The sequence below is a fragment of the Ruminococcus flavefaciens MA2007 genome (assembly GCF_000621845.1).
Classification (GTDB): Bacteria; Bacillota; Clostridia; order Oscillospirales; family Ruminococcaceae; genus Ruminococcus; species Ruminococcus flavefaciens_E.
In genome coordinates this window covers 173,014-230,684 of sequence record NZ_JHXF01000007.1, presented here as the reverse complement: position 1 = coordinate 230,684, position 57,671 = coordinate 173,014, and the positions used below count along the sequence as shown (strand labels likewise).

Here is a 57,671-nt window from a genome sequence, read left to right as displayed (position 1 = left end):
CCCATGAACGGCATGAACAGGAAGTACTCTCGGAGTCCTGTTTCTGCTATGCTTTTCAGCATTGAGCTGCCGCTGCTGTTGAATACTCCCACTATATACGATGTGCCAAAGAATACGGCAGTATATGCAAAAACAGAGAATATCACCGCTGTTCTCAGTGCAAGCCGCAGTACATATCTTATAGCGGAGGTGTCGCTGCGCCCGTGATAGCGGCACATCAGCGGCTGTATACCGCTGGCGATACCTGCGTATATAGCCGTGAAAATTATGGCGATATTAGCGATTACACCATAGGCGGCTATGCCTGTATTGCCCGATATGCGGTAGATAACGAAGTTGAATATCATTATCACGATACCGCCTGAGACCTCGGAGAAGAAGGAGTGAAGTCCCAGCGAGACTATCTCCTTTATGGTGCTCAGCGACGGGACCATGAGCCGCAGACTAAATGCGTTCCAGCCCGTAATGAAGTGTATGCTCATTACTCCCATGCTGATGAATGGCGAAATACAGGTAGCAAGAGCAGCTCCCCTCATTCCCATATCGAATCTGAAAATAAAAACGTAGTCAAGTATGACATTGACGAGACTGCCGCTCAGCATACCAAGCATGGCGAGCCGCGGAGCGCTGTCGTTGCGCATGAAGCAAGCCATGAGGTTATTCATAAGGAAAGCAGGTGAGAACAGCAGTATAGTTTTTATGTAGCTTTGCGACATATGGAAGATACTTGCGTCCGCACCGAGGAGGTGCGTCACCTGTTTTGAGAAGAAGATACCCAGTATCTCAAACAGCAGCCCGATTGCCAGTATAGCGGCAAATGCGCTGGTGTAGATAGCGTCTGTCTCTTTTCTCTCCGTTCGGCAGTAAAGCATTGAGAACTTGCTGCCGCCGCCGATTCCAAGCATAAGGCCGAAGCCGTTGATGAAATTAAAGACGGGCAGAGACAGATTAAGAGCGGTAAGTCCTTCGGAACCCATTCCCCTTGAAATAAAAAAAGTATCGATAAGAATATATACCGATACACCTAAAGAGCTGATGACATTCGCCAATATGTACCTGAAAAAATCATGTCGTATTGGTTTTCTGTCCATTAAATTATGTTTGCCCCCCAATATATCGATACACAGCTCGGACTGTGCGTCGATAATGCATATCCAAACTACATTATAACACACAAATGACAAAAAAGCAATAGTTTTTGCACAAAAGTTTCAGGATTTAGATTGTAGGGGCTGATGCCCACATCAGCCCGTGTAATTTTTGAGAATTCATAGGGGGCGATGTGGGCGTCGCCCCCTACAATACATTACGTATTCCGAATTAAAAAGGGCGGATATGAATCCGCCCTTACTGATTACTTTGTAATTTTACGTGCCTCGATGTAGAATCTCTTGTCCTCGGCGTGTCCCATGGAGAATGTCTTTCTGGGGAGAGCGCCGTCCTTGATAACGGTGGGGAAGAGCTGTGACTTGTCCATATCGGGGAGAATGAATGCGATACCGTTGTGCTTTTCAGCCAGTGACTTTACTGTGTCAGCGCCGTGGATATAGTCTATCTTGCCGCCGTTTGCCTTGATATAGCTGTCAAGGAAGTTCTGGAGCGAACCAACGGACAGATTTGAGGACTTCTTGTTTATGTAGAGTTTCTTCTCAGTGCCCTTGCATGAGCAGATAACGTACTGGTCGGATACCTTAGTCTCGGAGAGCTCCAGTGCGGCTGTGAGCTCGTTTATGAGCTTGTCGCAGTCCACGTCGTATACAAGGCGGTGGATAGCCTCGAATTTGAGAGCTTCGCTGTGGAGGTTAACTATCTCAGCCAGTGCATAACGTGCAGGGTGATTTGAGAAGTCCTTATCGGGGGCAGCCTTTTTCAGCTGCTCGTAGAACTCCTTAGCTGTAGCAAGGGAGTGATTTCCGTCGCCCATAGCATAGAGGAGAACTGGAGTATTGCTGAGGCCGTATTTCTTGCAGAATGTATCGGGATCGGCAAGTGCGCAGAGAGCCTTGTCGATAGCCTCCTGAGCGGACTTGTCAACCAGCCAGCCCTTTATGCTGCCGCCGTTCTGCATGAGCTCGAAATCATAGAGCTTGCTGTCGTCGGAAACAGTCTTTGCAAGTGGCTCGATAACTGTATTGTCGGGATCGTCGATAAGTATCATAATGTGGGGAAGCTCCAGCGGTGCGCCCTGTCTTACCTTGATACGGGGAGGGATACGCTCGATAACGGTAGCCTCGGTAGCTCTTACCTCTGATGTGCTGCCCTTTGAGAAATCGTACTTTTCAAGGTCAATAGCGCCCACGATACCCTGACGGAGAATGCCGTTGCTCTGAGTGCGCTCAACGTATACCATAGCGTCCTTGTACTCGGTGAAGATACCGTCAGCAAGGTACTTGTCCATAGCAGTGTGGATATTGTCAATGCGCTGTGCAACGCCGTCCTGCTCGAGGTAGAGCTCGGGGAGGATAAGGTTCAGCGTTGAGGGAGCGCTGCCGACTGTAGTGCTTACCTCGTCCCAGTACTCGGGCTCGCTGGTGTACTGGTCGCAGGCGATAACGGACCACTTGTGCATATCGCAGCCCTTGGGGATAAGAATGTCAGCAGAATGAAATGCGGTTGAGTTCATGGTAAATACTCCTTTATTATTATTTAGAACTTAGAGCTAAGAACTAAGAGCTAAGATTGTAGGGGACGCCGTCCTCGGCGTCCAGAAAGTTAAGAGTTTAGAGTTGAGAGTTAAGGTGTTCGCTTCGCTCATATTATTTTAATAAGTCAGCCTAAGGCGGCATTATAACTCTCAACTCTCAACTTCTTTAATTTTATTAAAGAGCCGTCCCACGGGCAGTCCCACCACGTTGAAGAAGTCTCCGTCGATGTGGGAGATAAGGGCGGAGCCCAGTCCCTGTATGCCGTAGCCCCCTGCCTTGTCGTAGGGCTCGTCGGTGTCGGCATAAGCCTCTATTTCGGTATCTGTCAGCTTTCTGAACGTAACGTCTGTCACCTCGGAAAAGGAGCTGACCTTGCCTGCTTTTATAATGCAGCAGCCTGTCACTACCTGATGTGTGCGTCCCGAGAGCTTTGATATATCCGCGATACACTGGGCTCTGTCACGGGGCTTGCCAAGAATTTCGCTGCCGCAGATGACCGTGGTGTCGCAGCCGATAACAATGCAGTCTGGGTATTTCTCCGAAGCCGCCTTTGCCTTCAGCACCGCAAGGTACTCCGAAGCCGCTGTGGGCTCTATCTTCTCGGGGAGAGTCTCGTCGCAGTCCGTAGAGACCGCCTCGAAATCCTCGGTTATGTATCTCATCAGCTCGCGCCGTCTCGGCGAAGCAGATGCAAGTATTATTTTCATTAAAACAACTCCTCTTGAGCCGTGAAAAAGGCTCACATAGTTAATTTTACCACATACTGGCAATAGTGTCAAGGAGAAATCGTTATCCAATATGTTTAAATTACATCATCTTTAACATAAAGTAATGATTTGGATTTGGCTTTTCTGTTCAGTCTTTCTATTGATTTTTTGCCTGAAAATGTTGTATAATTAATAGGTATTTGATGTTTTAGAGAAAAGAAGGTTGTTATATGAATGAGAGAATTTATGGGGGAATGGCTTCAAAAGCAGGAGGACCGCCGCAAGGCATAGGAGGTCCTCCTCCGGGTGTCGGAGGACCTCCCCGCGGAGCAGGAGCACCGTCCGAGGGAGTCGGAGGTCCGCCGCAGGGTGCAGGAGGTTCGCCAGAGGGTATGGGCAATCCTCTCGGATTCCTTCCTGTAGGCTCCCTTATGATGAAGTTCGCTATACCAAGTATTATAGGTATGCTGGTAAGCGCACTTTACAACATCGTCGACCAGTTGTTTATAGGCAATGCAATCGGTCCTCTGGGAAATGCGGCAACAGGTATCGCGTTCCCGTTTTCAACTGCCTGCATGGCAGTCGCACTGCTGTTCGGTATCGGCGGAGCTTCGTGCTTCAATCTTACCCTCGGTATGGGCGATAAGAAGAAAGCTCCGTATTTTGCGGGAAATGCGCTTTCCATGCTGGTCATTCTCGGAGTTATAATCTCGGCTGTTACGCTGATATTCCTGACGCCGCTCCTGAAATGCTTCGGAGCTTCGCCTGCGATACTGCCTTATGCAAAGGAATACGTAAGGTATACCGCATTGGGATTCCCGTTCCTGATACTCGGTACGGGCGGCGGACATATCGTCCGTGCGGACGGAAGTCCAAAGGTGACTATGATATGCAATATTTCGGGAGCTGTAGTAAATACTATCCTTGACGCCATATTCGTTCTCGGTCTCGGCTGGGGAATGAAGGGCGCGGCTATTGCAACAGTCATCGCACAGGTGGTATCTGCTCTTATCGTAGTTATCTACTGCTTCAACTTCAAGACGGTATTCCTTTTCGGTTCACACCTTATACCGTCATTCAAGGTGGTAAGCCGTATCTGCTCTATCGGTATGGCTTCCTGCTTCAATCAGCTTGCTATCACCGTAGTTCAGATAGTTCTCAACAACTCGCTGAAATACTACGGAGGAATGTCAAAGTACGGATCTGAAGATCCTATAGCGGTTGCAAGTATCGTCATGAAGGTCAATATGATAGTGTTCTCCATTGTCATAGGACTTGCGCAGGGTACTCAGCCTATAGAGAGCTTCAATTACGGTGCCCAGAAGTATGACCGCGTTAAAAGTGCGTTCTGGATGGCTGTCAAGACAGGCGCGGCCATTTCGCTGGCAGCCTTTGTATGCTTCCAGCTGTTCCCGAGACAGATACTGGGATTCTTCGCAAATAATAATGCCAGCGAGGGCTATTACGAGTTCGGTTCAAAGTTCCTGAGAATATGCCTGTTCTTTACATGGCTGAACTGCTTACAGCCTATAGTATCCACGTTCTTCACGTCCATAGGAAAGCCTGTAAAGGGCGTATTCCTGTCGCTGACAAGACAGATACTTTTCTTCATTCCGCTGTTAGTCGTTCTGCCGATGTTCTTCCAGATAGACGGAGTTACCTTTGCAGGTCCTATCGCCGATCTTCTTTCGGCAGCAGTTGCAATTCTCATGGCAAGGGCTGAGTTCAAGGACATTCACGAGCGCGAGTGGATGTGAATTGAGTTTTTAGTGAATAGTGATTAGTAATTAGCAGGGCTGCCTTTGGCAGCCCGTTTTGCTTGTAGGGGCGAGTTTTGCTCGCCCGTTATAATTACAATGTGCAGGGGGCGATGCCTACATCGCCCCGTTGGTTTTACAAAAATTTGTCGGGCTGATGTGGGCATCAGCCCCTACAGATCAGATTTCTGATTGCAGCGAAAAAGCCCCGAAGCTTAGCTTCGGGGCTTGAATCATATTCAGTCTATTTTAGTGAATCTTCTTTCTTCTCCTGCTTTCCCGATGAACATTGACTTGGGTCTGGCCCACACCTCGCCGTCCTTGAGGGACTTGTATATCACAAGCTCCTCCATGGTCTCGGTATGACGTGCAACTGCAAGAAGCTCATACTCGTTGCCCTTGAAGTGGCGGTATTTAGCGCCTACAACTATCTCGGTGTCCTTGTCCTCAACAATGACTGCTTCCTCGGGTTCGTTGTTCACGATATCGTCCGCAACGATTATCATTGCAGAATACGGAGCCATGCGCACAAATGCATTGCCGTTCTCAACCTGTATAGGAGTTGCCGTAAATACGTCCACAAGACCGTTCATGTGAGTCTGGAAATTGAGGTCGAACTCGTAATCGCCGAGGTTGAGCGCTACGTATACAGTCTGCTCGCCCTGTATCTTCTTGAAGAGGAGCTGCTGATTGGTTATCATAATGCGCTCATAGCTGCCTGTTCTGAGGGCAGGGTATGCGCGGTATATCCGACCGAGCTTTACGATGTGGTGATAGAGGGAAACATTTTCGCGTTCCATATCCTGTAAATGGAGACACGGGCGGAGAGCGTCGTCGGAGTTGTTCTCCTTGCGTCCCTCGATGCCGTACTCACTGCCGTAGTAGATAGACGGTATACCGGGCATGGTGTACATGAGAGTGTATACCAGCGGCAGGTGAGCGTTGTTGTGGAGAGTGCTTGCCAGACGATTTACGTCATGGTTGTCCACGAAGTTGTAAAGGTCAAGGTTGCGGTAGATACCGCCGTTAGCGCCTGACTGTCTGTTGATTGAGTAATCTATCTCGAAGTAGTTTTTATCATTGTGTGATGACCACAGTCCCTTGTAGCATTCGTAGTTGGTAACGCTGTCCAGCATCTCGGGGTTAGCCCAGCGGTTGTAGTCGCCGTGGATTATCTCGCCCATGAGCCAGAAATCAGGCTTCTTGCCCTTGCAGAAGCTTCTTATCCTCTTGAAGAAGTCGAAGTCTATGCAGTCTGCGGCGTCAAAGCGTATGCCGTCGATGTTGAAGGACTCTATCCAGTAGTTTATGGCGTCGATGATATGGTCGCAGACGCCTACATTGCGTAAATTGAGCTTAACGAGGTTGTAGTGACCGTTCCAGCCCTCATACCAGAACGGATCTCCGTAGGGGCTTGGTCCGCCGAAGTTGAGATTCTGGAACCAGCCGCAGTACTCAGAGCCCTGTCCCTTTTCCTGAACGTCCATGAACTGCGGGAATCTTCTGCCTACGTGGTTGAACACGCCGTCAAGAATGACGCGGATACCGTTTTCGTGGAGCCTGTCGCAGATAAAGCGGAAAGAGTTGTTATCACCAAGACGTCGGTCTATTTTCTTATAGTCTATGGTATCATAGCCGTGCTCAACGGACTCGAAAACAGGTCCGAAGTAAACAGCGTCCACATTCATTTCCTTCAGGTGAGGTATCCAGTCCAGCACCTTATCAAGTCTGTAGGTCACATCCTCGCTCCCGTCGTTGAACTTCGGCGCACCGCAGAAGCCAAGAGGGTAGATGTGATAGATAATGGCGTTATCGTACCAGTTCATAATAAAAAACTCCTTACATTTATTTATTTTTCTGAGCCTTCCATATAGTAGGACGCCTCCATATCGGCCACGTTCAGTGCCAGAGCGAGTGGGTACATTTCAAGTGCCCTGCCGATGGAGTTTCTTTCTTCCGTTCCACCATATGAAAAACCCATATGATACCTTATTGCAAAGGCTTCTTCACGGGTGAGCCTGTTCTCGCCGTAGAAGTAGCCCGAGAGTATGTATACGGACTTTTCGCCGTGTCCGTAGGGGAGAGTGTCGTTTATAGCATAGTACGGGACCTTCTCCCATTGTCCCGTTGCGTCGTTTTTCTTGTTGCGCATTTCCACAGTGTAGAAGTTCACCTTGCATACATCATGGAGCAGAGCAACGATAGCGATCGTCTCCTCGGAGTAGTCCATGCCGTATAGCTCTTTAGTGCGGGGACGTGAGAGGTAGTCCTTGAGGCAGTGATAGACGTTGAGGCTGTGCTGAACGAGACCGCCCTCATATGAGCCGTGGAAACGGGTACTGCTTGGAGCTGTGAAGAAGTCGCTCTTTTCGAGGAACTCTAAAAGCTTGTCGGCGCCCTCGCGCTTGATGTTTTGCTTATATATGGTGATAAATTCTTCTTTTGCGGACATATTGAAACTCCTTCTGAAACTATATAAATATATTATACCACAAAGTGTAAGTAAATTCAATAGGCAGATATTATTTTTTTATTGAATTTTACTATAATTGGAAGTACAGCTTTTTTTGCGGCAAAAAAGCGTCCTTGGGACTTGAAATTTTCTTTGAAATGTGTCATAATTAATAAGTAGAAAATGTAGGGAACGCCGCCCTCGTCGTTCCGAAAATGTTTTGTGTAGGGGCGGATGCCTACATCCGCCCGTTTTGATTTATATTATACTTGAACGGGGCTATGTGGGCATCGCCCCCTACATAAACAAAATACGGCGTCCGCTGCCGTAAAGCGGAAGTTAAGGAGGGACTTATGTCTAACCAGCTTTGTATCGTTCTCGATTTCGGCGGTCAGTACAACCAGCTCATTGCACGAAGAGTCCGTGAGTGCGGCGTTTACTGCGAGATCAAGAGATTTGACACTCCTATCAGTGAGCTTAAAGCGCTGAATCCTACCGCTATCATCTTCACAGGCGGTCCTAACAGCGTATACGATCCGAGCTCGCCCCATATCTCCAAGGAGATATTTGAGATAGGCGTGCCTATCCTCGGTATATGCTACGGCTGCCAGCTCATGGCTTATACTCTCGGCGGCAAGGTGGAGAGCTGCGAAAAGAGCGAGTACGGCAAGATCGAGATATCACAGAACAGCGACAGCCTTATCTTCCGCGATGTTCCCGAAAAGAGCGTCGTATGGATGAGCCATACAGACTTTGTAAGCCAGCTTCCCGAGGGCTTCAGCGTTACTGCCAAGTCTGCGGACTGTCCATGTGCTGCTTTTGAGGCTCCCGATAAGAAGCTCTATGCTGTACAGTTCCACCCCGAGGTAACTCACAGCGAATACGGCAAGCAGATACTCCATAACTTCCTTTACAATGTATGCGGCTGCACAGGCGACTGGGTAATGGACGACTTTATCGAGAATACAGTCAAGAAGCTCCGCGAGCAGATAGGCGACAAGAAGGTTATCCTCGGTCTGTCGGGCGGCGTTGACTCATCAGTAGCAGCAGGACTTCTCAGCCGCGCAGTAGGCAAGCAGCTCACCTGCGTTTTCGTAGATCAGGGACTCATGCGCAAGGACGAGGGCGACTTCGTCGAGGAGACCTTCACTAAGCTCTTTGATATGAACTTTGTCCGCGTAAACTGCAAGGACAAGTTCCTTGCTGCTCTCAAGGGCGTTACAGATCCCGAGCAGAAGCGTAAGATAATCGGTACCGAGTTCTACAACGTTTTCTGGGATAAGATAAGAGAGCAGGGCACAGACGGCTTCTTCGCACAGGGAACTATCTACCCTGACCGTATCGAGTCGGGCAGAGGCAATCAGGCAGGTCACGGCAGCACTGCTGTTATCAAGACTCACCACAATATGGTAAAAATGCCCGATGATATCAAGTTCGCAGGCACTATCGAGCCTCTCGGCGACCTCTTCAAGGACGAGGTAAGAGCAGTCGGCGAAAAGCTTGGCATACCTCATGACCTTGTATGGCGTCAGCCGTTCCCCGGTCCGGGTCTTGGAGTTCGTATAATCGGCGAGATAACCGAGGAAAAGATAAAGATCTTACAGGAAGCAGACGCGGTCTTCCGTGACGAGATACGCAAGAGCGGTATCGAAAGCGAACTCAAGCAGTTCTTTGCGGTTCTTCCCGATGTCCGCACAGTTGGCGTTATGGGCGACCACCGTACATACGACCACCTTATCGCTATCCGCGCTGTAACTACCGACGATTTCATGACAGCCGACTGGGCAAGGATACCTTACGATGTGCTGGCTAAGGTCTCAAACCGCCTCTGCAACGAGGTCGAGCACATCAACAGAGTAGTGTATGATATCACTTCAAAGCCCCCTGGAACTGTGGAGTGGGAATAATTTCCGAAGCGGCTGGGAGCCCCCTGCTGGCGTTAAGAGCGGCAGATACAGCGAGGAAATTATTGCGCAACGGTCGAAATGTCCTAGCGTAAGCGAAGGAGATTTCGGGAACCGTAAGTGGATTTCGCTGAATAAAAAATCAAGAGCTGACCTTTAACGGCTGCGCTGATATAGAAGTTTTATGCCATAGTATTTCTGATATTCAGTCAGAAGTACTATGGCGTTTTAATTGACAGTGCAGAGATGTTATGCTATAATTGTTACTAACATAGATCGGAATTTAGAGGAGTTACTATTATGCTTAAAGATAGAATACTGACTTTTGAAGAGCTGATAAAAGAATTACTTAGTGTCTATAACGATGATGGAGAAATAGTTGATGACGGATGGACAGTGTATTATAAAGACGTCAAGAAAATAAAGAAAACAACTGAATGCTGTATATCTGACAGTATTATAGTTACAGATGACGACGAAGAAGTTTATCCTTCTTTTGCAGTTCAAAATGATATGGATTCCTATGTCACAGATGAAATAATTGTTGATGTAATCACAGAATACCTTATGGAAAAAAGCAAGCCGACTGTTAATCAACTGATCGATGCAATCAATTATTATTTGGAAAATGATTGCTTTATTTATGTTGAGGCTGATGACAACGCCTATAAGAAACCACAGATTGTCATTGAAAAAGAAATAACTGACAAACGTGTACTGATGAAAATCAGAAAAGCATTCTCTTTGGAAATTCCTTTAGGTGAATTTGTTGAGCAAACCAGGAATATACCATACATCATTGATGTGAAATTGACTCTTCCAGAAGCGAAAAGGATAGTCAAGAACAACGAATTAAAGGATTATGTGACAGTTAAATTCTGATTTATCTTAGGAAACGTATAAAATACAATGCCCCGAAGCCTTTTGAAATGCTTCGGGGCAAAACTTCTATATCAGTACCGACCTTATGGTCAGCTCTTTTTTTATATAGTGATTACATTATAACATATTAATTGTGAATAAATCTATCAAAGTATTGCCCCAAAAAACTGTGAAATAAACAAACACCCCAGAAAAACTGAGGTGGATTCTGCGAGTGGACTCGAAGGGGATCGAACCCTCGGCCTCTGCGTTGCGAACGCAGCGCTCTCCCAACTGAGCTACGAGCCCGTAAAACAAATATTATAACCATTTACATTATAGCACGCCGCGTTGTTCAAGTCCATGAAAGGCTATGAAAGTTTACAGTTTGTTCATAATCATGCAGCGTCAAAAAGCACAGAATATCAATAATTTGAAAGAATAAAGAAAAAAAGAATAAATAAGAAATAATAATACAACAGCGCCGGAAACGCTTTATTCATTCTTATTTATTCTCTGTTATTTATTATTTTAGCCCCACAATGCAATTGTGGGGCGCTGTTAGTGCCGATGGCGGGGGTCGAACCCGCACGGTGTTGCCACCAACGGATTTTGAGAATTGTAGGCAACTTTGCAAATCGTTGCAGAGCTTTGCAGTTTACAGCAGATTGTTCCCTATTTTCGGGGCTTTACAAGCTCTCAAAATACAAACATACGAAAACACGGGAAATGCAAAAAATGAAAAAGAGGTTGATTTGGTAGAAGTGTGGTAGAAGGTAACGAGAACAAGGCTGGTAGAAAGAAAAGGTTGGTAGAAACGTGGTAGAAATCAAGCAAGGTTCACCACGGTAGAAAAATGGAAATCAACACATCGGCGTATATCGCTCTATGATGAATGTCAGGAGCGCTATACGCTATTTTTATGCCCAAAACTGAATACTGTGTTAAGCGTTCCTCAGAAATGAGGGACGCTATTTTTTTACCTGTAAATCCGAAACACCACTATATGCAACGTGAATGATCACCGCTTGGCATAATATATTCGCCACTAAACACATATTTCGTCTCATTATTTGAGTTCAAATTACAGTATTTGAACTTTCTACCATTATATCACGGTGAAATAGAGCTGTCAAGGAAATTATTGTATTTATGTACATTTAAGGAGGACTTCCCTATGCCTGTAACTGAATCTATCTGTATTCCGGTCAGCAATGACCTGTCTTTTGCTGAAACTGCTATCATCACCAAGATGGCAAGCTATCCCGAAGCTGATAACTGCACAGCTGAAAAGATGCACTCCATGTTTCTCGGCAGTTCATACGATGAGATCAAGGCTACCCTTGAAGGTCTGAAAAAGAATGGTTATCTCATAAAGAACGCTGATGTTTATTCACTGAACAGAAGCAAGCTCCCTGAAATGGTGAGGCGTACAATCAGTTTCTGACACAAAGGGGTATCATAATGGCTGCTAAGGAAATGGGAAAGAAAAGAGGCTCATCAGTCTGCCGTGTGTTCAAGAACACCGCATACGCAGTAATGAGCAACTATTGAAGCTCTTACGCTCTCTGTAGCTGAAAAAGCAAGAGTGGACTTTGAGTACATGAGCCGTCTGACAGGTCTTTCTGAGGACGAGCTGAAGCACGACCTTACGGGTGAGATATTCAAAGTTCCCCATACTGAAAATGGCTATCAGACTGCTTCGGAGTACCTTTCGGGCGATATTCGCAAGAAACTCCGTGAAGCTGAGGAAGTCGCTGAGTATGATGCTGATTTCAATATCAATGTATCTGCTCTTAAAAAAGCGATGCCAGAACCGCTGAAAGCCGGAGATATTGATATAAAGATCGGTGCCGCTTGGCTCGATCCTAAGTATTACGAACAGTTCATGTATGAGCTGTTGCAGACACCAGCATATCAGCGAAGTGACAGTCCGTCAGCACGTTGGAACAAGTCTGCACTTATAACCGTGGAATACTCGGCACTTGCAAACTCTTTTCATATCAGCAACAAGAGTTCCGACAGGTCGGTACTCGCAACTCAGAAATACGGTTCTCACAAGATGAACGCTTATGACATCTTAGAGCATATCATGAACCTGCAAGAACCGAAGATCTATAAGACTATCGAAGTACCTGACGGCTTAGGTGATACTAAGGAAAAACGTGTGGTGGATATTGATGCTACCCGTGTAGTACAGCGTAAGGCTGAAGATATTCGCAAGGCTTTCAAGGCTTGGATCTTCAAAGATTCCGTTCGACGTGAAGCTATTGTGGAGCGTTACAATGAGCTGTTCAACAGTATCCGTCCCCGTGAGTATGACGGTTCTGCACTCGCTTTCCCTATGATGACTACGGATATTAAACTCCATGACCATCAGAAAAACGCTATTGCACACGCTATGTTCGGCGGTAATACGCTGTTTGCTCACTGCGTTGGTGCCGGCAAGAGCTATGAGATGATAGCGGCAGCGATGGAGAGCAAAAGGCTTGGTCTTTGCACAAAATCGCTGTTTGCCGTTCCGAATCATCTTACTGAACAGATCGGTGACGATTTTCAGAAACTCTATCCGGGTGCGAATATCCTTGTCGCTACCAAAAAGGACTTTCAGAAAGCGAACCGACAGCAGCTATTCGCTAAGATCGCTACGGGCAACTATGATGCGGTTATTATCGGTCACTCTCAGCTCGGTATGATACCTGTTTCAAAGGAACGTCAGGTTATGACTATTCAGGCTCAGATCGATGATATTCTGCGTGGTATTGAAGAACTTAAAAAGAGCGAAGGCTCAAAGTTTCAGATCAAGGCTATGGAACGCAGCCGTAAGAGCTTGCAGAAACAGCTTGATAAACTGCAAAAGGTCAATCAGGATAATACCCTGACCTTTGAACAGCTCGGTGTGGACAGGCTTTTCATTGACGAGGCTCATGAGTTCAAGAATTTGTTCGTAAGCACAAAATTGCAGAATGTAGCCGGAATTTCAAATTCCGCATCACAAAAGGCTCTTGACCTTTTCCTCAAATGCCGTTATCTCGATGAAAAGACTGACGGTAAGGGCGTAATTTTCGCAACAGGCACACCTCTGAGCAATTCCATTACAGAGCTGCACACTATGATGCGATACCTCGAATACGACTTTTTGAGCGATCACGGCTTACAGCACTTCGACAACTGGGTTGCGGTGTTCGGTGAACAAAAGACCGACTGGGAGTTAAAACCTGCAGGCAATGGTTTCAAGGAGCGTACCCGTATTGCAAACTACACAGGTCTGCCGGAACTTATGAGTATGTTTAAGCAGGTCGCTGACATTCGTACAGCAGATACGCTGAAACTTGATGTGCCTGACTGCGATTATCAGGTAGTCAATGTTGATGCTACTCCTTTTCAGCAGGAGCTTGTTCAGGAGCTTTCCGACAGAGCTGATGCTATAAACAGCGGTAACGTAGATCCTACGATAGACAATATGCTCAAGATAACCTCGGACGGACGTAAACTCGGACTTGATCCTCGTCTTATTGATCCGTTATTTGAGGATAATCCAGAAACAAAGCTGAATAAATGCGTTGAGAACGTAGCCCGTATCCACGCTGAAACGGCTGAGGACAAGCTCACTCAGATCATTTTCTGTGATTTAGGTGTACCACACAAATCCTCGGCGGAAACAACCGTTGACGGTGAAGATGCCGACGATGCTAAGGATAAGAAGTCTATCGCTGAGGTCGAATCCCTTGAAGAAGAATGCGACTTCTGCGTTTATGACGATATTCGGGATAAACTTATCGCTAAAGGTATTCCTGCGGAAGAAATCGCATATATCCACGATGCTAAAACCGAAAAGCAGAAAGCTGACCTCTTTGATAAAGTCCGCAGCGGAGAAATCCGTGTACTGCTCGGTTCAACAGCGAAAATGGGTACTGGTACTAACGTCCAGAAGAAGCTGATTGCTGTCCATGACCTCGATATTCCTTGGCGACCGGCTGATCTGGAACAACGCGCTGGAAGAATTATCCGCCAGGGCAACGAGAACAAAAAAGTGCAGATATTCCGCTATGTCACCAAAGGTACGTTTGATGCTTATTCGTATCAGACTTTGGAGAACAAGCAGAGGTTTATCTCTCAGATCATGACGAGCAAAACTCCTGCCCGAAAGTGTGAGGACGTTGACCAGCAGGCACTCACTTACTCGGAAATCAAGGCTCTATGTACGGGCGATGAGAGAGTAAAGGAAAAGCTGATGCTTGAAAATGACGTTAAGGAACTGAGGGTACTCGCAGCAGAGCATAAGAACACGGTTTATGAAATGGAGGATAAGATCAAGGACTTTCCCGAAAAGGAAAAAAGGCTTATGGCTATCCTTGATGACCTTCACACTGACCGTGAAGCTCTCCGCAAACTCCCTATTGATTCCGAAACAAAACGTCCTGTATTCAGTATCACTATCGGAGAAACGGTATATACTGATAAGACAGAAGCAGGCAAAGCGTTAAATGAGGCTCTCGGCAATATAAAATATGCTGATACTCCTACAAAAATCGGTAGTTTTCAGGGATTTGAGCTTTCCGCAACTCTAAACAGCAGTATGAACGGCGGTGGACTGACAGCCTGCCTGAAAGGTGCCGCTTCACATACAGCAAAGCTCAATGTTCAAAACATTCCCCGTATTGAGTCTGCACTCTATAACATAGACGGCAGAATTGAGAACGTAAGAGAGAGCCTTGCAAAGCTCAGGCTCGACTTTGCCGAAGCTCAGAAGATCGTAGCAGAGCCTTTTCCTCAGCAGGCAGAGCTTGAAAGCAAAGAAGAACGGCTTGCTACTCTTACCGAGGAGCTTAATCAGGCTGCTATCGAAGCAAAGAAGAATGCTCCGAAGCGTGAGCAGACCTGTTACTTTGAGAGAGCGAAGATGCGTAAAGAAGCGAAGCGTGTAGCTATGCAGAAGCCTAAAGCGCCAAAGGATAAGGCAAAAAACAAGCACCAGGGGCTTGAATAAGCAACTTTGACGCCAGTGGAGTCAAAGTTGCCAAATCATTAAATAGCACTCTCCCGAGTCAAATAAAATAAACTTAGAGAGAGTGCTATTTTTCTTTATAGTCTTTTACAATATGTGATTAATCACTAAAATCCTCTGCCTCGTCATCAGAATCACTTTGTGCTTGTTTATATGATTCTGCTTCAGCCCATGCTTCAGCTGCATCCTGTGCATTTCTCTGACTTTTATATTTATTTCGATGATTTTTTGCCATATCAACTGCAATAGTCCATCCAATAGCTTCAGTCACACCAGCAGCAACACCTGCAGATACAATCCATCCTGCAATTGGGATTAGTTTAATAAGATTTCTTCCGACAAAAGTTGAAGCAGCTGCTGCAATAGCACCTTTTGCAGCTGAATCTGAAATTTCCTGTTCAAAAATCTTACCAAGTGCAAAAACCATAGTAACTTGTGCAGCACTGATAGGAATTGCATCAGCAATGGGAATCGGAATCGCACCACTTGCACCGGCTGCGACCGAAGCAGTATGTATCGCAGCATTACATTGGGTAATTTGCTTTTCAGTCATAAGTTTACCGGCTTCTAATCTCTTGTCTTTAATAGCTTTTTTGTAATTATTAGACATCGCTATACCTCCAATCTGATTGCTTCACTTTTGGCTTTATTTAATGCTGACTTTACTTCATCAGAGTTGGAAACCACTTCCTCAATCTCGCCATCACTTTTGAGTTTTGTGACCTTGTACAATGGTGTATTGTTTAAATAGTGCAGTATCTGAACAATCAAGACAGTGTTCTCTACTAACATCTTTTCATCATCGGAAAAAGTGTTCCAATCACATTTTGAATCAACGAGCGCCTTCATTCTGAGAACAAGAGGTTTATATATCTTATTACACAGTTCAACAGATGCGCGTTTCATATCTGTCGCTGATTTGCTGATTTGGAGCTGCATAGATATCGCATCATTAATAATCAGTTCATTCTTCTGCATTTCATCTTTTGCTTTGTCAGCGTGCTTTTGGGCTACCGAACCAGCATATGCCATTGCTATGCCTTCTACGAGTGCACCTACACCAAGAGAGGCGACATTAAGCACAAGCGTTCCAAGTGCTATTCCTCCTCCGCCAGCGGCAATTGATCCTCCACCGAGTGCAGCTAAAGCTGCTTTGGTAGCTGCGGCACCAGAAAGCTCCGCAATTTTAGTGCCTGTCGATGCCGTTCCTAAAGCCATTACCGCCGCAGTAGTACCGCTAGTAGCGGCTGCTGCCAATGCCGATCCACCTATAGCTCCAACAGTTGCACCGAGAAAATCCGCAGCGACAATAGAGACATTTTTAATTTCATTGAAATCAAACTCAGGAAAATCAACGCTTTCCTCTCGTGTAAATTCAGGTTTATTATGAATACGCTCAAAGGCTTTAATAAATACTGAGAAATTCTTTGTGATGACCATGCGCTGTTTTCCCAGTTCTTCTAATGTAGAATTGAGCTTGTCAGAAACAGCCTGAAATCTAAGAACATTTCTCTCATTCTGCTCCTGAGTAAACCTATTTGTTGCAGCGGCGTTCATTGAATCAACTAAGCTTTTAGCTGAGAGAGCAATACCGCCCGCGCCACTAATACTACTCAGTGCAATAATAATTGTTGGCAAAACTAACATGGCATCATCTCCTTATTAAAACTTTAATACCCACGAACGATCTTTCATTTTCTCATTTAATGAGCCAGTACCCCACGGTAAATCTAACTCAAGATCAGCTTGAGCTTTCTTCAGAAGGCGATTGACCTCAGCATCGCTACCTACACTCTGTAATTGTATAGAAAGCGAATATGCGTAATCAGTTGCTTTTAGGAACTCGTGCAAATCCATTTGCTGCAATTTAGCACAGTACTCCTTAAACAAAGCTCCTTGTCGACGTAACTCATCGGTTGTTGCACCGTATATGCAATCAAGAAACTTCCTATATGGATCATTGTCAATATAAAACAAGAACGACACTGTTAGAAGTCCCGTTGCCAGCGTGCCACAGAAAGTTGATGCAATTGACTTGATATCAGAAGGGAGTGCAATTTCGGCGAGCTTCAATTCTACATTTTCCTGTACACTCGTTCCGATAATAGCACTCGCACCAGATGCAAGAACTTTTGCTGCCGCCGTCATTCGATCACACAAATAATTCTCCTTGCTATTAAACAGCAAAACATTGATAGACTCAACTATTGATGCCCATGCTTGACGAATGATTTTTACAGTATTTTGCGATGTAGTTAGGAATGTATTTACAAGTGTGGTGGTCAGAGAAGAGATAAAGCCACTAATTACTCCTTCTCCGAATTTAGTGAAGATTTCCCTGTAATTACGCCGAGAATTCTCAAACCAATTAGAAACACCGGTTTTTATGGCGGATAAAACACCAGTGAATGTTCCATCACTAATTTCAACTTGCGCTTTAACCGAGAACCACAATTCGGTCAATAAGAATCCTAATGCTTGTCTAAGCCCCATTTGAATGCCGCGTTTTCCTGCAGCAGTGAAAGCTTCTTTATAAAACTGTCGGCACTTTGGATTACTAAAATCAAAATAATATGCTCTATTAATTTTATCTTCATAGGATGCTTTGGCACGATTATAAGCATCCATCATTCTCTTTTTAACGTCTTCGGGAAGTTCGGGGTGTGCTGCAATATAATCAGGGATTTCATCTGCACCCATCGATTTATTCAAATGCTCATTTGTCCATTGAAGGTTATCTTCCACATCTGCGAGTTCAGCAGTTGATAATCCTGACAGTACTCTACCTCTATCGTCATGGATGCTTTTCGCTGAAATTACATGGTCTAACTCAGCACTTCTGTCAGTTGGATGACCTTTACTTTTTCCAAGAAAACCGAGAGGCTTATCCTCGTATGCATCTTGAACAGTATTGTTATTGTCCTCACCATATAGTTTTCGGGCATCATGCTTTATTCTCTGAAAATTAGTACCAGTTCCCTCTACGTCTTTATGATTATATTCTCCACGATTTTTATATGCAGTATCATTTTTTCTATTTTTATAGGTCATGGGACTTCCATCACCAATTTGTCTCACATTATGAATGGTATCAACATCACCACCATACTGATCTTTTATAAATAAATCTAATCCAAAAGATGATATAAGGCTTCTAAAAATAACACGTTCGTATTCCTTAAATAAGGAGCCAAATATTGATTCTGATCGAGAACAATAGAAATCAGGCTTGATTTCACACGCAAAGTTGTTATTCATAATATCCCCCTATCACTTAGAATTATTATCATATCGAAAAAAACACTTTTCTTTCGCTCATTATACCATATATCAGCTATTCACGTCAAGTATTCTGCTGAATTTATTCGAGTATCTTTGATGATTTTGGTGAAATGTGCACAAGTTATAATGTTGGAATTATTTAATCAACTTTGACCCCAGTGGATTCAAAGTTAAACAGTTATTATAAATTGTTACTGTAAGCTCTATTCTGATTTGTAGGATAATGCTTTCTATTTTTTTACAATCAGTATATACAAAGCATAATATTCCTCGGTGAAAAGAGCGAGAAAAATAGTTGTTTTGCTTGATTTTTTGGTGAAATTGTGGTACAATAATTTATATATATGTTACTCGGACAACGATTTTACCGAAAGGTTTGATAACATGAATAATATTATGGAAATACAAAGAGAAGCAATTATAGAGATAGTCGGTACACAGTATGAAGGTCGAGCAGTAAACCATAATCCTCTGTTTCTTCAGCAAGGTTTTATACTAAGACATCAGAGTGACAATCCACATGACCATAACGCTGTTCTTTTACTTACAGAGGACGGAAAAGAACTTGGTTATCTGCCTAAAGGATATGCATCATTATATGCTCCTGCAATAGATAGCGGTAGATACAGTTTTTCTATTGAAATTGTAAAATCAGAGCCTGATCCAGAAAGACCTATACTCATTGTTAAAATTACTTCTGAACTTAAAAATCATAGTGAGGAAGACATTGAAGCCGATATTCTGAGTTTTGTTCAAAACATTGTTAACGGCTATGCCCAAAGAACAACTGAATATCTTGCATTCATTTATTCTGAAAAAGTTAATGTCGATGAATTATTATTGTCTTTGAATAGCGCTCGTTTAATACAGAAACTTCATTCTTGTTCAAGTGATCTTATTGAAAGCTATGATATAAAGCAGAATTCTGAAAAATACACTCCTATAACCAAGGAGAACTTAACTCCCTTCCTCAGTGATCTGAAAGCTGATGTGAGTGATATTTTGAAGAAAATCCAAAAGGCGTATAACGAGTCACTTGATATTGATGACGAGGACGAATACCATCGGGTTCAGAGTGAAATTCGTGAAAGAAGAAAGAAATTTCGATCGTATGATGAACTCCTAACCTCGTTGCTTGATGCTGCTACAGCTTATGTTAATATCAGCATAAATCCTACTTCTATTCCGGAAAATCATGATCCTGAGCAAACAATAACTGTTATGAAGGAAAATGATACACCAACTTCAAATAATCTTACGATTTCTGAACCACTTCAATCAGCACCGCAAACAGTTGAACATGAACCTGAAACAAATCTTTCCGATAGTCCACAGCTTACAGAACAAGCGTTCTTTGATTGGCTTATATCAGACGGCTGTGTATCCGAATCGTCAGCGAAGCAGTATATATCCAATATACACAGCATAGAAAAACTGTATCAAACTATCTATGGTGTAAAAAGAAGCATTATTGGAGCGAACTCCAGCGATACAGTAGGTTCAATGATAGAGTCACTTATTCAAAGAAATGAGTATATAGATGCAAACGAACGCAGACATAATAGTTTCAGTAACTCTTTAATCAAGTTTATTCAATTTGCCGATATATCAGTTGATGGACTCAAAAGTGCATTGGAAAAGAAGAATTATCAGCCTCCAAGCAGCACGCAGCCATATGTTATCAAAACAGTAGATTTTGATAATCCACAAAACTGCACATATTACAAACCTTGTTCTTTTATATTGAACGAGTTACAGCATTCGGTAGAAAGCTGGCGTGAACTATATACTAAGTTCCTTATTCAGTTATATACTGACAATGCTTATTCTGATTCTTTGAAGACTTTATCCGGCAAATCTTTATATGGACACAGGATTGATTTTGCAGATAAAACCCTTTCACACTATCTACGCCGACCTATAAGAATATCTGCAAATTTCTTTGCTGAAGGAAATTTATCCGCTATTGATATTATAAAGCACATAAAATATTTGATGGACATTTGCTCTATTGATGATGAGCATATGATCATCGAATACACTACACAGGAAAAGATTATCGAGACTATTTTACCTGATGATAGTGATAATGACAATGCAAAGGAATTCCAGCAGCTTACCATAGATTCTATGCCTGAACTGCAAAGTTCACACGATGAATCTAAAGACACAGTTGTTACCGATCATCCTGAAATCAAACCTTCCATTGCCGATAAAGATAGAATATCCAAGGAAAGCTTTATTGAATGGCTTACAAATGTGACGGGCTTAGCTGATGCAACAGCCCAAAGCTATTATTCGTCTGTAACTACATCTGAGCGAATAGCACGGGAACAGAATCTAAAATCACAAAGATTATTATCAGCACAAAGCTATGAGGAAGCAAGAAAAACTTTTGATGAACTTCTTAACTGCGATGCTTTCGTAAAAATGAACATTACTGCTCATAACAGCTTAACAGCAGGAGTTAAGAAGCTTTTAAGCTATATTGGCGCCAAGGAAAACGCTTCAAATCAGGAAAATACCACACCTGAATCAACAAGCATCACTACGGATAATACTGCAGCAACTACACCTTTACATTTTACGCCTGATGCTTCTAAACCTTTCGTTTTACAGGATGTAATTATAGAGATTATGTCAAGTGATGCTCCTGAGATAACTAAATATCACGAACACAAGGGCGGCTTCTCATCGAAAAGTCTCTGTAGCCTGATTAAAGAATATTACAGAAAAAGTTTCAGTCTTTTTGAAATATCAAAGATTTTAATGCTTGACCGATCCTTCCAATCCGTTGGTAAAGGCTGCTATACTCTGAATAAAACAATGCTTTCACATGAAGAAGCTGAACCAGACAATTCAGAACATAATATACCTGAAAAAACAGTACCTGTTGAGACTGAGACTATTCCTAATCAGGATGATTACCCTCCTGTCACACCAGAAGTACAGTGGACAGATACAGAAGCCATCCAAGCAGATGGAAACACAGCAGAAAAATTGACTGCAGCGCCTATTGAGATTGGAACTGCTCCTGATCAGAGTGATTACCCTCCTGTTACACCAGAAGTACAGCGGACAGATGCAGAAGTCATCCAAGTAAATGAGAACGAAACAGAAGATTTGACAATCGAATCAATCATAGAAGTTATTAAGGAAAACAGCGACAATCTGCAATATGAATATGGTTTTGGAGCATATGAAATTAAAACTCTACTGTCTCATAAAGGCATTACTACTGCATCTGAGGATCAGATAGAAGCATTAATGTCCGAATGCTCAGAGCTTCAAGAAATAGAGGACGGATACTATGCACTATCTGAAAATGATAACGAGGACAATACTCATGTAGAGCTTGTTTCACTTATTGAAGATAAGCCTGAAACAATGACCTCAGAAGCGACAATACCTGATACAGTTCCAGTGGAGCCGCAGGAAATCAGTGCAGATTCAATGCACATTGTTCTCAGGCTTAATGGCAACATAATCAGAGCTTACGATTACTCTGATGCATTAAACAAAGTATGTGAGTTTTCAATCAACTGTAAGCCGTTCAGAATGGCTCGTATAGCAGGACAGGCTATACGATTAAATGGAAACAGCGTTTTTTATAGAAAGGCAGTTCCTGTTGACGGCTACAATAAGCTGTCTAACGGCTTACAGATAATAACAATCAACAACCTTCCCGATTTACAAACCATAACAACAGCAGTTCAAAAGTATTGTCATATAGATGATGATATGATTACCATTATAAGCAAGTGAGGAGAATATCAATGGATATAAATGATATCAAAGCTGAACTCGACAAGATGTATAAACAATATAAGAAACAAAAGTCCACTCTAAATGTTACTCAAACTAATGAAGTAGTAATGCTATTAAAGCAATTGTCACAGAACGGCGATGCTAAAGACGTTGCAGAACGGCTTGTTGTTTTTTCAGCAGATGTGTGCGGTCAGTATTTTGATGAGTTGACCAAAGGTTCTATTATTCCACTTAACATAGTTGAGTCGATTATTAATAGTTATATCGGTGCTAATACAGACACAAGTAACGAACGCTTTTATGTTAAAAAGTATGCTACAATGGCTATCAAGGTAATAAACAACTACACCGATTCTTCCTATAATTCTAAGACTATTGCCAAATTAATCACTCTTGTTGCTAATATCGGCTTAAAATCTGATAAAAATATGTCACAGTTTGAAAGAGTTGTCGTTGAAACTAAAGGCAAAATTTATTTTGTAGACTTTAGCTCCATAAACGAAAAAGGTTTAGCAAATGTCAACAAAATTACTGCTGATCTAATTACAAAAGGTAAACTCAAAACTTATTCCGATTTAATTGAAAAATGGTCTATTAAGCACGGACTTTCTTCAGCTCCAGCAAACAATAGTACAGAACCAAACGAAAAAGCAGTGAAAATAGAGGAAGAAATCGTTTCAAATGAAGTTACAGAAGAAGCAAAGCCTGCGAAAGTTCAGGTCACAAACGGCGAAAACGCTGTTTCTCCTATAGTAAACGAAGATACAAATACGACTTCTTCTGTTATAGCCGATAAAACCGGGAATAAAACTTCAAATGTATCAAATGAAGATTCCAAAACAACAAGCGAAAAGCCGATTGCTGAAACAAGTGACAAAGCTAATCCTACTTCAGCTGTTGCGCCTGAAAAACCTCGTCCTGCTAAAAGTTCAGTTCAAATCCTTTATGAGAGACTGAAAAAGGATATGGATAAAGAGCAGGAAGCAATTATTACTGCTTTCACAGATATGATTACTCCTGTTGGAAAAGCATTTGAATCAATTCAGGGCGAAATCAATAAGAGTCGTGAATTAGGGACTGAGAACATCGCATTAAAGAGCCAAATAACAGATTTAGAAGCTCAGTTATCAGAGTATAGATCAAGACTTCAAACTGCTAATCAGTCTTTAATGGCCGCTAAAGCCGAAAATGATGAGTTGAAAAACCAGCTTTCTTCTCTCGAAAGCCAGAACACTGAACTTGACAGCAAGCTTAATGATGCTTATGCCATTAATAGTCGTGAATCCTCTCTTGAAGCAGAAAAGGTACGCTCGGAACTGAAAAAGGCATTTTCATTCTTGTATGAGGACTGGCTTGAATACGAGTTTTCAGATGTCAGTGAGGAAAATTATGAGTCCTTACAAGCAATCATAAAGAAGATTTTCCGTTCTCTTGAGAGAAACGGTATTGATTTTAAGGGGAATAATTAATGAAAAACGGGTCATATTATGGAATTGACTTTGGTACAACAAATACATCTGTCTTCCTATATAACTATGAGCAAGGCAAGGGTTCTATGGGAACGGGATACGGTACTGACGGCAAGGATCTTACTCCATTCAGTTCCTGTATTGCTATATCAAAGACAATAAAGAATGATTTTAAATTTGGTCGTGAAGTCAAGGAAAGAATTAATGAATATGCAGATGATTATCAGATTATCACTTCATTTAAATCACTTCTCGGAACAGACCGTGAGATCGTAGTAAATAACGTAAGATACAATGGAAAAGCTTTAGCATTTCTGTTTTTAAGATATGTTAAAGCGACCGTTGATGCAGTAAGACCTGATTTTAATGAAGCTGTATTCTCTATTCCGGTCGATTTTTCAGCCAAAGCAAGAACAGAACTGTTAGAAGCTGCAGAGGCGGTAGGTATTAAGGTAAAAGGCTTCGTTAGTGAATCCTCCTCTGCATATATTTCTAAAGTCACAGATATAAAGGCTTTTTCAAAGGTCATGGTTATTGACTTCGGTGGAGGTACACTCGATCTGAGTATTCTTAACCTGAAACATAACCAGGTATATGAAGATGCCGTTTATGGTATCAAATTCGGCGGCGATGATATTGATAAGGAGCTTGCTTTACGACTAATGCCTAAGGTATATCCTGATGTTTCCTTTGAAGAGCTTGAATCCCGAAGAAAAGACAAGCTTATGAATGAAGTTGAACGTATGAAGATTGAATTCTCTGAATACGACGATTATACTATGACTTTGGGCGAAGGTTCAAGACCAGTAGACATTGACTACGACACATTTTCTGACATTATCACTCCACTAATAACAGAAAACGTACTTAATTCTATACTGAAAATAATGGAGAAAGCCAATGTCAGCCCCGAAAACATTGATGCTGTTATTCTCGCTGGCGGTTCAAGCAGTTTAAGACCGTTTGCAGATATTATTCTTTCTTTATTTGGTGAAGAAAAAATCATATTTGACGATGAGAACAACAGGTATCAGTGGATGGTTGCTAAGGGAGCTGCTATCACTTCTGCGATAGACTGCGATTTCAGGCTTGGCGATGATATTTGTATTCTGCTAAGTGATGATGAAACATACCCTATCCTGAAGAAAGATATTAATAAGGTTGGTGACAGGAGTAAACCTATTTCTTTCTCTTTGACAACCGATTCCAGCGATGCTCACTTCATCTTTACTGATTCTACTGGTAAAAACCGATATGCAACAATTTCGGTTAATGCCAAGGGCTATGTTGACGAAAAATTTGATTTGTTGGTTGAAATCGGAAAAGATCAGATAGCAAGAGTAATTATAAAGAACGACTATATTGGAAACGGTTATCACGTGAAACACGAAATAAATAAGCTGAGGTTTTATTATGATCTAAAAGATGTTGAGGAATAATTATTATGATTAAATCAAATATAAGTATTGCTTCAAACATATATATCAGAAGCGATCCTGACATCAGAAGGGACAGAAAGTATACTGAGAAAATAACAGGAGCTAAACTGCTTAATGATATACGCAGGCGATATGTTGGATTTGAAGCAATTCCGTTAACACAGGTACAAAATCAAATATTATCGGGAAATCAAACCTGTGCATACGCTAAAGACGGTCAGATGTCTTTTGGTCCGGTAATGATAGATGGTGTTCTTCGTTGGCAAAGCAGATGCGAATACACTGCTTGTCCAGGTTTCAATGGATGCTTTCCGCAAGTAATAACCCGTGAACCAGTAACAGAAGATGATGCTGAAGAAAAGAAGAGCTTACAAGAATTCTTTGAGGCGCTTGGTATCATCATACAGGACGATGTTGTTGTTTTTGAAAGAGACAGAAACACAGCGAAGATAGAAGAAACCCCTAAAGAATACGTCGCTCCTACAGAACAAGCTGTCGAAGAAATAAAGGAAATAAGCAAGCAATACGCAGAAATAACTTCGCCTGATTGCATTGTTTCAGCTCCATTAGACTCACACATCATAATGAATTCAGGTCCAGGTACAGGAAAAACCTATACTATCATTCAGCGTTTGATTTATATTCTTGCAAACAACCTGTGTTCTGCTGATGAAATATATATCCTATGTTATACACGTTCAGCAAAGAAAGTTGTTGAAAGTAAGATAGACGAGGCTGTCATTAACGGTATACTACAGCCTTCTGCTAAAAACATCTGCGTATTGACATTTGACTCCTATGCTACATATTTTTTAATGGCTATGCGCGAGCAAGGTGTTATTACAGAAAACTTTGACAACTATGATTATAACGAAAGAATAATACTTTTTAATAAGCATATAACGCCAGAGGACTTTGAAGGTATAAGTTACTTTATTGTCGATGAGATACAGGATCTTGTAAATGAACGTGCTGAAATGGTACTCAAAATATTAAAGCACTTAAACTGTGGTTATCTGCTTGCCGGAGACCGCTGTCAGTCAATATATGATTACGAAGCAGATAATGATGCAACTCTTGACTCAGTAAAGTTCTATGAACTTGCTGAAAAGCAGTTCCCTGATGATATGCTCAGATATGAAATAACTGTCAATAGAAGACAAGCTCCAGATTTAGCCGAAGAAGCAACAAAGATGCGTAAAGTATTGCTGAGCGAGAGCTTTTTGGAACAGAACAAATACGCAAACAGCATAATATCGCAGTATTCAGGCAAAACAAAGGTTGAACAGTACATAAAAACACTTACTCAGCCTCCAACAGTATCAACAGCCATTCTGTGCAGAAACAATGGTGAAGCAGAATACATAAGCGGATTGTTATGCGAAAAAGGCATAGTTCATACATTGAACAGAGGTGTAAACAATGTTGTTCCTCTTCCACGGTGGATTGCTGACGTTTTCTGGGATTACTGCCGTGATACGATAAGCAAAAGCACCTTTATTGAGAGAATCTCCTTCAGGGCGAATGTGAAATCAGATCCCGAAACGCTTTGGGAACTTTTATGTAAACTTTCAGACTCACAGGATAAAGCTGTAATAAATGTTCCTGCATTGACTACCGCACTTACGATAACTAATAACATCCCAGGTGAGTTTTATGATAATGCTCCTATGCTTACAGTTTCAACTATCCACAAAGCAAAAGGCAGCGAATATGACAGGGTTATCCTCATCGAGTCGGATATAAAGCCTTCTTCTGACAGTGCAGAAGAAGCAAGAGTTCGGTATGTAGCACTTACTCGCCCTAAGTCGCAGTTCATTACTATGAAAAAGAATTCAAAGTATTTTAAGCGAACGATGTCAGGACGAGTTATCGAAACAGGACTTCATAATATGTATAAGACAAACAATCGGTACTGCAAGTGTATAACAGTAGGACTGACTGGAGATATTGATAATAATTCGTTTGTATCCGGCGATTTCGACTCTATACTTGATTTACAGGAATACATCATTCATAATATCAAACTATATGATAAACTTTCTGCAAAGCGTTCATCTGCTACCAGATTGTATGAGATATTTCATAATGGACGCTGCATTGGTTCACTATCTAAGCAGATGATAAGTGAGCTTGATATGGGTGTAAGTTCGACGGATTATAAATTCAATCTGCCTGACAGATTAGAAAACCTTTATGTCAGTGGTATAACCACTGAGGTGCTGAAACAGTTCAGTGCAAATATTCCGATTGAATATCAAAAATCAAGGATATGTTTTGGTATTCAGATAACAGGACTTGCCAAACTTGTATTTGAAAAGAAGTGATTAAATGTCGCATTATTCAGAGTTTTATAATGCAATAGATGATATTGCTGATCATCTCAGGACTGATTTTGTCGGTCCGGTTGAAGATGATGAAGTATTAGAAATGGAAGAACCATTAAGTCGTTATTCGCTCGGAATTCTTTGGGCACAGCCGAAAAGCAAAGACTCTGAACCAGTCGATATAGATCGCTCAATGGAAGAAATGTTTGATGACGAATCAGAAGATAGCGAAGAACCGAAGAACATCAGTGTTTTCAAACCATCTACAATGGGTGTCTCCTTTGCATCGTTTCCGAACAATAGACTGAATATCATATTTAACTATGCTGTTTATCATCATTCTGAAAAGATAATAAACGAAAATGAAAAAGAAATCAGAAAACATTATTACACAAGAGAAGCACGAAAATTTCAGACTGAGATCGTTGTTCCGGATAAAGTATGCAATTCAGTTATTTCCGATAAAGGTAATAGCGATGTTATAGTATATCTTCATGTCAGAAAAATAAACGATGACGGCAGCGAACTTGTAACTGTATCTGTTCTTAATAAGAAGAAAGCAGGAAATGAATTCTTAGAAAGCAATGGAGGTGCATTGTTTCAATGTATTCTCTCTATTAAGAACGATAAGGGCTTCATGCCTGTTTACAGAAGAAATATCCATAAGTCTTTTGAAGAAGAAAAGAATGATATGCTATATGATTCTATAAACAATTATTCTTATGGTCATGGATGCTCATCTGTTCATGTTGAAAAACATGGCATCGTAACCGAAGTAAAGAGTGAATTCATACCGCAATTCAGAATGTTGCAGATGATGCCGAGGTTATTTGACAACTCTGAATACCTTTATATGAATTATTGGAGCAAAGCGGATAGGAACATGGCTTGTCATCAGCTTGATTCCTTTATCATGCAGTATCAAAAATGGTATGACGAATTAAAAAATAGCACAGAACTAATCAAGAAATATCCAGATACAGCTTCCGATTCATTCAAAAAGATCGAACGCTGTATCTCCCGATTGCGTAAAGGCGTTGAAACGCTAAAAACGAATGATAAAGCTTGGGAATCCTTTCTTTATATGAACGAAGCTATGCTCCTGCAGCGTGTTAAAACAAAGCATTGCTCACCTGATATTGTAAGCTGGTATCCTTTCCAGATGGCTTATATCCTGCAAATCATTCCTGATATCGTAGATAATGATTCTGAATTTCATAAAGATGTTGACCTTCTGTGGTTTCCTACCGGCGGTGGTAAGACAGAAGCTTATCTCGGTCTTTCCGCTTTCTCTATCTTCTTTAGAAGGCTTAGTAGCAATAAGGACGATATAAACGGCGTAACCATTATCATGAGGTATACGCTAAGACTTCTTACGCTACAGCAGTTTGAAAGAGCTACAGCTCTTGTATGTGCTTGTGAGCATATGCGAAAGAAGTACGGTATACCAGGCAACGAGATCTCTATCGGATTATGGATAGGTTCGGGTATGACACCAAATCATATTGAAGATGCCACTGAAACCTTAAAGAAAATCCGTGAAGATTCGACAGCAACTATTTACGAAGCAAATCCTATGCAGATCACCAGATGCCCCTGGTGCGGAGCAGAGATCGGTGTAGGTGGTTATAAAGTCAGCAACGGCAGTATGAATATTTCCTGCTGTAATAACCATGAATGCGAATTTCATACCCATTTACCGATTTATGTAGTAGATGATGATATCTATCGTATTGCCCCGACATTCGTTCTTAGCACAGTTGATAAATTTGCAAGAATAACATGGGAAGAACAAGCAGGCAATCTACTCGGTGCAAACGGCTGTAGACCACCTGAGCTTATCATCCAAGATGAACTTCACCTTATTTCCGGGCCGCTTGGCTCAATCACCGGAATATATGAAATGGCAATCGAAAATATTTGCAAGCATTACGGTAAAGTTCCAAAAATTATAGCCTCTACAGCAACTGTAAAGAATGCGGATAATCAGATCAAGATCCTTTATAACAGGAAGATGATACAATTTCCTCCGAACGGTTTGTTACATACCGATTCATTCTTTGCCATAGAAGCCGATTTGTCAAAGCGTCCTGCAAGAACATATCTTGGTATATGTTCTATTGGCTCAGGAACGTCGGAAATGCTTATAAAAACATTTGCTTTGCTAACCTTTATGAAGCATTTGTACAGGTTACAGGGAAAACCAACCGATGTTGTCGATCAGTTCTACACATATGTAGGCTATTTCAACACGCTTAAAGAGCTTGGCTCAAATTCAATTATCATATCAGACCGTATATCAGCAGAAATCAAGTATCTTGCGACTTACAAATTCAAAAAAGAAGCTGAAAGTGTCAATATGAAAATTGACTGTGCAAATGCCGATATACCTTCATATTTCCGAAACAACGAGCTTACAAGCCGTAATTCAGCAAAGGAAATCAAAGCTGTCCTCGAAAGGCTTGCCAATAAATACACCAGCGAGGATTGTTTCGACTACATCATGGCTTCCAATATGCTGTCTGTCGGTATAGATATTGACAGACTCGGAGTTATGTGCGTTTACGGTCAGCCAAAATCCAATTCAGAGTACATTCAGGCTACCAGCCGTGTAGGAAGAACTAATCCCGGTCTTGTTATATCCATTTACAACAGTATGAGGTCAAGAGATAAGTCTTACTATGAGCAGTTTTGTTACTATCACAGTACATTTTATAAATATGTTGAAGCTACAAGTGTTACCTCATATTCTCCCCGTGCTATTGAAAAAGCTCTGCATTGCGCTATGATGGCTATCATCAGGCATACTATACCTCGATACAATCCCAATGAGAATGCCTGTAAATTCCTTAGAAATGATAGAGATGTCGAACTTGTAAAACAAAGTATATTGAAAAGAGTCAATGACATTGAGCCTCGCATTAAGGAATATGCAGAAGAATGGCTGAATTATTACTTGGATTGCTGGAAGGAGCTTGCAGACAGTCTCCCTGATAAGTTAGTGTTTTCAGATTATCATAACGAAGATAGAGCTCTATTTCGTAGTGCAGACAATCAAAACGGTTCAGATATTCCGACTATACTCAATTCTGTAAGAAATGTTGAACCTGCTGCCAATATTTATTTTATAAAGAGATAGGAGGTTTTGCAATGCCAAAACCGACATTCAGAAAGAAATCAGTAGATAACGACAACAGTATTTCCAAGTTCTCTGATGAAAAAATTTCAGTTGGTGATATACGAAAGACTCAGGTTATAACCACTTTCGGCGTTGGTTCTATTGTAGATTTCAAGGATGATACCGTAATAATTGCATCTACTGATGATTGGGATTATCCGCCTGAATCTGAAGAAGTGGAAAAAAGAAAAATATTCAACGAAAACCTTTCTGTTATTACAGAAGCTGAATACTTTTTAATGCCAAAGACTACGCAAAACACAAACCACTTTTCCAAAGGAAAGAATATCACTTCATATGTATTTCCTGAGAAACTTCATTGTTCCAGATGCGGTAACCTTTACGATTTCAGAGAGTTAAATATTAAAGACCGTCATAGATGCCCTCAATGTAAAAATATTCTGAATGCTTCTCGTTTTATCGTAGTTTGTACAAGAGGTCATATGGACGATTTTCCTTATGATTGGTGGGTGCATTATGGAAAGCCTTGTCCGTCAGGTGTAAAGTCGCCAAGAATAAAAATGGTCAATATTTACAACAGAACGGATATTGACAGCTTACGACTTGAATGTACTGAATGTAAGAGCACAAGAAGTATGGTTCAGGTTTTTTCTGAAAATGCTCTTTCGGAGTTCCGTTGTACCTGTAAGCACCCTCATTTTAAAAATCCGTATGCAAGAGTTCAGTATGGTTGTAATGATAAAATGAGAGCAAGATTACGTTCGGCATCCGGCGTGTATTTTCCTATAACCAAAGCTGCTTTACTGATTCCGCCTTGGAGCAGAAAGGACGTAAGCTGTATTCAAAAGAATTATGAGATAATAAAAGCTGTTGAAGAAGTCGATGAAAATAAGGTTATATTCGCAATAAGAAAGCTTATTCATAATGAAACTGTTTCCGATGAAGAAATCATGAGATCATGGAAGGATGTAAAATTCTCTAAAGAACATAATCAGAGACGATCGGAGTTATCAGTTTATGAAGATGAATATGCCATTCTTTCAAAAGAATCTAATTCAAATGAAGACAAGTTCTCCTCATATACATCAGTTATTCCTGAAAGATACCATCAGTTTTTTGAACAGCTTGTTGTAGTTGACAGGCTAACTGTTACGCAGGCTTTTACTGGATTTACAAGAATAACTCGTAACGAGTCTAATAGTGTAGCTATCTCTCAGTATCCTAAGCCTTGGCTGCCTGCTGTAGAATTGACTGGCGAAGGTATCTTTATAAGATTTAACAATGAAAAGATTTCACAATGGAGAAAAGAAAACTCTTCACGGTACAGAAGAATGAAGAAAGCAATGGAGGATAGCAAATTTACATTAGATGCATTTTCTGAAACCTATGTTATGCTTCATACCTTTGCTCACTTATTCATTCGTGAGATTTCTAACATTTGCGGATATAGTGCAGCATCTATAAGAGAAAAGATATACAGTGAGATCAATGACAAAGATGAAGTGAAGATGTGCGGTGTTCTTATATTTGTATCTTCTTCTGACAGCGATAGTAGTCTTGGCGGACTTATAAGTATAGCTGATAATAAAGATATATTTGAAAAAATAATGGATAGTATGCTTGATCGAGCAAGTTGGTGCAGCGGAGATCCGTTATGTATATCTTCAATGAAGCAAGGCTATAAAAATCTAAATTACGCTGCCTGCCATGACTGTACACTCCTTCCTGAAACATCTTGTGAACGGTTCAATTGCTTTCTTGACCGAGCTTCAATTGTCGGATTGCCTGACAATCCCGCACTTGGATTTTTTAATACTTGAATTACAACAAGAGGACTTGAATGATAATTCATAGTCCTCTTTATTATTGGAATAGTAAACAATTGAAGCACAACCGCTTTAATCTTGTATGATTTAACAGATTTCACAAAAATGCTGTTCGTTTTTCTTGCTTTTTCTCTGAAAATGTGGTATAATAGACAATGTATAATATCCATTTGTATTGCTATTTAAACCAGTTCCATTTCATCTTACACTGAGCAATACTCTATGCCCTATTATGGCACTTAATTAATTCATAAATCAAAAATGAGGGAGAACTATGTCAGCATCATCTGTACAGCACAGATATAATTTTATAGATTTATTTGCGGGTGCCGGAGGTTTATCAGAAGGATTTGTTCAGGCTGGATTTAAACCGATAGCTCACGTTGAAATGAATGAATTTGCTGCCAAAACCTTGGAAACGAGGAGCGCATATTATTACTTAAAAGAAACTAATAATCTCAGTATCTACACAAAGTACTTATCAGGTAAAATAACTCGTGATCAATTTATGGAGCACATACCAGCTTCAATTACCAAAACTATTATTCATGAAACAATGTCAGATAAGACCCTACCTGGTATTTTTAAAACTATTGACGGAATTATGAAGATAAAAGGCATTAATTCTGTAGATGTAGTTATCGGAGGGCCGCCTTGTCAGGCTTATTCTCTTGTTGGAAGAGCACAAAGCAGTCATATGGACACTCCTATGTCAAAGGATCCTCGTAATTTCTTATATAAGCTCTACGGACGTTTCTTAAAGAAATACCAGCCTAAAATGTTTGTTTTTGAGAATGTAATGGGAATCATATCTGCAAACGGTGGTTCTACATGGAAAAACATTCAAAAGTATCTTAAACGTATAGGTTATGAGATCGAGTGCAGAGAACAACACGCAAGTTATTTTGGAGTTCTACAGAATAGACGCAGAATGATAATTGTTGGCTGGCTGAAAAATAGTGGATTAAAGTATCCTGATTTTATTGAAATCAAAACAAATTCAGTAGTAAACGACTTGTTCAAAGATTTACCGAAATTGTTGCCTGGTGAAAGCTCAGATAAGTATTCAAAAACCAAGGCAAGCAACTACGTGACCGAATCTGGCATCAGGACTTCAAGCGACGTTCTGACCTTGCATTCAAGCCGAAATAATAATGATCGTGATATAAGTATATATCGCAGAGCGATTGAATTATGGAACGACGGACATAAAAGGCTAAACTATAATGATTTGCCTGAAGAACTGAAAACACACAAAAACAGGCATTCATTCACCGATAGATTTAAAGTTGTTGAAGGCGATGAAGCCTATTGCCACACCATTTTAGCACACTTGTCGAAAGACGGACATTATTTTATTCATCCGGATATAAATCAGCACCGTTCTATAACCGTCAGAGAAGCTGCAAGAATACAGTCCTTCCCTGATAGTTATTTCTTTGAAGGGCCGCGCACTGCACAATATATTCAAATCGGTAACGCAGTTCCGCCTATCATGGCAAAAGGGATAGCCATGGGGATTTTCAAAGAGCTATATGAGGGTGATAACAGTGAAACACAATCTACTGCTTGAACAGTATAGTAAATACAAGAAAATAGAGTTGGAAGAATCGCCATTTCATTTTCTTTTAAACGCAAATATTGAGCTTAACCCACATCAGATCAATGCATTCTGTGCAGCTATACAAGCTTTAAAAACAGGCGGAATCGTATTGGCTGATGAAGTAGGCTTAGGAAAAACAATAGAGGCAGGTCTTGTCCTGAAATACGTAATAGACTCAGGCAAAAATCATATTCTTATCTCACTGCCTGCGTCGTTACGAAAACAATGGGAAATCGAACTCTTAGAAAAATTCGGCTTAACCTCCTATATTCTTGATAAGCAAACAGTTGAGAAGGATTTTAAATATTGGGCTTCAAGGTTAACCGATAGCTCAAAACAGAGCATAATAATCACATCATATGCTTATTCATCAAAGCTTATGAAAGCCTTTCCAAAAGCAAAATGGGATTTTATTATTATAGATGAAGCACATAATCTTAGAAATGTTTTTCACGGAACTAAGAGAGCAAAGAACCTTTTTGAGTTGTCGAAAGGAATTCCGAAAATTTTGCTTACAGCTACGCCTCTTCAAAACTCGTTGACTGATCTTCATGGATTAATATCGTTTATAGATCCACGAATATTTGGCAGCGAAAAAGTATTTGTAAAGCGATATGTAAATGATCAGGACTATGCAGATTTAAAACATGAATTACTCCCTGTCTTGTATCGTACACTCAGAAAAGACGTTGCTAAGTACATGAACTTCAAGAAAAGGATATGCAAAACAGTAGATTTTTCTCTTTCAGTTGATGAAATTGAATTATATCAAAGAGTAAACGACTTTCTGAAAAGAGACATCCTATATTCTATTCCGACTTCAAACAGAGGGCTTATTATCCTTGTTATACGTAAATTGCTTGCATCTTCAAGCTTTGCTTTAATAGAAACCTTTGAAGTCCTAAAACAAAGGCTTGAAAAGCTATATGAAGGCACAAGATCAGCTAACGCCCAGGAAGGCTTCGATTTATTCTGGAGCTATGTTGAGGATGAAATTGACGAATCCGGCTTTGAAGAACCTGACGATGAAGATACTGTGATTCAAAAGCAGTATATAAAGTCTGAAATAGATGAAATCGATGAAATAATTACTGTAGCTAATAGAATTTCCACAAACGCTAAGCTCCAGGCGCTGAAATCAGCTATTAAAATTGCTTTTGATTATCAGCAAGAGCACGAAATATCGCAGAAGGTTGTAGTTTTTACAGAATCAAAACGTACTCAAAAATATATAGCAAATGAGCTTAGAAAAGAAGGATATCAAGATGATGATATTGTTCTTTTCAACGGTGATTTTGATGATGCTATGTCAAAAGAGTTATACCGTGCTTGGCAGGTCAAGAACTTCGGCAAGGTCAATTACGGCAGAAGTGTGGAATACAAGCACGCTATCGTTGATTATTTCAAAAACAACGCAAAGATACTCATATGTACAGATGCAGGTTCAGAAGGTCTTAACCTTCAGTTCTGCAACGCAGTAATCAACTATGATTTGCCATGGAATCCTATGAAAATAGAACAACGTATCGGTAGATGTCATCGTTATGGGCAGCAGAATGATGTTGTCGCTATCAACCTTTTAAACACACAGAACGCAGCAGATCAGAGAGTATACGAGATCCTTTCAAAGAAATTTGAGCTGTTTGAAGGTGTATTCGGTGCATCAGATATCGCTCTCGGAGTGCTGGAATCAGGCGTAAGCTTTGAAAAAATGATACTTGAGATCTATCAGTCATGTAATACAACGGCTGAGTTTAAGAAAGCTTTTGATAAACTCGACCGAAAGCTTAACGCCAAGCGTGACAAGAAAGCAAAACAACTTCGTTCTTTGTTGCTGACGGAGAGCAGTAATGCCAAAGAGGCTTCATTGGATAAAACAAAGGAAGAAATCGCTGAATACCTTCGTGAGGTTGAATACTGGAGCGATTGTACTGAAGCGAGAGTAGAAGGCGGATTGAGATACCTTGAAGTTGATAATGAGTGTATGAATATGTTCTGTGAACATGGTACTCTCTTTATCGGTTCATTCTGCAATTCTACATCGCTATTATTCCCCGTACTTCTTCTTTGTAACTCAGAAGGAACATATATAAACGTTAGCGAGCCTGAGCTTGTAGAAGTCATAGAGAAGATCAACGATTCTGATGTCCATACTTTCTCTCCAAGTAAAGATGAGTCAGAAGCATATAAACGTGTATATGATAAACTTTGCTCGGAGATGCTATTGAAATATCAACAGCAAACCGCTTCGATTATCGAATACAACAAACGAAAAATCGAAAACTGGGAACGTATACAGATGGATCAGCTTGTTGCTGATTATCAGGATATGCAAGCTGAAATCGAAGCTATACAGGAGCAAGAGAAGGCATCTACTAATTTCTATGAGAAAATTGACATAAGAAAGAAAATCGCCGAAAAGAAAAAAGCACTTGAAAACTATCAAGCTGCTTTTCATAAAAAAGGCACAGAATTCAAAACAGAGGGCGATAAAGAGATTGCTGAGTTTAACAAGCAGTTCGATATCAATCCTGTTTTAGTCATCAATATCGTATTAAAGTTTTAGGAGAATTATTATGCAGAAAACAGGAAGACTGGAACTTACATGGGTTGGTAAGTACGATGAAACCAAAGTTGAACCACGTATTCTTATAGAAGATAAAAGTAAATCTTTTGGAGATCCTGCAAGCGAAAATATGCTAATTCACGGAGATAATTTAATAGCTCTTCAGGCGTTGTTACAAGACTATTCAGGGAGAATTAAGTGCATTTATATTGATCCCCCTTACAATACGGGAAATGCTTTTGACTTGTATGATGATGGTATAGAACATTCAATTTGGCTTAGTTTAATGCGGAAAAGACTGATTCTACTTCGAGAATTACTCGCAGAAGAAGGCTCTATTTGGATTCAAATAGATGATGAAGAGCAAGCATATCTAAAAATACTATGTGATGAAATATTTGGACGCAGTAATTTTGTAAATATGATATCTGTAAACATGAAGAATATTGCAGGAGCATCAGGCGGGGGCGAAGATAAAAGACTAAAGAAAAACTGTGAATACCTTCTTGTATATGCTAAGGACTATTATCAATTAGAAATGTTTAAGGGTGCGTATGATTATGAAGAAATAGGCGCTTTAGTAGAAAGATATAGACAAGAAGGCATCAGTTGGAAGTATTCAAGTGCATTGATTGATCCTGGCGAGAAAATATATGTTGGATCTACAGTTGATGGTTCAGGTGAAGAAATAAAAATCTTCAAAAGAGTTGGATTTAAAATCAAGTCAGTTAATCAAATTATGAAGGATGAAGGTCTCTCTGAATCTGATGCATATAATAAATACGCTAAGTTTTTCTTTGTCTCCCAAATGCCACAGAGTTCAATTCGTCCGAGAGTCATGGAAAAAGTTAAGGAATTAGGAAGGGATAGTGAACTGTATTCGATAGAATATATTCCTAAGACTGGAAGAAACAAAGGTAAAGTGTACGAACAGTTTTATAAAGGAGAGAATTTTAGGTTATTTGCGTGGTTAAGTGATGTATCTGAGGAAATCGACGGTGTTTTGTATAAAAAGACATTACAGGGCACTTACTGGAATTTCGTTGGAGGAACAAAGAACCTTACTAAAGAAGGTGGAGTTGAGTTTCCAAATGGAAAAAAGCCAGAATCATTAATATCAAGAATATTTAATATGGCTTCTGACGTTGACGATTTTGTTCTTGACTCTTTTTTAGGCTCTGGTACAAGTGCTGCAGTAGCACATAAACTCCAAAGAAAATGGATTGGTATTGAACAAGGTGAACAGGCATACTCTCATTGTAAGAAGAGATTGGATAAAGTTATTCTTGGTGAAGACTCTGGAGGTATTACCAAAGAGGCAAATTGGCAAGGCGGTGGCGGCTATCATTTCTATGAACTTGCACCAAGTCTCCTTGTGAAAAATGATAAACTCCCAATTTATCAGATAAACCCGGATTATACGTTCGAGATGCTCTGCGAAGCTATCTGTAAAATTGAAGGCTTTAAGTATAAGCCTGACGATGTATTCCACGGCAATTCTTCCGAAAGAAGATTCATTCACGTTACTAAGGAATTCGTAAATGTAAGCTATCTAAAATCAATAGCTTCGCATCTTGCTGTAGGACAGTCCTTGCTTGTTTACGGACTTTCTATTCAGTCAGATATGAATCTGCCTGACAATATCGAAGTAAAGAAAATACCGAAAGACTTATTAGAAAAATGCGATTTTGAATGTGAGGTACAGTAATGGCTGACGTTGTAAAAAGTATAAGCTATGCTATGAGTTTAAGAACGCCACAAGAAGAAGCGCTTTCCTACCTCGATGCAATAAGCTCTCACTGTGATTATAAGAATGACGATAAAACTGCTGTAGAAGCCGTTGCTTCTGAGAATTGCGAGAATCAGAGAACAGTAAATTCAAAATTTGAGTTTCCTTCATTCTGCTATGCTATGGCTACCGGTATCGGTAAGACTCGCCTTATGGGAGCCAGCATCTATTATCTCTATAAAACCAAGGGCTATAAGCATTTCTTCATTCTCGCTCCGGGTAGCACAATATATGATAAACTTCGTAAAGAGACAAATCCTAATCACCCTAAGTACATATTTAAGGGACTTGAAGCTGAAATGGGCAAGCCAAAGGTTTATGACGGTGAAAACTACGACCGTTACCCTGTCAGGTTTGAACAGCTTTCTATGTTTGTAGATAACACCTCAGATATTCAGCTTTTCATTTTCAATATCGGTAAGATCTTCAATAGTAAGACTGATACAGAGTTTAACTTCCATAAGTTCAAGGAAACACTCGGCGCATCTTTTGCTGATGTGCTGGCTCAGTTCGACGATCTTGTTATCTGTATGGATGAGGCACATCGTTACTATGCCCCTGCGTCAATGAAAGCAATCAATTATCTCAAGCCTATACTCGGTCTTGAATTCACTGCAACCCCTAAATCAACATCAAACATTATCTACGCTTATGACATTGCCAGAGGTGCTACTGAGGGCTTTTTAAAAATTCCTGTTGTTATGGGACGTTCTAATACCGCCGGATACAGTCAGGAAGATATAGAAGAAATGAAAATTCGTGACGGACTTACGTTACACGAAAATCGTAAGGCTATTTTAAGGGAGTATTGCAGCAATAACCACATTGATTATGTTAAGCCTATTGTTCTCATTGCTTGTAAAGATACAGATCATGCTAAGCAAATCCGTGAAAAGATAGACAACGATGACTTCCTGAAGGGAAAATACAAAGGCAAAGTTATTGAAATACACTCAAAGCAAACCGGAGAAGAATCAGAAGAAAACGTAAGGCTTCTGCTTTCTATTGAGAGTTCTTCAAATCCTGTTGAGATCGTATTGCACGTCTATAAGCTTAAAGAAGGATGGGACGTAAACAACCTGTTTACGATCATTCCGCTCAATGCTGCCAAAAGTGATATTCTTGCTATGCAAACCATCGGTAGAGGTCTTAGATTACCTTTTGGAGAGCAGACAGGAGATGAAAAAATCGATACTCTCGATATAGTTGCTCATGATCATTACCGAGAATTGGTTGACGAAATAAAGAGTAGTGATATCTTCCGCTATCGTGACCTTGATTCACAAAGTGCTGAACATACAGAATCGGTAGATGTTACAGCTTCTGCAAGCGATGAACAACTTTCACTCTTTGATGATGCTATCGCTGCAGCAGGTGTTAAGTCATTTACTGATATCAGTAATCCTAAGACACAGCATGAAATCTACGAAGAATACAAAAAGAATTTCATGGCTACACAGCGAAAATCCAAAACTGATGAAACTCCAGCTGATGATGGACAAATGACGTTGTTTGATATGAACGGTGAATCTTCCTCCAACACAGCAAGCGGTTCTTCAGTAACAAATGAACCAACTACATCAAATACTGCAATTGAACCGAAACAATCGCCTTCTAAGATGATGTCTGAGGAAGATTTCTCTAAATCTCTTGTTGAATACGCTGTTAAAGCTATATCTGTTCCAAAAATTCTCGTTCAAACGACTTCTGAGGTCAAGTTTAAACGTTTTGAAGTTAAGCGTTCTATTACTGACTTTGAAGTGGCTAAGGCACAGATTGAACGTTTCGATGCTATTAATCAAAAACTTCTCGCAGTAATAGATGCACAGATACTCGAAGTGAACGATGCTATGAATACGCTTGCGTGTATGCTTCTTGATACAATAAGCGAATTGTCATTTGATGATGCTGATTTTGTTATCGATGTAGTTGAACAGTATCTTTCTCAGATAGACGGAACTGAAGAAGAAAAGAAGCAGATTGTCAGACGCTATGCTTCAATGATTATTAACGACATTCGCAAACAAATATATGAACACGTAGAAAGAAAGACAGAAGATATCCATTTGGTTCAGAAAGACCTCATTATTTTCAAGAAATTCATTAAGAGTGTCAAGGACGATGGACAAATAAAATTTGATAAGCCTTTTACTGACAAAGCAAATATTAAGAAATATCTGTTTACAGGCTATAAGAAATCATATTATCCTTCAAATGCATTTGACAGTGATTCCGAGAGACTGTTCTCTATTATTCTCGAAGAAGATCCTGATGTTATTCGTTGGATCAAACCACCGTTAAATCAGTTAGGTCTATTCTGGAAAGCCGGACAGCAGTATAACCCTGATTTCCTTGTTGAAACCTCCTCTGATAAATATATGGTGGAAGTTAAAGCTCTTAAAGATGTAACTTCTGATGAAGTAATTGCTAAAGCAAAAGAAGGTATTAAGTGGTGTGAATTTGCATCATCAGCTGATCCTGATCATAAAACATGGCATTATAGATTGGTTTCAGATGACAACATAAAACCAGGCAATTCTTGCAAATTCACTCTTGGAACAGCCCATTCAGTTAAGGAGGATTAACTATGGCTGATAGATTCAAGTATTCTGAGGTTAGACAGCACATAATCGACGACATGAGAACTGATCTTATCGGTCCTATGGAGCCGTATGAAGTGCTTGATGAAAATCCTCGTTTTGCATATCTTGTTGGTATGCTTGATGTTCAGAGCGAAGAAAACTCCGATGAAAACGAACAGGAAATCGATACAGATGCGAACTATGAAGATGAGGAAGATTATACTGCTGGCGAAGAAGATGATAATGAACCGATAATGACTACTCGCTTTCAGCTTCCTTCTTCTATTGGTATAAGTTTTTATATTTCCGATGAGACAAAGAGTATTTTGCTTGATGTATCATGGGGAGATTATACTAAATCTTCAGAAAAGTATATGGGCAAGGACGATAAAGAACATACAAGAACAATCTATAATCGTCAACCAATGTCTGAAACACTAACCATTAATTTTGATGACTTTACTCGAACAAAAGAATACTCTCTAAAGATTGATTCAAATGTACACGTATATGTATCTCGGATCTCACTTAAAGGAAATTATTCGCTTGTAACCGCATACGTTATAAATAAAAGGATAAATGCTGAGAGTGCTGCTGAAAGGATTATGTTTCAAGTAGAGCTTAAAGCATATTCGGAGTCACAGCAACCTATTTTTATTGCTGAACATATATGCAGAAAAATACTTGCTTCTGATGAATTTTACTTTGAACAGCGTCCTATATTAGGTCGTGGACGTGGATGTGCCGCAATATGGGATACTCCTGTAAATGGTAGATCAACATATATAAAGTCTTCTTTTATACCAGAGTATGAATTTCCTGGAGTAAGTGCAGCTTTAGAAGGATTTGATAAAAACTATTTCTCGACATCAGATATGTCTGTAAAATCCAAGAAATCAGAAACTATTTCTAAATTAAATACACTTGCTGATTCATATGAGAAGTGGATTACAGATATTCTTGAAACAAATGAAAGAATGAAAGATGATGCTTTCAGAGAAAAAATCGGCAACTTAGTTGTTGAGCGTTGTAAAGAAGCTCTGAGCCGAATCAGAGAAGGAATAACATTAATCGACAATGATGATATAACATTTGAAGCATTTTGCTTTATGAATCGTGTAATCTTCCTCCAGAACAGTATCAAACGATTCTCAAAGAAAAACGGTGCAGGCATATCATGTAGTTTTCTCGATTTCATCAACCCTAAGATCGACGAAAATAATTTCGGCTGGCGTCCGTTCCAGATTGCCTTTATTCTGATGAACCTTTCCGGTATTGTTGATCCTAAGCATAAGGACAGGGACATAGTCGATCTTTTGTATTTCCCTACAGGTGGCGGTAAAACAGAAGCATATTTAGGTCTTATGGCTTTTGTAATAGCAAACAGAAGGCTGAGAAAAGAAGATTTTTCTATGTATGAACGTGATGGCGGAGTAACTATTATCCTTAGATACACTTTGCGTCTTCTTACAACTCAGCAAAGAGATCGTATAACCAAAATGGTTCTTGCAGCTGAAACTATAAGAAGGCAAAAGCCACAATTATTTGGAAATGAGCCGATTAGTATCGGTTTTTGGGTTGGAGGAGGCGTAACTCCTAACAAATTTGAAGAATTCAAAGATAATCCAGATAAGCCATATAACGCAAAGAAAGCAAGAAATCTTGTTTATAAGCAGCTTCTCAATTGTCCTTTCTGTGGAAAACCTTTAAACGAAGAAAACTTCAATATAGATATTGAAAAAAAATCTATAGAGATTCACTGTTCAAATATGAATTGTCAATTCTATAGGTATAAAGATGATAGAATTGCATTACCTGTATATTTAGTTGACGAAGAAATATACGCTAAATGCCCTACCATAATTCTATCAACAGTTGATAAATTTGCAAATTTACCATGGGAAGTAAGAACAAATGCTCTTTTTGGACGTGTTGACCGTAAATGCAGCAGAGATGGATATGTTGCTATAGGTGAAGACCATCCTCAGAGACATAATAAAACTGATTCATTAGCAGCTTCTACTTTATCTCCGGTTAAACAGTTTTTGCCGCCTGAATTAATCATTCAGGATGAGCTTCACTTAATCACTGGACCTCTTGGCACAGTTTATGGAGCTTATGAGACTATAATTGAAGATATGTGTACATATGACGGAATAAAACCTAAATATGTGGTTTCTACGGCGACAATCAAAAACGCTGAAGCCCAGGCTAAATGCTTGTATGCAAGACAACATACAACGCAGTTTCCTCCAAGTGGTTTTGAAATTGGCGATAGCTTCTTTATAAAAGAAATACCTGTCGAAAAAGATCCGTTCCGTAAATATGTTGGCATATGTGCTCCAGGACAATCTGTAAAAACTGCATTACTGAGAGTTTATTCTATCATTCTTCAGGCAGCACATAATTACTCTTGTCAAGATGAATTTAAAGATGTAATTGATCCTTATTATACGTTAGTGGGCTATTTTAACAGTATACGTGAGCTTGGCGGTGCTGTTAGATTGCTTCAAGACGACATTCCGAAGAGAATAAAAAGAATAAAAAAGAAGTATGATTTCGACAGCTATCGCAACCTTTTCCATAACGTTGAAATTACATCTCGTATGGCTTCTTATAAGATTCCTGAGAAACTAAATCAGCTCGAAATAAACTATCAATCAAGAGATTGCCTTGATACAGCTATTGCTACTAATATGATAGCTGTAGGTATGGATGTTGACAGACTCGGATTAATGGTTGTAACTGGTCAGCCTAAACAGAATTCTGAATATATTCAGGCAACGAGCCGAATAGGAAGAGCTTTTCCTGGTTTAGTGGTTACTCTTTATAATGCTTACCGTCCTCGTGACTTATCTCATTATGAAAATTTCACTGGGTATCATTCACAACTTTACAGGTTCGTAGAAGGAACTACAGCAACTCCATTCTCTGCAAGAGCAAGAGACAGAGTTATGCACGCACTTATAATATCAGCTATTAGGTTGAACTATCCTGAAATGGCTGAAAACGCAGCTGCTTCTTTAATCACTTCAATGACTGACGATCAACTTGTATCAGTGAAAAAACTTATTATTGATCGACTTAATATCATTAAACCATCAGCTAAAATAGATGCCGAAAATGAAATTGATCAGTTCATTGATTGGTGGAAGCTACAGGCTTCTCAGATTAAGAAGGTGCGATACTTTGTCGTTGATACTAAACACTATAATAGGTTAATGAATTCCTATGATCAGCCACATATCGAAACCGAAAAGCCTACACTAAGGTCTATGCGTGAAGTTGAAAGTACAGCGAATATGTACTATTACACGGAGGAATAAAATGTCTGAGTATAATAATAACAAACTTGGCGAACTGCGTCCCAATCAAATTATAACAACTTTCGGTCCAGGCGCTATTGTCGATGCAGTTAAAGATTCAGTCACTATACTTGATCTTCCATACTGGAAAGAAAAAGGACAAAGAATAATTGATGGAAGACTGGCTTCATATTTACGTGTCAATTGTTTTTATATGCCACGAACAAGTGGTAAATGTGATATACCTGTAGTAACTTTTCCGTATTATCATGTTTGCTCCAACATTATGTGTGGTCATCTTTTTGATGCAAGGAAGAATTTCGATTTAGATAAATACTTAATATATGGAGTCAGTTGCCCTAAATGTCATCGTCCAGCTTACCCATCACGATTTATTACCATATGCGAAAATGGACATATGCATGATTTCCCGTGGAAATGGTGGGTTCATCATGGAAATAAACAATGTAATGGCGAATTAAAGATGTATTCCATAGGAAATACATCTACACTTGCGGATATGTGGGTTGAGTGCTCCTGCGGAGATAAACGTAATATGAGCGGAGCTACACAGCGTGATAATTTTGAAGAATTGAGTTGTCAGGGACGGCATCCATTTCGTCCTTTGCATAAAGGAGATCACTGTAATAAACAGGTTATCCCTTCGCAGCGTGGTGCATCAAACGTGTATTTTGCTGTTACCAAAAGTGCAATATCAATTCCTCCATGGATCAATCCACTATACAATTTAATCGATGATCATCTTCATGATATTGAACTGTTAATGGATGAAACCGTGTTAGGTGAAGAACTTGGGATTTTAACAGCATACAAAAAATATTTTTCTGCATATTCATTTGATGAATACAAAGAAGCATTGCATAACCGTCTTAATAACATTAAAGAATTCACTGAAATCAAGCAGATGGAGTATAACGCCATTACTCACCATGATGATCCTGCCTATGAATCTAATAAAAAGCATTTTAAAGCTGAGGAAGATCCATTGCCTCAATATCTAAAAAAATACTTTGAAAGAATAATACGAGTAACAAGGCTTAGAGAAGTAAGAGTTCTTCTCGGTTTTACAAGAGTAGATGCGCCTGATCCGGATGCTGATAATCAGCCTAATATCGTTGCACTTAGCAAAGGAAGCGGTCCAGAGCGCTGGCTTCCCGCTGCAGAAGTTAATGGCGAAGGCATCTTCATTGAGTTTAAGAAAGAGCAGATTGAAAAATGGATGAGTTCTGAAGCTGTAAAATCTATATCAAAGAAGTATTCAGATTCGTACAGAGATTTCTGCGAATCAAAGGGCTGGACAATTTCAGTTATGCGTAATGCTGTCTATGTTCTCATGCATACATTTGCTCATCTTTTGATAAAGCAAATGTCCATGTCATCAGGTTATTCATCTTCAGCTATAAGAGAACGAATATATTTTAGCGAAAAGATGTCGGGAGTATTGCTGTATACAGGCAGTGCTGACAAAGAAGGTTCGCTTGGCGGTTTAGTTGAATTAGGTACTATCGATCAGATGACAAGACTCATGAAAGATGCTTTCCAGGAAGCTCTTGTTTGTACCAATGATCCTGAATGTATGAATACACTTCCTGCTGGAAAGAATTCTAACGGTGCTGCTTGTCATTCTTGCTGTATGATATCTGAAACTGCCTGTGAAAACGGAAATAGGATGCTTGACAGAGGACTCGTTGTACCCGTTCCGGGACGAGAAGAAACCTCATACTTTAAAGAATTGGTGAATGAACTATGCCAGGTAGAGATATAAATAAAGAGATCCTAATCAATACGATAAAAAGCGATTATTCAAACGGTACATCAAATTCTGTGGAATTACTAAAAAGGAATTACCCTGAGCTATCTCATCAAAAATGTGAGGATATAGCAGAGTTGATAACTGAAGCTATTGCTTCTAATGACACAGATAAAGTGTCAATCGTCGCTACTGCACCGCCTTCTTTTGCAATTAACGCAAGAACAACCATGAGCGTTGTTAATTCAATGATCAATAGTGCAGAAAGAAATATTCTTATTACAGGATATTCACTCTCCTCCTATTTTTCCGATTTAGTTGATGTGATAATAAATAAAAGCCAGCGCGGTATTTTTGTTAAGTTCTTCGTCAATGATATTGAAAGTCAGCAAGAATTCGATAAGATTTTGCGTTATAAGAGTCGATTCTTAAATATTTACAATTATAAACCTGTTGATGATGATAAGATGTCAGCATTACACGCTAAGGTATTATCTGTTGACGGTCAATCTACATTAATTACTTCAGCAAATCTGTCTTATCATGGTCAGCAAGGCAATATAGAGCTTGGTACAAAAATCGAATCCAAGAGCGTTGCTAAGCAGATAGATGATATTTTTACAAAGCTTATTTTTTCAAAAGTATTTGTTCAGCTCTGATTTGATAGCTATCCTCAAACTAAAACAACAGAAACACTACATTTAATTATCAGGAGTTTTCAATGCATAACGATATTATTTCATTCTGTGACAAATGGCTTTTTCTATTTGATAGCGACAAAGTATTTGATTTTGAAAATGACTTTGGCGATGACTGTGAAAAAATGTCTTTCAAGATGGATCTATTTAATAGTTTCCGTGATGCCTTTCCTGACGCAACAGATGCAACATGGAAAACTGAAGAACTTGAAAGGGTTATTAATAATATAAATAATCCTGCCATACTTGGTTCTATGCTTTTCTCACAATGGCGCTCCCTAACACACTGGATTATGATATATAATCTTGATGATTACATCGACTGGTTCAAAATAGTCCTTACACGACTTAAAGAAATCTGCTGAACAAACAATAAATGAATATGGTTGCAGTTTATAATATAACGATTTAATCATGAAAGAAAAAGGTCGGTTCTGATGCCGACTTTTTTCAAATTGATACTTATAACATAGGTGCTCTTTTTCAACACCTATGAAGAAAATATCTTACTATTGAGGACAATCCTCCGGTCTTGACATCTATTGCAACTCAGATGTCAAGACTAATATGATAATTTTTGATACAATAAAGACATCAAATAAAGGAGGTACTCAGTACTATGAAAGATAACATTCTTGAAAACGCCTTATCTATCATTGATAAGAATATTCGCCTTGATCATAAGGAAATAACAAGGAAAATTTACGCAGAAACAAATTATTGTGATCAGGATTACAACAAATTTCTTGCGGTGATTTCTTCAGGTGATCTTACTTTAAAGGATTATATCCGAAAAAGAAGACTGTATTTAGCTGCTGATGAACTGATCAATAACCCTGATAAGTCAATAGTCGATATCTCGTCAGAATTCGGTTATTCCGAGCAAACAGCATTTACAAGAGCTATAAAAAGAGAATTTAACAAAACACCAACAGAAATCCGCAAGAACCAAAAGCCAGTTCCCGATGTCAGAAAAATACTGGAGAATCATCTTGCAAATAAGAGCAGACTCGATTCTATTCTCGATAGATTTGAATCTGATAATCTAAGTAATACCGACTGGGACTACTTTGAGACATTTATCCATGCAACAGATGAATATGGGTTCGATACTTCAACCTGTTGCCTGATATCTGAACTATCAGAGAGACTATCAGTTCCATTTGCTCATCTTTTAGAACGTTGTTTCGATATGATGATTGATTACAATCAGTATTCTGAAGATTACATGACGGAAAAACTCGATTTTATGGAAGAAGCGGGTATCGAAAGTGAAGATGAATTAAAAAAGCTGTGTCATCATTATGACTGTAAATGGTATGAGCTGAGCTTTGGTAAAGTTCAGATGTATCGTTTAGGTATTGATTCACCAGAAGAACTAACTAAAATATGGAACTATTATAACTGTAAATGGATAATGGGCGAACCCTATCCTATTACAAAGCAAATGGTACAGGATTATCGTAAAAAAACAAAATAATAACGGAGGGCAGGAAGAATGTATATTGCATTTGATAAAGAACAAAAGAGAATATCTATCAATGACGCTGTTCAGGGCGATACATTCTTCTGCCCAATTTGTCTTGAGAGACTGTTTGTAAAAGCCGGAACTGAAAGAGCACGTCATTTTTCTCACTATCCTAAGTGTGAATGCAATGATGGCTGGAATGGTCAATATGATATGTCTGAATGGCACTATGAATGGCAGAATAGATTTCCGGCTGATAACCAGGAAGTAGTTGTTCAATGGGACGATATTCGGCACAGAGCAGACGTGCTTGTGGACAGAACAGTCGCTGAGTTTCAGCATAGTCCCTTATCCGCCGGAAAGTTTAATGACAGAAATGTCTTCTATCATAATAATATTGGATACAAAGTTGTCTGGCTTTATGATATGCGCGAAGACTATGAAAGCGGACAATTAAAGGAAAAGAACAATAATATCTTTTCTTGGAGCAAACCAAGATCTACTTTCAGAAAATACAACCTTCGTGCCGGAGCAATAGACCTTTTCTTTCAAATATCTGATGATAATGAATGTATATTGCAAATACATGAATTCTATGAAGGCTTCTTTCAAATCAAACAAAGATTTACAAAAGAAGCCTTCTTATCTTATATCGGTCTGACTGACGGAAGATGTCTTCCACCGCTGCACATAGACACTAATATAGATGAGGAATATCAACGTTTTTCTGAAAAGTATAATATTGTTCTTAATCTTCAGCAACAACGAGCTGTCCAGGCTGTGAGTGGAGCAAATCTTATGATTGCAGTACCAGGTAGTGGAAAAACTACTGTTATGGTTGCAAGAATGGGATATATGATTTATTGTAAAGGTATTGCTCCCGAGAATATTCTTGCTATAACTTATACTAAAAGCGCAACAAATGATATTAAACAGCGCTTTGCTCAAAAGTTCGATAAAAACATAGCCGATCGTCTTAATATACGCACTATCAACTCTTTATGCGAACAGATCATCACAAGATATGTTCAAAAGTATAATAGACCAAATCGCTATAAACTGCTTAATGAAAATGAACAATGTGCAATTATCAAATCAATCTACACAAGCATAACTGGCGATAAATTTCCACACGAAGCTGATATTATCGAAGCACAAACCAAAATCAGTTATATAAAAAACATGATGCTGACAACTCCTGAATTAAGAGAGGAGTATCTGCCCGAAGACTCCATCTATGAGAATTTCTATAACAAATATGAAGATGCTTTGAAATCAAATCAACGTATGGATTATGACGATCAACTACGCTTCGCTAAGATTTTCCTTGAAAAAAAAACTGACCTTCTTTGTGAATTTCAGGATAAATACCAGTACATTTGTGTTGATGAAGCACAGGATACATCTAAAATTCAACATGAAATAGTCAGATTGTTAGCTTCAAAGCGGAATAATGTTTTTATGGTTGGTGATGAAGATCAAAGCATTTATCGTTTCCGTGCAGCTTATCCACAGGCACTTTTGAGTTTTGCGGATATATATATTAATCCGTATGTTCTGTTTCTTGAAACAAATTACCGTTCAACAAAGCAAATAGTTTCAGCTGCTCAGAGTTTTATTAGTCATAATATTAACCGTCATTCTGAGAAATATATGAGATCAAGCCGAGGAGACGGTAAGCCGATAAAACGTATTAATGTCATGAAGAAACATGAGCAGTATTCTACTGTTGCAGAAGCATCCATGCAAGATCATGGTCAAATGGCAATACTCTACCGGAACAATGCAAATGCCATTCCTCTTATGGATCTCTTTTTACGAAAAAATATCCCATTTCAACGCCTGAAAGATGCAGGTGAAAACTTTTTTACCTGCAAAGTTGTTCAGGATATTGTATATTTTCTAAGATTCGCTATCAATCCTAATGACGCAGATGCTTTTAAGCAGATCTACTATAAGTGCGGCTATGGTTTCAACCAGCGAGCTGCAAATTGGAGCTGTACAAAATCGCTCCAAAAAGGCATTTCCATTTCCGATGAACTGATTAATCAACTGTCAAAGTGGCGGTCATTAGAGCAAAAAGCATTGGATTTTAAGGAAAAAATGAAGAGGATTGCTGCTTCCGCTCCACAAGATGCAATTGATATGATCTGTAATTATTGGTATCGTGACTATGCAAGAGAAAAAGAGCTCGACATAGGTAAATGCGATATCCTATACTCTTTAGCTGTACAGGAAAAAACAATTACAGGTTTTCTTGAACACTTGGAGCTATTGCCGAAACTTATTGAGAACTATCACTGTTCAGCAGAAAATCCGGTCATTCTTTCCACTATTCATTCTGCGAAGGGTTTAGAATTCGATATTGTCTATATAGTTGATGCCTATGACGGTAGTTTACCTCACTCAGACAGAGAAACCGCAAAAGAACAGGAACGGATTGATAACTATGAGGAAGAACGTCGTTTGTTTTACGTTGCAATCACAAGAGCCAAAAACGAATTGTATCTTCTTAGCGTAAACGAATATAGAACCGCATTTATCAACGAAATTGTCCCTGAAGCACATACTAACAAAGATAACGAAGTTATGAAAGCAATTCAGGAGTGGTTAGGTCATTCCACATTCCAGGTAACTGCTGATTTTTACAGTCATCTAGAGTTCAATTCAAAGCTGTCCTCGGCTGATGCTATCGCTCAGGCTCTCGGTGCCTGCAATCCCGATACGGAAGAAGCAAGCGGTAAAGCAAAGAGTAACACGCCGACAAGCAATGATGAGAACGCATAAAAAAAGAACCGAGCTTACGAAAAGCCCGATTCTACGCTGAATTTAGTGGTGCCGATGGCGGGACTCGAACCCGCACACTTTCGTACTTGATTTTGAGTCAAGCGTGTCTGCCAATTCCACCACATCGGCACATATTGATTTTTTTATCAGAAAGACAGTTTTCAAGGAAACTGATATTTCGGTAGAAATAAGGTAGAATAAAAAAGAACCGAACAAGTTCTTTCTACCACAATCTCCAAATTTCTTCGTGGTTAAGCCGTTAGAGCGATGTTAAAATCAGTTGAAATTCAAAACCGTCAAAAATGGCAAGAGGATTTTGAATCAAACGTCAATTTGTAAACGAACCACGAAAAATCGGTAGAAAAATGGTAGAAAAAACGGAAACACGAACAAGTCCGTTCTACCAAAGCTATCAGATAACCTCGTAGATAAGCCGTTTGAGCGATGCTGAAAAACAATCGGTACTCAAATCCTGAAAAAATGCTGATAGGATTTTGAGTCCGTCACGTCTGCCAATTCCATCACATCGGCTTAAATATAACATATCAATTATATCAAATCGGCGGCAAAAAGTCAAGAGTGGAACGGCAATTTTTATTTTTATTCAGATTTTATATACTCTTAGGGCGTTTTCGTACATGAAAAGCTCCCTTTGTTTCGGCGTAATATCGAGACTTGCGGCAAAGTCAAGGTGAACTTTTTCTGAGCAGCTCCCGAAATCGGAGCCGAATATGAAATGCTCGGGCATGGCTGCTATGGCAGCTTCAAGAGCTGTCTTTATCTGGGGACAGATACGGGAGTCATCTGCCACTGAGGAAGTATCGAACCAGACATTTCCGCAGTCTTTAAGAGTTCCGAAGCACTGTTCAAGTTCGGGATAGAAGCAGTGGCAGTAAACGAACCTGTTCTGAGGGCGTTTCTGTGCGAGCTCCTTCATCTTATCGGGAGCCGAATACTGCGTATTATCCCAGCCCGTGTGGAAAAGCACAGGTACATCGAATTCCGCGGCAAGGTCGTAGACAGGGGAGAGCACATGATCGGTGCAGTAAAAGCTCTCGTGTCCCGTGTAAAGCTTCAGACCGATGATATCCCCCCTTTCAAGGAGCTCCCTGCACAGGCGGAGCTGCTGTTCATAGCTGATAAACGGACTTATACCTGCGATGACCTTTATCATATCGCTGCCTCTGAAAAGCTCCGCGCAGTCACGCACCGAACCGATAACGCTTTCAAGCTCGGAATCAGCGATAACTATGCTCTTGTCAACTCCGTTTCTGCGGAGCTCCGCTACAAGGGCTTCTTTTTTTGTGTTGAAGTCGGGATAGTCAACGGGGAGGTGCAAATGTGAATCAATTACCATAAATAATATCCTTTCGGCATAAATCATAAGTTCTGCGTAAAATATAGCACGTTTTGGAGTTTAAGTCAAGCTTTTCCTTTACATTTTTGTCGATTTGTGTTATAATATAATTTATGATTTTAAAATATTAACTTCCTGAAAGCTGATAGCTCGGGAATGAAAGGTATAACATGAAACTAAAATATATAGTAATTCTTTCAGCAGCGCTGTGCCTGCTTACAGGCTGCGGCGGAAAAAAGGTCTCAACATCTTCCGAAAGCGCCAAAGCTTCTTCAAGTACGGTCACAACAACTGTTTCGACCACAACAACTGCTGTATCGACAACGACTTCTGTCACCACTACAAAGCCAAAATGCGATCCGCCCAAAGACCTTGTGCTCAAGGGACTTGATTCCGTGGAGGTCTATGAGGATATCTCCCTTGAAAGCTTTATCACCGAGAAAAATGTTGACCTCAAGGACGGCTCGGTGAAGCTCAATACCTCCGATACGGGAGTTTTCGAGGTGGAGATACCATATATCTACAACGGCTGCGAGTTCACCCAGAAGCTGCAATATTCCGTAATGGATACGACTCCGCCTGTGGTACTCAATGCAGGCTGGGAGCCAAATCACAAGGTAGGAACGCCATTCGACCTCAATGATTACGTGGGCTTTGCGGATAACTTCGACAGTAACCCCGTTCTTACATTCACAGGCGATATTGATCCCGACAAGGTTGGACTTTATCCGCTGACTGCAACTGTTACTGACAGCTCGGGAAACTTCACGACATGGGACCTTAAGATATGTGTTCTGAATGAAGTTCCACGTCCTGTTGATGATAATCCGAGAGTGAACTACAGCGACTTTATCGCTCAGTATAACAGGGACGGAGTTCGCTTCGGAATAGACGTTTCTGCATGGCAGACCGATGTGGACTACAACGCTGTCAAGGCGGCTGGGTGCAGCTTCGTTATAATCCGCGTGGGTTACTTCTACAGCGAGATAAAAATGGACGATTACTTCCGCGAGAATATCAAGAACGCTACCGAAGCAGGTCTCGATGTGGGAGTTTATTTCTACACCACCGATAATACCCAGGATGGCGTCCGTGAACACGCCCGCTGGATAGCGGAGCAGGTCAAGGGCTACGACCTGCAAATGCCTGTAGCATTCGACTGGGAGGAGTTTGCTAACTTCCAGAAGTATCACATGAGCATAAAGGACATCAACGACGTTTACATGGCGTTTGCTGACGAGGTCGAGAAGTGCGGATATAAGGCTATGCTCTACAGCAGCAAGAACTTCCTCGGCAATATATGGAACGAGGAGACTAAGGCTTCTCACCCTGTATGGCTGGCGCATTTCATTGACGAGACCGATTACGACGGCGAGTACGCTATCTGGCAGGCGAGTGCCTACGGTCATATCCCCGGCATAAACGGCGATGTGGATATGGATATCCAGTATCTTGATAAAAAATTAGACTGACGCAGGGGCGGATAGTATCCGCCCTTTCTTTTTGTGCATTTTAAAAACATATCCGCCACGAGAAAATAAATATATCACTTTTGTGCTGGAAATTCTTGACACTGCTTCGCACAATATGTTATAATAGGTTTTAAAGAAAGATAAAGAGGAGTGCATCACTTTGAGAATGGTCGAAATAGGATACAATCACAGACACGGCAGGAGCTTCTGCATAGACCGTCCCAACGGCACAGACAGCTGGCTCATGCTCATCGTAAAAACACCCGTACACTTCAGGATAGACGGCAGGGAGACACGCACGACGTCCCATTCGTTTATCATTTACCGTCCGAACACCCCACAGTATTACTATCCTGCCAGCAATGAATACTTCGATGACTGGATGCATTTTTATCCCGACGAGGACGAGCAGAAAATGCTGAATGAGCTGAATATCCCCCTTGACAAGCCTGTGGAGATAGGCGATATTACCGAGATGTCGTCTATGATACGCAGTATGTGCTTCGAGCACTATTCGGGAAATCAGTTCAGAACAAACAGCATAGACCTGTATTTCAGACTGCTCATGTTCAAGATCTCGGAAAAGCTGAAAAAAAAGGAGGCTTTCCCCAACAGGTCCGAGGGAATATACTCAGAAAAGCTTCTGTGGATACGCAAGTCTATCTATCGCTGGCCGAGCCGCGATTATTCCATTGAAGATATGGCAAAGGAGCTCTCGCTGAGCCGCTCCCGTTTTCAGCATCTGTACACAGAGACCTTCGGCGTCAGTGTAAACAGGGACGTCATCACCAGCCGACTGAACAAGGCGGCGGAGCTTCTGAAAACTACAGACCTGTCCGTAAAGGACGTGGGAATTAACGTGGGCTATGGCAATACATCGTATTTTGTAAAGGCATTCGGCAATTTCTACGGACTTACTCCGTTGCAGTACAGACAGGCGGAAATGAAATAACAAAGAGGGAGTGATGATATCACTCCCTTTTTATAATAATTTGATGTCCCTCTGAAGGGGATTCCAAAGGGACTGTGTTCCTTTGGCAGAGTGACTCCCCATAAGATGGGGAGATGTCCGAAGGACAGAGGGGACGTACCGGTAAGGTCAGAGGCGGCGCCTCTGGCAGGGTTCGGGGCAGAGCCCCGATATCGTTATGCGCTCCTAACGGTAACGAGTACCCTCTGTCAGCTACGCTGACATCTCCCTGTACTACAGGGAGTCACCGCAAGGGTGAATTAAAAAAACAGTCCGGCGGACTGTTTTTTTAAGAGGGTGACTCCCCACGGGGTGGGGAGATGTCGCAACGCGACAGAGGGGACGGACCCGATTAGGGGGCCCTGCAAGTGAGGGCGTCCCTTGTTTGCAATTATTTATTATAGATGAAACTGTCATTGATACGTGTCTCGAACTCCGCAACGGGCAGAGGTCTGTCAAAGTAGAAGCCCTGCGCCAGATTACAGCCGTTGGAGCTCAGCAGATTGACCTGCTCAATAGTCTCAACGCCCTCGGATATACACTCAAGACCTATCTCCTGCGTCATAGCGACAATATACTTGAACATTATGGTCTTTTGCATATAATTCTCGGTCTTGTGGTCGGGGAGCAGGCTCTTGTCAAGCTTTACAACGTCCCACGGTATCTCTTTAAGGAGATTCAGCGAGGAATAGCCAGTTCCGAAGTCATCGACTGCTGTGGAGAGCCCAAGCTCCTGCAAGCCGCTGATTATGCGCTTTAAGTCCTTGAATTCCACATCTGTAGTGGTCTCGGTGAGCTCTATCTCGATATATTCGTGTGGAACGCTATGCCTGTCGATTATCTCGGTTATATGCTGGAGCAGGTCCATATCCGAAAGATGACGGCGCGAGAGATTTACCGATACCCTGACAACGTTTTGTCCGCTGTCCAGCCACCTGCGTATATCGCGGCACACCGAGTCGAGCATATAGAAGTCCAGCTTGCAGATATCGCGTCCCTGTTCAAGAACGGGGATAAAGTCTATCGGCGGAACGAGCCTGCCGTTATGGAGCCAGCGGCACAGCGCTTCTGCGCCTACAACGCGTCGCTGGTCGATATCCACCTTGGGCTGGTAGTATACGAGGAACTCTCTGTCCTCAAGAGCTCTCGGGAAACAGGCGGTTATCTCGTTATTGCGCTTGGTACGTGCAAGTAGAGCGTCATCGAAGTACACCACGTCCTGCTTTGACGAGCCCTTGGCAAGGTGAAAAGCCATGCTTACTCTGTCCATGATATCCGTGGGCAGGATAAAGCTGTCCATATCGGGGATAACGTAGACTCCCGCAGTGGCAGACAGCAGTATTCTTTCGCCCTTTGCCTCGTCATAGACTATTCCCGTGCCGTTGAGAAGCCGCAGTATAGTGGGGAGCTTTTCCTGTTTTATGAGGGTAATGAAGTTATCTCCGCCGATACGACAGACGTTTTCGTACTCATCGTCGAGCTGGTCGGCGATAAGAGCGATGAACTTCTTCATTACCATAGTGCCCTTTTCTCTGCCTATCTGCTGATTGACAAGGGAAAAGCGCTTTAAATTGAAGTAAACGGCGGTATATTCGTCCACTCGTTCAGCTTTATAGAGTATCTTGATACATTTCATGAACTGGCGCAGATTGAACATATCCAGTTCTGTATCAAAGAAGGTCAGGTGATGTGCAATGCCGATAAGTCGGCTTTTTGCATGGCTGAATGTGAGTATATCCAGCAGGACATTTATCCTGTGTTCCTCAGTTGTGTCCCATGAATAGTCATCGGCAGACCATATCCTGTATACGGCAATATTTTCGTCACCTGTAGTAAAGCGTTTGTTTAAACAGACATCGTTCTCGCGCACCTTGTGTCCTCTGCCGTAAAAGCAGTAGTATTTGTAGATGTTCAGGTGCTCGGCAGCCTCGTTGTCGTAGGCGTACATCTCTATCTTGGTAATATTCAGGACGGAGCAGATGCCCTTTAAGGCAGGAGTGATGTCGGAGTTGAGCGTGTCGGGATATTTTGGCAGATCTGATATTAGATTTTCCAGAGCAGTCATATAATCAAGTTTTTTCATACATATCCCCTCCGATCAGATAAAATATCTGTCAGAATTATATAAATTTACATCAACATTATAGCACAGGCGGAACTTTCAGTGATAGACATTCTGTGAACTCATTGTTAAATTTGCGGCGAGCGCCTAAATTTTAAGAATAAATTTAGTGTTAATGCACAATAAACACTTAGAATCGTCTGCTGAGAACCGTTAATAAGGTGACATATTAAATTTCATCGGGTAAAATCTTTAAAGCAGAAAAGTGTTGACAGTTATAATAGTATATGGTATAATTTTTTCTGAAGCATAACGCCGCGTAAATGCGGCGCTGCATAAACTAACGGAGGCGTTGATATGAAGAAAATAAGCGTAAAAACCAGCCGCCCCTATGAGGTTCTCATCGAGCGCGGTTCTCTGGCAAAGAGCGGAGAATATATCGCACAGGTGACAGGCTCAAGAAAGGCTGCTGTTATAACCGATGACAATGTGGAGAAGTATCATCTCCCCACAGTTCTGGATTCTATGAAAAAGGCAGGCTTTGAGTGCTCGGTTTACGCTTTTCCTCACGGCGAGCAGTCGAAATGCCTCGAAAATTTAGGCAATATCTTCGATTTTCTCTGCGACAGCGGCATTACAAGGAGCGACATCGTAGTT

The 57,671-nt window shown here is 40.7% G+C and carries 34 protein-coding genes and 2 tRNA genes (2 of these 36 only partly in view); 24 read left to right on the top strand and 12 right to left on the bottom strand.

All coding sequences use genetic code 11. From position 1 onward, the window contains the following. From T497_RS0104145 to T497_RS0104135, 3 genes are all read right to left on the bottom strand, one after another. A protein-coding gene (locus T497_RS0104145) for an MATE family efflux transporter (RefSeq protein ID WP_028514527.1) crosses the window boundary here: on the bottom strand, nucleotides 1–1,091 show its 5' portion. The gene continues 253 nt to the left of window position 1, outside the view; 1,091 of the gene's 1,344 nt are visible here — the first part of the coding sequence; it begins with the start codon at nucleotides 1,089–1,091; its stop codon lies off the left edge, out of view. A 263-nt stretch (nucleotides 1,092–1,354) separates the two neighbouring features. Beyond that, entirely contained in the window at nucleotides 1,355–2,623 is a 1,269-nt protein-coding gene (locus T497_RS0104140) for a DUF1015 domain-containing protein (RefSeq protein ID WP_028514526.1), read from the bottom strand. A 171-nt stretch (nucleotides 2,624–2,794) separates the two neighbouring features. Further along, entirely contained in the window at nucleotides 2,795–3,352 is a 558-nt protein-coding gene (locus T497_RS0104135) for a Maf family protein (protein ID WP_028514525.1), read from the bottom strand. 230 nt (nucleotides 3,353–3,582) lie between these two features. Between T497_RS0104135 and T497_RS0104130 the strand changes: the two genes are divergently transcribed. Further along, nucleotides 3,583–5,109 (top strand): MATE family efflux transporter, encoded by a 1,527-nt coding sequence (locus tag T497_RS0104130; protein WP_080693287.1) that lies wholly within the window; start codon nucleotides 3,583–3,585, stop codon nucleotides 5,107–5,109. A gap of 239 nt (nucleotides 5,110–5,348) precedes the next feature. On the opposite strand, the gene T497_RS0104125 is transcribed toward T497_RS0104130, so the two are convergent. Together T497_RS0104125 and T497_RS0104120 are read right to left on the bottom strand one after the other, a co-directional pair. Further along, entirely contained in the window at nucleotides 5,349–6,935 is a 1,587-nt protein-coding gene (locus T497_RS0104125) for a DUF1653 domain-containing protein (RefSeq protein WP_037324400.1), read from the bottom strand. A gap of 23 nt (nucleotides 6,936–6,958) precedes the next feature. Beyond that, entirely contained in the window at nucleotides 6,959–7,561 is a 603-nt protein-coding gene (locus T497_RS0104120) for an HD domain-containing protein (RefSeq protein ID WP_028514522.1), read from the bottom strand. 353 nt (nucleotides 7,562–7,914) lie between these two features. On the opposite strand from T497_RS0104120, the gene guaA reads away from it, so the two are divergent. Both guaA and T497_RS17340 read left to right on the top strand, forming a co-directional pair. After that, complete coding sequence (gene guaA, locus T497_RS0104115) at nucleotides 7,915–9,468, top strand: glutamine-hydrolyzing GMP synthase (RefSeq protein WP_028514521.1); 1,554 nt, start codon at nucleotides 7,915–7,917, stop codon at nucleotides 9,466–9,468. A 297-nt stretch (nucleotides 9,469–9,765) separates the two neighbouring features. Next, nucleotides 9,766–10,347: a DUF7716 domain-containing protein gene (locus T497_RS17340; RefSeq protein ID WP_051530514.1), complete on the top strand. Its 582-nt coding sequence runs from the start codon at nucleotides 9,766–9,768 to the stop codon at nucleotides 10,345–10,347. Between the two features lie 215 nt (nucleotides 10,348–10,562). Here T497_RS17340 and T497_RS0104105 read toward each other — a convergent pair. Continuing rightward, a tRNA-Ala gene (locus tag T497_RS0104105) sits at nucleotides 10,563–10,635 on the bottom strand. Between the two features lie 868 nt (nucleotides 10,636–11,503). Here T497_RS0104105 and T497_RS0104100 point away from each other — a divergent pair. After that, nucleotides 11,504–11,773 (top strand): hypothetical protein, encoded by a 270-nt coding sequence (locus tag T497_RS0104100; RefSeq protein WP_028514520.1) that lies wholly within the window; start codon nucleotides 11,504–11,506, stop codon nucleotides 11,771–11,773. Between the two features lie 156 nt (nucleotides 11,774–11,929). Continuing rightward, a complete protein-coding gene (locus T497_RS0104090) occupies nucleotides 11,930–15,316 on the top strand; it encodes a helicase-related protein (protein WP_028514519.1) in 3,387 nt (1,128 codons plus the stop codon). 118 nt (nucleotides 15,317–15,434) lie between these two features. Here the strand turns inward: T497_RS0104090 and T497_RS15765 are convergent, their stop codons facing one another. The 3 genes from T497_RS15765 to T497_RS0104075 are packed head-to-tail and all read right to left on the bottom strand — an operon-like array spanning nucleotide 15,435 to nucleotide 18,592. Beyond that, entirely contained in the window at nucleotides 15,435–15,944 is a 510-nt protein-coding gene (locus T497_RS15765) for a hypothetical protein (RefSeq protein ID WP_051456571.1), read from the bottom strand. Between the two features lie 2 nt (nucleotides 15,945–15,946). Continuing rightward, nucleotides 15,947–16,981: a hypothetical protein gene (locus tag T497_RS15760; RefSeq protein WP_051456572.1), complete on the bottom strand. Its 1,035-nt coding sequence runs from the start codon at nucleotides 16,979–16,981 to the stop codon at nucleotides 15,947–15,949. 15 nt (nucleotides 16,982–16,996) lie between these two features. Beyond that, nucleotides 16,997–18,592, bottom strand: a complete 1,596-nt coding sequence (locus tag T497_RS0104075) for a hypothetical protein (RefSeq protein WP_028514518.1) — start codon at nucleotides 18,590–18,592, stop codon at nucleotides 16,997–16,999. A 420-nt stretch (nucleotides 18,593–19,012) separates the two neighbouring features. On the opposite strand from T497_RS0104075, the gene T497_RS0104070 reads away from it, so the two are divergent. The 16 genes from T497_RS0104070 to T497_RS15745 all read left to right on the top strand — a co-directional run bounded on the left by T497_RS0104070 (nucleotide 19,013) and on the right by T497_RS15745 (nucleotide 51,153). Further along, nucleotides 19,013–22,381: an HIRAN domain-containing protein gene (locus tag T497_RS0104070; RefSeq protein WP_207640325.1), complete on the top strand. Its 3,369-nt coding sequence runs from the start codon at nucleotides 19,013–19,015 to the stop codon at nucleotides 22,379–22,381. Between the two features lie 11 nt (nucleotides 22,382–22,392). Then, nucleotides 22,393–23,853: a hypothetical protein gene (locus T497_RS0104065; protein ID WP_028514516.1), complete on the top strand. Its 1,461-nt coding sequence runs from the start codon at nucleotides 22,393–22,395 to the stop codon at nucleotides 23,851–23,853. Then, nucleotides 23,853–25,292, top strand: a complete 1,440-nt coding sequence (locus T497_RS0104060) for an Hsp70 family protein (RefSeq protein ID WP_028514515.1) — start codon at nucleotides 23,853–23,855, stop codon at nucleotides 25,290–25,292. Before T497_RS0104065 ends, T497_RS0104060 begins: the two co-directional genes overlap by 1 nt. A gap of 5 nt (nucleotides 25,293–25,297) precedes the next feature. Next, nucleotides 25,298–27,619, top strand: coding sequence for a UvrD-helicase domain-containing protein (locus T497_RS0104055; protein WP_028514514.1), 2,322 nt, complete (start codon nucleotides 25,298–25,300; stop codon nucleotides 27,617–27,619). A 4-nt stretch (nucleotides 27,620–27,623) separates the two neighbouring features. Then, complete coding sequence (locus T497_RS17335; RefSeq protein WP_028514513.1) at nucleotides 27,624–30,758, top strand: helicase-related protein; 3,135 nt, start codon at nucleotides 27,624–27,626, stop codon at nucleotides 30,756–30,758. Nucleotides 30,759–30,769: 11 nt separating this feature from the next. Continuing rightward, nucleotides 30,770–32,578, top strand: coding sequence for a DUF1998 domain-containing protein (drmB, locus tag T497_RS0104045; protein WP_028514512.1), 1,809 nt, complete (start codon nucleotides 30,770–30,772; stop codon nucleotides 32,576–32,578). A 280-nt stretch (nucleotides 32,579–32,858) separates the two neighbouring features. Next, on the top strand, nucleotides 32,859–34,157 hold the full coding sequence (locus T497_RS0104040) for a DNA cytosine methyltransferase (RefSeq protein WP_028514511.1): 1,299 nt from the start codon (nucleotides 32,859–32,861) through the stop codon (nucleotides 34,155–34,157). Continuing rightward, nucleotides 34,135–36,753, top strand: coding sequence for a DISARM system SNF2-like helicase DrmD (drmD, locus tag T497_RS0104035; RefSeq protein WP_028514510.1), 2,619 nt, complete (start codon nucleotides 34,135–34,137; stop codon nucleotides 36,751–36,753). The genes T497_RS0104040 and drmD overlap by 23 nt, the downstream gene beginning before the upstream one ends. Nucleotides 36,754–36,763: 10 nt before the next feature. Continuing rightward, a complete protein-coding gene (locus T497_RS0104030; RefSeq protein WP_028514509.1) occupies nucleotides 36,764–38,461 on the top strand; it encodes a site-specific DNA-methyltransferase in 1,698 nt (565 codons plus the stop codon). Further along, on the top strand, nucleotides 38,461–41,127 hold the full coding sequence (locus T497_RS0104025) for a DEAD/DEAH box helicase (RefSeq protein ID WP_028514508.1): 2,667 nt from the start codon (nucleotides 38,461–38,463) through the stop codon (nucleotides 41,125–41,127). Before T497_RS0104030 ends, T497_RS0104025 begins: the two co-directional genes overlap by 1 nt. Before the next feature lie 2 nt (nucleotides 41,128–41,129). Next, nucleotides 41,130–44,450 (top strand): DISARM system helicase DrmA, encoded by a 3,321-nt coding sequence (gene drmA, locus T497_RS0104020; RefSeq protein ID WP_028514507.1) that lies wholly within the window; start codon nucleotides 41,130–41,132, stop codon nucleotides 44,448–44,450. 1 nt (nucleotide 44,451) lies between these two features. Further along, a complete protein-coding gene (drmB, locus tag T497_RS0104015) occupies nucleotides 44,452–46,215 on the top strand; it encodes a DrmB family protein (RefSeq protein WP_028514506.1) in 1,764 nt (587 codons plus the stop codon). After that, nucleotides 46,197–46,859: a phospholipase D-like domain-containing protein gene (locus tag T497_RS0104010; RefSeq protein ID WP_028514505.1), complete on the top strand. Its 663-nt coding sequence runs from the start codon at nucleotides 46,197–46,199 to the stop codon at nucleotides 46,857–46,859. The genes drmB (T497_RS0104015) and T497_RS0104010 overlap by 19 nt, the downstream gene beginning before the upstream one ends. Nucleotides 46,860–46,921: 62 nt before the next feature. Continuing rightward, nucleotides 46,922–47,263: a hypothetical protein gene (locus tag T497_RS0104005; RefSeq protein ID WP_028514504.1), complete on the top strand. Its 342-nt coding sequence runs from the start codon at nucleotides 46,922–46,924 to the stop codon at nucleotides 47,261–47,263. A gap of 254 nt (nucleotides 47,264–47,517) precedes the next feature. Further along, nucleotides 47,518–48,378: a helix-turn-helix domain-containing protein gene (locus T497_RS17330; protein WP_028514503.1), complete on the top strand. Its 861-nt coding sequence runs from the start codon at nucleotides 47,518–47,520 to the stop codon at nucleotides 48,376–48,378. An 18-nt stretch (nucleotides 48,379–48,396) separates the two neighbouring features. Beyond that, the gene (locus T497_RS15745; RefSeq protein ID WP_051530513.1) at nucleotides 48,397–51,153 is read left to right on the top strand and encodes a competence protein CoiA family protein; all 2,757 of its coding nucleotides are present in this window, start codon (nucleotides 48,397–48,399) and stop codon (nucleotides 51,151–51,153) included. 46 nt (nucleotides 51,154–51,199) lie between these two features. Here T497_RS15745 and T497_RS0103990 read toward each other — a convergent pair. Both T497_RS0103990 and T497_RS0103985 read right to left on the bottom strand, forming a co-directional pair. Next, a tRNA-Leu gene (locus T497_RS0103990) sits at nucleotides 51,200–51,282 on the bottom strand. A 475-nt stretch (nucleotides 51,283–51,757) separates the two neighbouring features. Then, nucleotides 51,758–52,510, bottom strand: a complete 753-nt coding sequence (locus T497_RS0103985; RefSeq protein WP_037324397.1) for an amidohydrolase family protein — start codon at nucleotides 52,508–52,510, stop codon at nucleotides 51,758–51,760. A gap of 170 nt (nucleotides 52,511–52,680) precedes the next feature. Between T497_RS0103985 and T497_RS0103980 the strand changes: the two genes are divergently transcribed. Both T497_RS0103980 and T497_RS0103975 read left to right on the top strand, forming a co-directional pair. Further along, the gene (locus T497_RS0103980) at nucleotides 52,681–53,982 is read left to right on the top strand and encodes a GH25 family lysozyme (RefSeq protein WP_028514501.1); all 1,302 of its coding nucleotides are present in this window, start codon (nucleotides 52,681–52,683) and stop codon (nucleotides 53,980–53,982) included. A gap of 166 nt (nucleotides 53,983–54,148) precedes the next feature. Next, nucleotides 54,149–54,934 (top strand): AraC family transcriptional regulator, encoded by a 786-nt coding sequence (locus T497_RS0103975; RefSeq protein ID WP_242839971.1) that lies wholly within the window; start codon nucleotides 54,149–54,151, stop codon nucleotides 54,932–54,934. A 409-nt stretch (nucleotides 54,935–55,343) separates the two neighbouring features. On the opposite strand, the gene T497_RS0103970 is transcribed toward T497_RS0103975, so the two are convergent. Then, nucleotides 55,344–57,035 carry a bifunctional diguanylate cyclase/phosphodiesterase gene (locus T497_RS0103970; RefSeq protein WP_051530512.1) on the bottom strand — a complete coding sequence of 564 codons (1,692 nt, stop codon included), beginning with the start codon at nucleotides 57,033–57,035 and terminating at the stop codon, nucleotides 55,344–55,346. A 336-nt stretch (nucleotides 57,036–57,371) separates the two neighbouring features. Here T497_RS0103970 and aroB point away from each other — a divergent pair, with 336 nt between their 5' ends. Beyond that, nucleotides 57,372–57,671 carry the 5' end (the start) of a 3-dehydroquinate synthase gene (gene aroB, locus T497_RS0103965; protein ID WP_028514498.1) on the top strand. The gene runs 741 nt beyond the window's last position, so the window shows 300 of its 1,041 coding nt (coding positions 1–300); the start codon lies at nucleotides 57,372–57,374; its stop codon lies off the right edge, out of view.

Excerpts from the sequence above, each read along its gene's own strand:
- T497_RS0103985 (WP_037324397.1), bottom strand. The coding sequence starts at position 52,510 with ATGGTAATTGATTCACATTTGCACCTCCCCGTTGACTATCCCGACTTC.
- T497_RS15765 (WP_051456571.1), bottom strand. The coding sequence starts at position 15,944 with ATGTCTAATAATTACAAAAAAGCTATTAAAGACAAGAGATTAGAAGCC.
- T497_RS0104135 (WP_028514525.1), bottom strand. The coding sequence starts at position 3,352 with ATGAAAATAATACTTGCATCTGCTTCGCCGAGACGGCGCGAGCTGATG.
- T497_RS0104055 (WP_028514514.1), top strand. The coding sequence starts at position 25,298 with ATGATTAAATCAAATATAAGTATTGCTTCAAACATATATATCAGAAGC.
- T497_RS0104030 (WP_028514509.1), top strand. The coding sequence starts at position 36,764 with ATGCAGAAAACAGGAAGACTGGAACTTACATGGGTTGGTAAGTACGAT.
- T497_RS17330 (WP_028514503.1), top strand. The coding sequence starts at position 47,518 with ATGAAAGATAACATTCTTGAAAACGCCTTATCTATCATTGATAAGAAT.
- T497_RS0103980 (WP_028514501.1), top strand. The coding sequence starts at position 52,681 with ATGAAACTAAAATATATAGTAATTCTTTCAGCAGCGCTGTGCCTGCTT.
- drmB (WP_028514512.1), top strand. The coding sequence starts at position 30,770 with ATGCCAAAACCGACATTCAGAAAGAAATCAGTAGATAACGACAACAGT.
- T497_RS0104130 (WP_080693287.1), top strand. The coding sequence starts at position 3,583 with ATGAATGAGAGAATTTATGGGGGAATGGCTTCAAAAGCAGGAGGACCG.
- T497_RS0104075 (WP_028514518.1), bottom strand. The coding sequence starts at position 18,592 with ATGAATAACAACTTTGCGTGTGAAATCAAGCCTGATTTCTATTGTTCT.
- T497_RS0104060 (WP_028514515.1), top strand. The coding sequence starts at position 23,853 with ATGAAAAACGGGTCATATTATGGAATTGACTTTGGTACAACAAATACA.
- guaA (WP_028514521.1), top strand. The coding sequence starts at position 7,915 with ATGTCTAACCAGCTTTGTATCGTTCTCGATTTCGGCGGTCAGTACAAC.
- T497_RS0104140 (WP_028514526.1), bottom strand. The coding sequence starts at position 2,623 with ATGAACTCAACCGCATTTCATTCTGCTGACATTCTTATCCCCAAGGGC.
- drmA (WP_028514507.1), top strand. The coding sequence starts at position 41,130 with ATGGCTGATAGATTCAAGTATTCTGAGGTTAGACAGCACATAATCGAC.
- T497_RS17335 (WP_028514513.1), top strand. The coding sequence starts at position 27,624 with ATGTCGCATTATTCAGAGTTTTATAATGCAATAGATGATATTGCTGAT.
- T497_RS0103970 (WP_051530512.1), bottom strand. The coding sequence starts at position 57,035 with ATGAAAAAACTTGATTATATGACTGCTCTGGAAAATCTAATATCAGAT.
- T497_RS0104100 (WP_028514520.1), top strand. The coding sequence starts at position 11,504 with ATGCCTGTAACTGAATCTATCTGTATTCCGGTCAGCAATGACCTGTCT.
- T497_RS0104040 (WP_028514511.1), top strand. The coding sequence starts at position 32,859 with ATGTCAGCATCATCTGTACAGCACAGATATAATTTTATAGATTTATTT.
- T497_RS0104120 (WP_028514522.1), bottom strand. The coding sequence starts at position 7,561 with ATGTCCGCAAAAGAAGAATTTATCACCATATATAAGCAAAACATCAAG.
- T497_RS0104090 (WP_028514519.1), top strand. The coding sequence starts at position 11,930 with ATGAGCCGTCTGACAGGTCTTTCTGAGGACGAGCTGAAGCACGACCTT.
- T497_RS0104125 (WP_037324400.1), bottom strand. The coding sequence starts at position 6,935 with ATGAACTGGTACGATAACGCCATTATCTATCACATCTACCCTCTTGGC.
- T497_RS0104010 (WP_028514505.1), top strand. The coding sequence starts at position 46,197 with ATGCCAGGTAGAGATATAAATAAAGAGATCCTAATCAATACGATAAAA.
- T497_RS15745 (WP_051530513.1), top strand. The coding sequence starts at position 48,397 with ATGTATATTGCATTTGATAAAGAACAAAAGAGAATATCTATCAATGAC.
- T497_RS15760 (WP_051456572.1), bottom strand. The coding sequence starts at position 16,981 with ATGTTAGTTTTGCCAACAATTATTATTGCACTGAGTAGTATTAGTGGC.
- drmB (WP_028514506.1), top strand. The coding sequence starts at position 44,452 with ATGTCTGAGTATAATAATAACAAACTTGGCGAACTGCGTCCCAATCAA.
- T497_RS0104005 (WP_028514504.1), top strand. The coding sequence starts at position 46,922 with ATGCATAACGATATTATTTCATTCTGTGACAAATGGCTTTTTCTATTT.
- T497_RS0104065 (WP_028514516.1), top strand. The coding sequence starts at position 22,393 with ATGGATATAAATGATATCAAAGCTGAACTCGACAAGATGTATAAACAA.
- T497_RS17340 (WP_051530514.1), top strand. The coding sequence starts at position 9,766 with ATGCTTAAAGATAGAATACTGACTTTTGAAGAGCTGATAAAAGAATTA.
- T497_RS0104070 (WP_207640325.1), top strand. The coding sequence starts at position 19,013 with ATGGAAATACAAAGAGAAGCAATTATAGAGATAGTCGGTACACAGTAT.
- T497_RS0103975 (WP_242839971.1), top strand. The coding sequence starts at position 54,149 with ATGGTCGAAATAGGATACAATCACAGACACGGCAGGAGCTTCTGCATA.
- T497_RS0104025 (WP_028514508.1), top strand. The coding sequence starts at position 38,461 with ATGGCTGACGTTGTAAAAAGTATAAGCTATGCTATGAGTTTAAGAACG.